This is a genomic window from Streptomyces sp. NPDC051207 (assembly GCF_040682395.1).
In the GTDB taxonomy this organism is placed as follows: domain Bacteria; phylum Actinomycetota; class Actinomycetes; order Streptomycetales; family Streptomycetaceae; genus Streptomyces.
Genome location: NZ_JBFBAX010000014.1, coordinates 115,344 through 162,381, shown reverse-complemented (window position 1 = coordinate 162,381; position 47,038 = coordinate 115,344). Strand labels below are relative to the sequence as shown.

The window sequence follows — 47,038 nt, the reverse complement described above, 5'->3', positions numbered from 1 at the left end:
ACGAGCTGGATGGAGCCGACCCGGTCGACGGCTTGGCGGTGCCCGTCGCGGCCTTCTCTCCCGGGCCGGCCGGCCACTCACGTATCACCGCCTGCGCGGAGCGCCGAGGTCCGCTTTTGCGTGGCATGAACCGGCCGCTCTTGCATGTTCCTGCACGAACCAGATTTGGCTGGAAATTGTCAGACTGTTCTCGTGCGGCGTCCGGAAGCTGCCGCCGTTCGTTGCCGGAAAAAGTCCCGAGTGGGCATCGGCACGACTCGAAACCCGCTCGACTCCTGCCGGAACAGGTCACCCTTTGTGTCCCCTTACGCGTCATTCCCCTGGCAGTGCCGGGGAATTCCCTGCCTACCCGGTGGGATCATCGGTGCGTGCCGGTCACCGTCGGCCAACTGAGTCAAAAAGTGCGGTAGTTGATCGTCCGGTTGCTCTCCACAAACGGAATCACCGGACGAAACAGCAGACTTGGGGTGCCCAATCGAATCCGGCCATGCCATCGCTTGACGGCTTTTCCACGATCGGGTGACACTACTGATGTTTTTCGACGTCCTCGGTGCGTCGTTGTAAAAAGGGGAGAGGTCATGTCGTTGGAGCAACCAGCGGTCCCGACATTGCGAAGCGCAACCGAGGTTTCCCAAAGCGAACTACCCGCCGTTCTCGGCGGGTTCGATCTGAGCGACCAGGATCGGTTCGGCGACGGGTTCCCGCACGAGGTCTTCGCCCGACTCCGCAAGGAAGCGCCCGTCCTGCTGCACCCGCCCGGCCGCACCCGCGACGGCGAGAACTTCTGGGTCCTCTCCCGCTACGCCGACGTGGTCGAGGCCGCGGCCCATCCGCTGCTGTCCTCCCAGGGCGGCGGCGGCCGCGAGGGCGGCGGCACCCACCTCGACGATCTGCCCGCCGGCACCTACTCCGGCGCGATGCTCAACATGATGGACGACCCCCGGCACAAGCTGCTGCGCGACCTGGTGACCCCCTCGGTCACCGGCCCGGTGCTGGAGGCGCTGACTGCGACCATCACCGAACGGGCCGAGGCGATCGTCTCCGAGGTCGTGGAGCGGGGCTCCTGCGACTTCCAGAACGAGGTCGCGGGCCGGTTCTCCGTCGAGATCATGGCCGCGCTGATGGGCGTGCCGCGCGCGGACTGGCCGCAGTTCGTCGACTGGACCGAAGTGGTGATGGGCTACGAGGACCGCGAGTCCGGCGAATCCTCCTCCCGCAGCCAGGAAGCGCTGCTGGCCATGTACCAGTACGGCGTGAAGCTGCTCGCCGAGAAGCGGGCCGACCCGGCGCGGGACTTCCTGTCCGTCATCGCCTCCAGCGACCTGCCGGAGGGCCACGGCGAACCCCCGCTGCGCGACTACGAGCGCGAGGTGTTCGTCAACCTGCTGTCCCTGGCCGGCAGCGAACCGACCCGCAACGTCATCGCGGTGGGCCTGCTCGCCCTGGCCGAACGGCCGGACCAGTGGCAGGCACTGCGCGCCGACCGCGCCCTGCTGGACAGCGCGATCGAGGAGATGATGCGCTGGTCCACTCCGACGCCGTACAACCGGCGCACCGCCACCGAGGACTTCACGTTCCAGGGCACGCAGATCCGCCGCGGCGACAAGGTGACGCTGTGGTGGGCGTCGGCCAACCGGGACGAGAGCGTCTTCGCCGACGCCATGTCCTTCGACGTGCGCCGCAACCCCAACCCGCACCTCGCCTTCGGCTGGGGACCGCACAGCTGTCTCGCGGTGGATCTGGCCCGCATCGAACTGCGCACGCTGTTCAGCGTGCTGCTCGACCGGGTCGCCGAGGTGCGGCTGACCGGGCCGGTGCCCTGGGCCAACAACAGCAAGCACACGGTGGCGTTGAAGGTGCCGGTGGAGTTCGTCCGGGCCTGAGCGGGCCGGTCGGGCCACGGTTCGCGGCAGGTGCCGCGAACACGACCGCCGCGGGGGCCCGAAGGGCGGCGGTCGCAGGGGGACGGTGGTCGCACGGGGCAGCGACCACGGCAGATCGCAGGGCACGGGTGCCGGTGCGCGGATCCGTGACCGGTCCGGAAGCCGGTGCGTTCTGTGGGGTCCGGGGGGTCTGCTCCGTCGGCTGAAGACGCCGGATGTCCGAGACGAGGCATCCGGCGCCGTGCCCGCATTGGCGCGCAACAGTCCGTCCGGGATGCCGGCCGGGCAGACCTGACGTGCCCTCAGCAGTGAGGCGACGTGGAGGGGGAGACCCGAATGGGTAACGCTGCTCACCAAGAGCCGGTCGCGGTCGTCGGCCTGGCCTGCCGGCTGCCGGGGGCGGCGAACCCCGCCGCCTTCTGGCAGTTGCTCCGCGACGGGCGGGACGCGCTGGGCGAACCCGGCCCGCGGCGCTGCCACCCCGAAGGCCCCGCCGTGCCCGTGCTGCCCTCGGGCGAGCCCGTGCGGGCGGGCTTCCTCGACCAGGTCGACTCGTTCGACGCCGGGTTCTTCGGCGTATCGCCGGGTGAGGCCGCGGTGCTGGACCCGCAGCAGCGGCTGGTGCTCGAGCTGGCCTGGGAGGCGTTCGAGGACGCCGGGATCCTCCCGGGAGACGGCGAGGACGGCACCGTACCCGGCACCGGGGTGTACGTCGGCGCCACCTACGACGACTACGCCACGCTGCGCGGCACACGGCTGAGCCCGCACACCGCCACCGGCCGCAACCGCGCCATGATCGCCAACCGGGTGTCCTACACGCTGGGACTGCGCGGGCCGAGCCTCGTGGTGGACAGCGCCCAGTCCTCCGGGCTGGTCGCGGTGCACCTGGCCTGCCAGGCGCTGGCGGCGGGCGAGTGCACGGTGGCGCTGGCCGGCGGCGTCAACCTGAACCTCGTCCAGGACGGCTACGACGTCACCCGGGCGCTGGGCGCGACCTCCCCGGACGGCCGCTGCTACACCTTCGACGAACGGGCCAACGGGTTCGTGCGCGGCGAGGGCGGCGCGGTGCTGGTGCTCAAGCCGCTGTCGGCGGCGCTCGCCGACGGGGACACGGTGCACGCCGTGATCCGCGGCAGCGCGGCCAACAACGACGGCGGCGGCGACTCGCTGACCGCACCCCGGCAGGAGGCGCAGCAGGACGTGCTGCGGATGGCCTGCGCGGCGGCCGGAGTGTCCCCGGCCGACTTGAGCTACGTGGAACTGCACGGCACCGGAACGCCGTTGGGCGACCCCGTCGAGGCGGCGGCGCTGGGCGCGGTGGCGCGGCGCGAACGGCCGCTGCTGGTCGGCTCGGTGAAGACGAACATCGGGCACCTGGAGGGCGCGGCCGGGATCGCCGGCCTGCTCAAGACGGTGCTGTGCCTGTCGCGCCGGGAACTGGTGCCCAGCCTGAACTTCGCCACCCCCAACCCGCGGATCCCGCAGGACGAGCTGGGGCTGCGGGTCGTCACCGAGGCCGGGCCGTGGCCCGCCGCCGGCGGCCCGCTGCTCGCCGGGGTGAGTTCCTTCGGCATGGGCGGGGCCAACTGCCACGTCGTGCTCGCCGAGCCGCCCGCCCCCGGCGCGGCGGCTGACCGCGACGCCGGGCAGCACGACGGGCCGGTGCTGGTGCCGCTGTCCGCGCGCGCCCCGAAGGCGCTGACCGAGCTGGCCGGCCTGCTGGGCGAGCAGACGGCGAACCCGGTGGACCTGGCCTACTCGCTGGCCACCACACGCAGCCACCTGGAACAGCGGGCGGTGCTGGTCGCCGAGTCCGCCGAAGAGGTCCCGGGCCTGCTCGGGGCGCTGGCCGGGAACACCGCCAACGCGCGGGTGGTGCGCGGGACGGCCGTGGCGGGGCAGACGGTGTTCCTGTTCGCCGGCCAGGGCAACCAGCGCCCCGGCATGGGCCGGGAGATCTACCGGCGTTACCCCGTGTTCGCCGCGGCGGTGGACGAGATCGGCGAGCAGATGCGCGCGTACCTGCCGCGCCCGCTGCTGGAGGTGATGTTCGCCGAGGAGGGCTCGGCGGACGCGGCCCTGCTGGACGACTCGGCCTACCTGCAGCCCGCGCTGTTCGCCGTCCACGTCGGGCTGTTCCGGCTGGTGGAGAGCTGGGGGATCACCCCGGACGCGGTGCTCGGCCACTCCTTGGGCGAGCTGGCCGCCCTGCACGTCGCCGGGGCGATGTCCCTGGCCGACGCCTGCGCGCTGGTGGCCACCCGCGGCCGGCTGATGGGCGACCTCCCGCCCGGTGGCGCGATGGTGGCCGTGGAGGCGTCCGAGGCGGAACTGCTGCCGGACGTCGAGGCGTCCGGCGGGCTGGTGTCGATCGCCGCGCTCAACGGCCCGGCCGCCACCGTGCTGTCCGGGGACGAGGACACCACGCTGGAGATCGCCGCCCGCTGGGCCGGACAGGGCCGGCGCACCCGGCGGATCCAGATCCCGCTCGCCGCGCACTCGCCGTCCGTGGACGGCATCCTGGACGGGATGCGCGCGGCAGCCGCCCGCATCGACTGGCAGGCGCCCCACCTGCCGGTCCTGACCTCGCTGACCGGCGCCGAACTGGACGTCACCGGCCTGGACTGGCCGGAGTTCTGGGCGCGGCACACGCGCGAGCCGGTGCGGTTCGCCGACGCGATCGCCACGGCCTGCGCGCGCGGCGCACGGACGTTCCTGGAACTCGGACCGGACGGGACGCTGTGCGCGATGGGCCCGGGCAGCGCGCCGCAGGACGTGGCGTTCGTCCCCGCGATGGCCGGCCGGGAGCGCCCCGACCTGAGGTCGCTGCTCACCGCGGTGGCCCGGGTGCACGTGCGGGGCGTGCCGGTGGACTGGGCACGCTTCTACGCCGGATCCGGGGCGCGGCGCATCCCCTTGCCGACCTACCCGTTCCAGCGGCGGCGGCACTGGATCGCCGGGGTGACCGCCTCCGGCGGCGCGACGCCCGCCGTGGTCGACGCGCCCGCGGGCGAGACGCCGGCGGTGCCGCGGCCGGCCGGGCTGCCCGCGGCCGAGCGGGAGCAGACGGTGCGCGCGCTGGTGCGCGCCGAGGTGGCCGCGGCGCTGCAGCTGGACTCGCCCGAGGAGCTGGACGCGCGCCGCTCGTTCCGGGACCTGGGCTTCGGCTCGCTGATGGCGGTGGAGCTGGGGCAGCGGCTGGCCGAGGTGACCGGGCTGCGACTGCCCGCCACGGTCGTGCTGGACCACCCGACCCCGGAGCGGATCACCGAGCACCTGCTCGCCCGGCTGGCCACCGGCACGCCGACGGACTCCCCGGCCGCGGCGGCGGGGCCCGCTGACGAACCGATCGCCATCGTCGGCATGGCCTGCCGGTTCCCGGGCGGCGTCGGCTCGCCGGAGGACCTGTGGAACCTGGTGGCCTCCGGCGGCGACGCGATCGGCGACTTCCCCACCGACCGCGGCTGGGACCTGGACAGACTGTTCGACGCGGACCCGGACCGGCCGGGCCGCAGCTATGCGCGTACCGGCGGATTCCTGTACGGGGCCGCGGAGTTCGACGCCGGGCTGTTCGGTATCTCGCCGCGTGAGGCGACCGCCATGGACCCGCAGCAGCGGCTGCTGCTGGAGACCTCCTGGGAGGCGCTGGAGCGGGCCGGAATCGACCCGCTGTCGCTGCGGGACACCCGGACCGGGGTGTTCGCCGGGGTGATGGCGCAGGACTACGGTCCGCGCATGCACGAGGGCGCCGACGGCCTCGACGGCTACGTACTCACCGGCACCACCGCGAGCGTCGCCTCGGGCCGGATCGCTTACAGCCTGGGACTGCGCGGCCCCGCCGTCACCGTGGACACGGCGTGTTCCTCGTCGCTGGTGGCGCTGCACCTGGCGGCGCAGGCACTGCGCGCGGGGGAGTGCTCGCTGGCCCTGGCCGGCGGAGTGACGGTGATGTCCACGCCGGGCATCTTCGTGGAATTCTCCCGGCAGCGCGGGCTGTCGCCGGACGGGCGGTGCAAGTCGTTCGCGGCGGCGGCCGACGGCACCGGCTGGGCGGAGGGCGCCGCACAGCTCGTACTGGAGCGGCTGTCCGACGCGCAGGCCAACGGCCACCCGGTACTGGCGGTGCTGCGCGGCTCGGCCGTGAACCAGGACGGCGCGTCCAACGGGCTGACCGCGCCGAACGGCCCCGCGCAGGAAGAGGTGATCCGTTCCGCGCTGACCGCCGCCGGCCTGTCGCCCTCGGACGTGGACCTCGTGGAGGCGCACGGCACCGGCACCACCCTGGGCGACCCCATCGAGGCCGAGGCCCTGCTGTCCACCTACGGCCGGGACCGCGCCGGTGAGCCGCTGTGGCTGGGATCGCTGAAGTCCAACATCGGCCACACCCAGGCGGCGGCCGGCGTGGCCGGCGTGATCAAGGTCGTGCAGGCGCTGCGGCACGGGACGCTGCCGCGCACCCTGCACGTGGACGAGCCCTCCCCCTACGTGGACTGGTCGGCGGGCGGCGTACGGCTGCTGAGCGAGGCACGGCCCTGGCCGGACACCGGCCGCCCGCGCCGCGCCGGGGTGTCCTCCTTCGGCATCAGCGGCACCAACGCGCACGTGGTCGTCGAGCAGGCACCCGAGCCGTCCGAGACAGCGGCGGAACCGGAGTCCGTGCCCGGTGCGGCGCTGCGGTCGGGTCCGGTGCCGGTGGTGGTGTCCGGGCACTCCCCGGCCGCGCTGCGCGCACAGGCCGAGCGCCTGGCCGCGCACCTGGACCGGCACCCCGCTGCACCCCTCGCGGACATCGCCCGCGCGGCGTCCACCGCCCGGGCCGCACTGGAGCACCGCGCCGTACTCACCGCCACCGACCAGGCCGACCTCGTACGCGGCCTGCGCACCCTGGCCGCCGACGGCGAAGCGCCCGGCCTGGTGCGCGGGGTGGCCGACGTGGACGGCCGCACGGTGTTCGTGTTTCCGGGGCAGGGGGCGCAGTGGGCCGGGATGGCGGTGGGGCTGCTGGAGTCGTCGTCGGTGTTCGCGGCGCGGATGGGGGAGTGTGCGGCGGCGCTGGACGAGTTCGTGGACTGGTCGTTGCTCGGTGTGTCGCGGGGTGAGGCGGGTCAGCCGTCGCTGGACCGGGTGGATGTGGTGCAGCCGGTGTCGTTCGCGGTGATGGTGTCGCTGGCGGCGCTGTGGCGGTCCTTCGGGGTGGAGCCGGACGCGGTGGTCGGTCACTCGCAGGGCGAGATCGCCGCCGCGTGCGTGGCGGGGGCCCTGTCCCTGCGCGACGCGGCGAAGGTGAGCGCGCTGCGCAGCGCCGCGATCGGCGCGCTGTCCGGCACCGGCGGAATGATGTCCGTGGCCCTGCCGGTCGCCGAACTGGAGCCACGGCTGGCGGCCTGGGCCGACCGGGTGTCGGTGGCCGCCGTCAACGGGCCCGCCGCGGTCGTCCTTTCCGGCGAACCCGGCCCCCTGCGGGAACTGGCCGACGAACTGACCGCCGACGGCATACGGGCCCGGCTGGTGCCCGTGGACTACGCCTCGCACTCCGCGCAGGTGGAACGCATCCGCGCGGACCTGCTGGACCGGCTGGCAGGGCTGGAGCCGCGCGGCGCCGACATCCCGTTCTACTCCACGGTGACCGGCGAGCGGCTGGACACCGCGGTCATGGACGCCGAGTACTGGTACCGGAACCTGCGGCAGACCGTCCGGTTCGAGGAGACGATCCGCGCGCTGGACGGCGCCGGGCACCGGGTGTTCGTGGAGGCGAGCCCGCACCCGATCCTGACCGCCGCCGTCCAGGACACCGTCGAGTCGGCCGGCAGCACGGCCGTGGTGGTCGGCTCGCTCCGCCGCGACCAGGGCGGCCCCGACCGGTTCCTGCTGTCGCTGGCCGAGGCCCACGTGCGGGGGGTCGCGGTGGACTGGACCGCCGCGTTCGGCGCCACCGGCCCGAGGGCGGAGCTGCCCACCTACGCCTTCCAGCGCGAGCGCTACTGGCTGTCCACCCCGGAAGGCGGCTCCGACCCGGCCGGCTTCGGGCTGGACGCCACCGCGCACCCGCTGCTGGGCGCCGCCGCGCCCGTGGCCTCCACCGGCGAACTGCTGCTCACCGGTGAGCTGTCCCGCCGGCGCCAGCCCTGGCTCGCCGACCACGCCGTGTTCGGCACCGCCGTACTGCCCGGCGCCGCCTTCGTCGAGCTGGCCGTGCGCGCCGGGGACGAGGCGGGCTGCGGGGTCCTGGAGGAACTGACCCTGCACGCGCCGCTGCCGCTGCCCGAACGCGGCGGCGTGTGGGTGCAGGTGGTGCTCGGCGCCCCCGGCGAGGACGGTGGCCGCGCCGTGGACGTGTACTCCCGGCAGGGCGGCACCCCCGACTGGACGCACCACGCCACGGGCAGGCTCGGCGCCGCCGAGGTGCCCGCCCCCGCGACCGGCACCTGGCTGCCGCAGGGCGCCGTACCGGTCGAACCCGCCGACCGCTACCCGGAGCTGGCCCGGCTCGGCTACGGCTACGGGCCGGTCTTCCAGGGTCTGCGCCGGATGTGGCGGCACGGTGACGAGATCTTCGCCGAAGTCGCCCTGCCCGAACCGGCGACGGAGGAAGCCGGGGCCTTCGGCCTGCATCCCGCGCTGCTGGACGCCGCGCTGCACGCGGCCCTCCCCGCCGACAGCGCCGCCGACCCGGCCTCGGCGACCCTGCTGCCGTTCGCCTTCGGTGGGGTCCGGCTGTACCGGTCCGGCGCCGCCGCTGCGCGGGTGCGGCTGCGCCCCGCGGCAGGCGGAGCCGTGTCCATCACCATGACCGACACCGAGGACCAGCCCGTCCTGGTCGTCGACTCGCTGGCCTTCCGCCCCGTGACCGCCGATCAACTCGCCGCGGGCCGCCGCGACCACCTGTACCGCACCGACTGGACACCGTCGGCGGCCCCCGCGCAGGACGGCGCGTGGACGCTGCTGCCGGACCCGGCCGGGCTGGACGGGCTGGGCGATCAGGTGCCCGCCGCGGTGGGCGTCCCGGTCACCGGCGTGTTCGACGCCCTGGCGGTGGCGCAACGCTGGCTGGCCGAGGAGCGGTTCGCCGCGTCCACCCTGGTGCTGCTCACCCGCAACGCCGTCGCCACCGGGCCGCAGGACGCGCCCGTGGACCCGGACGCCGCCGCGGTGTGGGGCCTGCTGCGCAGCGCCCAGACGGAGAACCCGGACCGTTTCGTCCTCGCGGACACCGACGGGCACGCCGCGTCCGACGCGCTGCTGCCACGCCTGGCCGGGGCCGCGGAGCCGCAGCTTGCGGTGCGTGCGGGGCGGGTGCTGGTGCCGCGGCTCGCGCGGGTGGTGGAGGCGGTGGGTGAGGTGCCCTGGTCGGTCGGTGACCGGGTGCTGATCACCGGGGCGAGCGGCACGCTGGGGCAGTTGGTGGCGCGGCATCTGGTGGAGCGTCACGGGGTGGGTGCTGTGGTGCTGGCGTCCCGGCGCGGTGAGGAGGCGCCCGGTGTGGCCGCGCTGGTGGGGGAGCTGCGTGAGCGGGGTGCCGAGGTGGCGGTGGTCGCGTGTGACGTGGCTGAGCGGGAGGCGGTGGCCGCGCTGCTGGCCGCGCACCCCGTGACCGCGGTCGTGCACGCGGCCGGCGTCCTCGACGACGGCGTGCTCGCCGCGCTCACCCCGCAGCGCATCGCCGAGGTGTTCCGCGCGAAAGTGGACGGCGCACGCCACCTCGCCGAGCTGACCGGCCCCGACCTCACCGCGTTCGTGCTCTTCTCCTCGGTCGCCGGGACACTCGGCAACGCCGGGCAGGCCGCCTACGCGGCAGCCAACGCCGCGCTGGACGGACTGGCCGCGCGGCGCCGCGCCGCCGGGCTGCCCGCCACCGCGGTCGCCTGGGGACTGTGGGCCGAGAGCAGCGGCATGACCGGGCAGATGGCCGACACCGACCGGGCACGCCTGGCCCGCGCGGGGGTGCTGCCGCTGGACACCGCCACCGGGCTCGACCTGTTCGACGCCGCCACCGCCCTGGACGACCCCACACCGCTCGCCGCCCGCCTGGACCCGGCGGCGCTGCGCGAACGCGCGGCCGAGGGAACGCTGTCCCCGGTGCTGCGCGCCCTGGTGCCGGTGGTGCGCCGCGCCGCCGCCACCGACACCGCCGCGGCGGACGGCGCCGACGGACTGCGCCGGCGCCTCACCGAGCAGGACCCCCTGCGGGTGCTCGAAGACCTGGTGCTCGCCCAGGCGGCCGTCGTGCTCGGCCACTCCGACCCCGGTCGGCTGTCACCGAACCGGCCGTTCAAGGACATCGGCTTCGACTCGCTGACCGCCGTGGAACTGCGCAACCGGCTCGGCCGCGCGACCGGGGTACGCCTGCCCGCGACGCTCGTGTTCGACCACCCCACCCCGGCCGGGCTGGCCCGGTACCTGCGCGGCGAACTGGTCGGCGACAACACCACCCCGGACACCACCGCCGCGACCGCCTCCGCCGCGGCCGCCGCGACCGGAGACGAACCGATCGCCATCGTCGGCATGGCCTGCCGCTTCCCGGGCGGGATCACCTCACCGGAGGACCTGTGGGACCTGGTGGCCTCCGGCGGCGACGCCATCGGGGGGTTCCCCACCGACCGCGGCTGGGACGTGGCCGGGCTGTACGACCCGGACCCGGACCGGGCGGGCCACTCCTACACCCGGCACGGCGGCTTCCTCTACGACGCCGGCCGGTTCGACGCCGGACTGTTCGGCATCTCCCCGCGGGAGGCGCTGGCCATGGACCCCCAGCAGCGGCTGCTGCTCGAAATCGCCTGGGAGACCCTGGAACGGGCGGGCATCGACCCGTCCTCCGTACGCGGCAGCCAGACCGGCGTCTTCACCGGCGTGATGTACCACGACTACGCCACCACCCTGCGCGAGCTGCCCGAAGGCGTCGAGGGGCACCTGCTCACCGGCACCGCCGCGAGCGTCGCCTCCGGCCGGGTCGCCTACACCCTCGGCCTGCAGGGCCCCGCCGTCACCGTGGACACGGCCTGCTCCTCCTCACTGGTGGCACTGCACCTCGCGGCGCAGGCGCTGCGCGCGGGGGAGTGCTCGATGGCGCTGGCCGGCGGCGTGACCGTGATGGCCGAGCCGACCACGTTCACCGCGTTCTCCCGGCAGCGCGGACTGGCCCCGGACGGCCGCTGCAAGTCCTTCGCCGAGGGCGCGGACGGCACCGGCTGGGCCGAGGGCGTCGGCCTGCTGCTGCTCGAACCGCTGTCCGCCGCGCGCGCCAACGGCCACCGCGTCCTGGCCGTCCTGCGCGGCTCGGCCGTCAACCAGGACGGCGCCTCCAACGGCCTGACGGCACCCAACGGCCCCTCGCAGGAACGGGTGATCCGCTCCGCGCTGGCCGCCGCCGGACTCTCCCCGCGGGACGTCGACGCGGTGGAGGGCCACGGCACCGGGACGCCGCTGGGCGACCCGATCGAGGCGCAGGCCCTGCTGGCCACCTACGGACGCGACCGCGACGGAGACCCGCTGTGGCTGGGGTCCGTCAAGTCCAACATCGGGCACGCGCAGGCGGCGGCCGGTGTGGCCGGCCTGATCAAGATGGTGCAGGCGCTGCGGCACGGGGTGCTGCCCCGCACGCTGCACGTGACGGAGCCGTCGTCGCACGTGGAGTGGGCGTCCGGCGAGGTGCGGCTGCTCACCGAGGAGCGGCCCTGGCCCGACACCGGCCGCCCGCGCCGCGCGGCGGTGTCCTCGTTCGGCATCAGCGGCACCAACGCCCACGTCATCGTCGAGCAGGCGGAGGCCGAGTCGGCCGACGTACCCGGTGCGACGCATCCGGCCGACGCATCCGGCGCGACGCATCCGGCCGACGCATCCGGCGCCACGCGACCGGCCGGTGTCTCCGGTGCGGCGCACCTGTCCGGCGCATCCGGTGCGACGCAGCCGGACACCGCGCCGCGGCTGCTGCCGGTCGCGCTGTCCGGGCAGGACGAGGACGCCCTGCGCGAACAGGCCGCCCGCCTGGCCGCCCACCTCGACGGCCACCCCGGCAGCAGGGTGCTCGACATCGCCTGGTCCAGCGTGACCGCCCGGGCCGCCCTGGAACACCGCGCGGTCGTGCTCGCCGCCGACCCGGAGGAACTCGGCGAACGGCTGGGCGCCCTGGCCGAGGGCAGGGAAACCCCGGGTGTGGTGCGCGGCACCGCGACCGACACCGCGCGGCGCGTGGCGTTCGTGTTCCCCGGACAGGGCGCGCAGTGGGCCGGAATGGCCCTGCACCTGCTGGACAGCGCCCCGGTGTTCGCCGCCCGGCTGGCCGAGTGCGCCGCCGCGATCGAGACGTACGTGGACTGGTCGGTGCTCGACGTCCTGCGTGGCGTGCCCGGCGCCCCGGCGCTGGAACGGGTGGACGTCGTCCAGCCCGTGACCTTCGCCGTCAACGTGTCACTGGCCGCACTGTGGCGCGCGCACGGCGTGGAACCCGAGGTCGTGATCGGCCACTCGCAGGGCGAGATCGCCGCCGCCTGCGTGGCCGGGGCGCTGTCCCTGGCCGACGCCGCCGCCGTGGTGTGCCTGCGCAGCCGGGCGCTGACCGAACTGTCCGGCAAAGGCGGCATGATGACGGTCGCGCTGCCCGCCGAGGACGTGCGGGCCCTGTTCACCGACGACCGGCTGGGCGTGGCCGCGATCAACAGCCCCACCTCCACCGTCGTCTCCGGCGACCCCTCCGCCCTGGAGGACCTGCGCGCCGTCTGCGAGGCGCGCGGCGTGCGCGCCCGGCGCATCGCGGTGGACTACGCCTCGCACTCCACCCACGTCACCGCCGTCAAGGACAGCCTGGCCCGGCTCCTCGCCGGGATCACCCCGCGGGAGGCGCGCGTCGAGCTGTACTCCACGGTCACCGGGCAGCGGCTGGACACCCGCGAACTGACCGGCGAGTACTGGTACACCAACCTGCGGCAGACCGTCCGGTTCGCGGACGCGGTGCGTGCCGCGCTGGACGCCGGGATCGGCACCTTCCTGGAGATCAGCCCGCACCCGGTGGTCGCCCCGGGCGTGCAGGAGACCGTGGACGCCGCCGGGGCACGGGCCGCCGTGCTGTCCACGCTGCGCCGCGACGACGGCGGCTGGCCGCGCTTCGCCCAGTCGCTGGCCGAGGCACACGTCCGCGGGGCCGGGGTGCGGCTGGCCGAGGTCTTCGCCGGGACCGGCGCGCGGACGGTGGACCTGCCCACCTACGCCTTCCAGCACCGCTGGTACTGGCTGGCCGGGCAGGCCGCGTCCCGCTCCGACAAGTGGCGCTACCGCGTCGAGTGGCGCGCCGCCGGGGCACCGCGGCGCACCGAACCGGCCGGCGAGTGGCTCGCTCTGCTGCCCGCCTGCGGAGCGGACCCGGAGTGGCTGAAGACGCTCACCAGCGGCCTCCCGGTACGTGTCCTCACCGTCGACACCGAGGACGCCGACCGCGCCGCCCTGACCGGGCGGCTCCGCCGGGCGCTGGCCGAGCACACCCCGCGCGGGGTGCTGTCCCTGCTGGCCGCCGACCGCCGCCCGCACCCGCGGCACCCGGTGGTGCCCGCCGGGGTGGCCGCCACCCTGGCGGTGGTGCAGGCACTGGGCGATCTGTCCGCCGCGGTGCCGCTGTGGCTGGTCACCTCCGGCGCCGTGAGCACCGGCGACACCGACCCGGTGCGCGAGCCGAGCGCCGCGCAGGTGTGGGGCCTCGGCCGGGTGGCGATGCTGGAGCACCCGGCGTTCTGGGGCGGCCTGGTGGACCTGCCCGCCGAACTGGACGAGGCCGCGCTGGAGCAGATGCGCGGCGTACTGGCCGGCGGCTGGGGCGAGGAGGACCAGCTGGCCGTGCGCGGCGGCGGCACGCTGCTGCGGCGGCTGGTGCACGCCCCGCCCACCGGCGGCCCGGCGGGCGGCTGGCAGGCCAGGGACACCGCGATCGTGACCGGCGGCACCGGCGCCCTCGGCCCGGAGGCCGCCCGCTGGCTGGCCGGACTCGGCGCCCAGCACGTCGTACTGGTCAGCCGCAGCGGCGCGAACGCCGAAGGCGTCGCCGAACTGACCGCCGAACTCGACGGCCTCGGCGTACGGCTGTCCGCACGGGCCTGCGACATCGCGGACCGCACCGCCGTCGCGGCCCTGCTGGACGAGCTGCGCGAGCAGGGCGAGACCGTGCGCACCGTGCTGCACGCCGCCGCGCTGATGCGCCTGGCCGCACTGCCCGACACCGGCCTCGCCGAGTACGCCGACGTCCTCACCGCCAAGGTGCAGGGCGCCCGGCACCTCATCGAGCTGCTCGACCCGGCCGAGCTGGACGCCCTGGTCTTCTACTCCTCCATCGCCGGAGTGTGGGGCAGCGGCGACCACGGCGCCTACGCCGCGGCCAACGCCGAACTGGACGCACTGGCCGAACAGGCCCGCACGGCCGGTCTGCCGGTGACCTCGGTGGCCTGGGGCGTGTGGGACGGCGCCCGCTTCCCCGACGGGGTGGACGCCGACCACCTGCGCCGCCAGGGCCTGCCGCTGATCGCCCCCGGGCCGGCGCTGGACGCGCTGCGCACCATCCTGGAGCGCGACGAGACCGGCATGTCGGTGGCCGACGTGGAGTGGGCGACGTTCATGCCGCTGTTCACCTCGTCCCGCAGCAGGCCGCTGTTCGCCGAGATCCCCGAGGCGCAGCGTGCCCTGCGCGGCCCCGGGGAACCGCAGGCGCAGCCGTCCGGTTCGGCCTGGGCGCAGCAGCTGGAAGGGCTGCCGGACGCCGAACGCCGCAGCACCCTGCTGCGGCTGGTGCGCGAGCAGGCCGCCCTGGTCCTGGGCCACACCGGCACCACCGGGATCGGGCCCGACCGGGCGTTCCGCGACCTGGGCTACGACTCGCTGACCGGCATCGAACTGCGCAACCGGCTCGCCGAGGCAACCGGACTGACCCTGCCCGCCGCGCTGGTCTTCGACCACCCCACCCCGGCCGCCATGGCCGACTACCTGCGCAGCCGGCTGGCCCCCGCCGAACCACCCGTCCTCGCCGAACTCGACCGGCTCACCCAGCGGTTGTCCACGGCGGACGTCGTCGAGGGCGAGCGGGCCGAGATCGAGCAGCGGCTGCGGGCGATGCTGTCGCTGGTCGGCGGGGACGACGACGACTTCGACCCTACGTCGAACGAGGACATCTACGACCTCATCGACCGGGAGCTCGGGGAGAGCTGAGAGGGAATTGGACGTGTCCGAGGAAGAGAAGCTCCGGGGCTACCTGAAAAGGGTCATGGTCGACCTGCGCAAGGCCAACCGCCGCCTGCAGGAGGTCGAGCAGTCCCGCACCGAACCCATCGCCGTCGTCGGCATGGCCTGCCGCTACCCCGGCGGGGTGCGCTCCCCGGAGGACCTGTGGCGGGTGCTGGCCGAGGGCCGCGACGTCACCGGTGAGCTGCCCACCGACCGCGGCTGGGACATCGAGCACCTCTACGACCCGGACCCCGACCGCTCCGGCCACAGCTACGTGCGGCGCGGCGGCTTCCTGGACGACCCCGGCGCCTTCGACGCGGGCTTCTTCGGCATCTCACCCCGTGAGGCGCTGGCCATGGACCCGCAGCAGCGGCTGCTCCTGGAAACCTCCTGGGAGGCGCTGGAACGGGCCGGCATCGACCCCACCGGGCTGCGCGGCACCCGCACCGGCGTGTTCGTCGGCCAGAACCACCAGGAGTACGGCACCCGCCTCGCGCAGGCCCCTGCCGGCGTCGAAGGGCACCTGGTCACCGGTGTGGTGTCCAGCGTGCTGTCCGGCCGCATCTCCTACACCCTCGGCGTCGAGGGCCCGGCGATCACCGTGGACACCGCCTGCTCCACCTCGCTCGTCACCCTGCACCTGGCGGTCCAGTCACTGCGCAACGGCGAGTCCTCCCTCGCCCTGTCGGGCGGCGTGACCGTACTGGCCGGGCCCGGGCCGCTGGTCGAGTTCAGCCGCCAGCGGGTGCTGGCCGCCGACGGCCGCTGCAAGGCGTTCTCCGCCGCGGCCGACGGCATGGGCATGGCCGAGGGCGTCGGCGTGCTGGTGCTGGAGCGGCTGTCCGACGCGCGGCGCAACGGCCACCCGGTGCTCGCCGTCATCCGCGGCTCCGCGGTCAACCAGGACGGCGCCTCCAACGGGCTGACCGCCCCCAACGGGCCCTCGCAGCAGCGGGTCATCCGGGCCGCGCTGAACGCCGCCGGCCTGTCGCCCTCGGACGTCGACGTGGTGGAGGCGCACGGCACCGGCACCTCACTGGGCGACCCGATCGAGGCGGGAGCACTGCTGGCCACCTACGGCGCCGACCGCGACCGGCCGCTGTGGCTCGGCACGGTGAAGTCCAACATCGGGCACACCCTCGCCGCCGCAGGCGTGGCCGGGGTCATCAAGTCCGTGCTGGCGCTGCACCACGGGACCGTACCGAAGACGCTGCACGCGGACGTCCCGTCCCCGCACATCGACTGGTCGTCCGGCACGCTGTCCCTGGCCACCGAGGCGGTGTCCTGGCCGCGCGGTGAGCGCCCGCGGCGCGCCGCCGTGTCCTCGTTCGGCATCAGCGGCACCAACGCCCACGTCGTCCTGGAGGAGGCCCCAGCGGCGGTACCGGCCGACGACGCGCCCGAGCCGGACACCGAGACCGCGCCGGGACCGGTGCTCTCGCTGCCGGTGCCGGTGGTGGTGTCCGGCCGAGGCCAGGCGGGTCTCGCCGCCCAGGCGGCCCGGCTGCGCGAGTCCGTCGCGGCCGACCCCGAACTGACCGTGCCCCGCCTGGCGTTCGCCACGGCCACCACCCGCGCGGCCCTGGAGCACCGGGGTGCGGTGGTGGCCGGTGACCGGGAGGAGTTGCTCGCCGGGCTGGAGGCGCTGGCGGAGGGTGTGTCCGGGGTGATCAGTGGTGTGGCCGACCGGGGTGGGCTGACCGGTTTCCTGTTCTCGGGTCAGGGTTCCCAGTGGTCGGGGATGGGCCGTGAACTCCTGGAGCGCTACCCGGTGTTCGCGGAGTCGTTCGAGGACTGTTGTGCGCGGCTGGAGTCGGTGCTGGGCCAGTCGGTGCGCGAGGTGGTTCTCGACGGTGGTGAACGGCTGAACCAGACGCTTTTCGCGCAGTGTGGTCTGTTCGCGTTCGAGGTGGCGCTGTTCCGGTTGCTGGAGTCGTTCGGTGTAACGCCGGACTTCGTGGCCGGGCACTCGGTCGGTGAGGTGGCCGCCGCGCACGTGGCGGGCGTGCTGTCCCTCGATGACGCGGTGACGTTGGTGTGTGCGCGAGCCGGGGTGATGCAGGAGTTGCCTGCGGGTGGGGCGATGCTCGCGGTCAACGCCTCCGAGGCGCAGGTCGCCGAAGTCCTGTCGGGGGAGGTCGGGATTGCGGCCGTGAACGGGGCGCGGTCGGTGGTGGTCTCCGGTGCGGAGTCGGCGGTGGAGGCTGTTGCGGAGCAGGCGGGGGGGCGTGGGTGGCGCAGCACCCGGTTGCGGGTGAGCCATGCGTTCCATTCGCCGTTGGTGGAGCCGGTGTTGGAGCGGTTCCGTGCCGCTGTCGCCGGTCTCGCCTTCTCCACTCCGCGTATCCCGTTCGTGTCCACGGTGGATGTGGCCGCGCGGCCCACCACCGCCGACTACTGGGTGCGCAACGTGCGGGAGACGGTGCGTTTCGCCGACGCTGTGGCCCACCTGCACGAACAGGGCGTCGGAGTCTTCGTGGAGGTGGGCCCGGACACCGCGCTGAGCGCCGCCGGACCCGACTGTCTGCCCGAGGACGCCACCGCCGCGTTCGTCCCGCTCCTGCGCCGGGACCAGCCCGAATCGGTGACCCTGGCCACCGGGCTGGCCCGCTTCCACGTGCACGGCGGCAGCATCGACTGGACCCGCTATCTGCCCGCCGCCGAGCCGGTCGAGCTGCCCACCTACGCCTTCCAGCGCCGCCACTACTGGCTGGAGCCCGCCGAGCAGGCCGACCCGGCAGCGCTCGGTGCCCAGCCCGCCGAGCATCCGCTGCTCGGCGCGGTGGTCGCCCTCCCGGGGGCGATCGACACCGTCCTGATCGGTCGGCTGAGCCTGCGCGCCCACCCCTGGCTGGCCGACCACCGGGTCACCGACACCGTGGTGCTGCCCGGCACCGCGTTCGTCGAACTCGTACGGCACGCCGCCGAACTGCTCGGCGACGCCCGGCTGGACGAGCTGACCCTGGAGGTCCCGCTCGTGCTGCCCGCCGAGGGCGGCCTGGCCCTGCGGGTCGGCATCGGCGAACCCGACGACACCGGCTCCCGCACCGTCGAGGTGCACTCCCGGCCCGAGGACACCGCACTGCCCTGGACCCGGCACGCCACAGGTGTGCTGACCGAGGACGCCGAAGACACCGGGGACGGTCCCGGTCCTGACCTGGTGCAGTGGCCCCCGGCCGGCGCCGAACCCGTCGCGCTGGACGAGTTCTACCCCCGGCTCGCCGGGACGGGCCTCGATTACGGACCGGCGTTCCAAGGGCTGCGCGCGGCCTGGCGGCGCGGTGACGAGATCTTCGCCGACATCGCCCTGCCCGAGCGGCAGCGCGGCCAGGCCGAGGAGTTCGGCCTGCACCCGGCGCTGCTGGACGCCGCGCTGCACGCCCTGGCCCTGAGCGGCGACGAGGCCCTGCGCCTGCCGTTCGCCTTCCGCGGGGTCCGCTGGCACGCCGCGGGTGCGGCTGCGCTGCGGGTCCGGCTCACCGCCGCCGGGGACGACGCGGTACGGGTGGACATCGCCGACGGCAGCGGCGCGCCCGTCGGCACCATCGACAGCGTGGTGCTGCGCGCCCTGACCGGCGAACTGCGTCCGGCCGCACGGCTGGACTCGATGTACCGGCTGGACTGGACGCCCGCCCGGGCCGGCCTGCACCGGGACACCGGGGCCGACGTGCTGGTCCGGGTCGAGGAAACCCCGGTGGTCGAGCGCACCGCCGCCGTGCTGGAGCGGATACGCGGCTGGCTGGCCGAGGAGCCCGCGCCGGGCGCCCGGCTGGTCCTGGTCACCCGCGGCGCGGTCGCCACCACCGCCGAGGAGGTGCCCGACCCGGCCGGTGCGGCCGTGTGGGGCCTGGTGCGCTCGGCGCAGGCCGAGTGGCCCGACCGGTTCGTGCTGCTGGACACGTCCGGCCCCGCCCCCACGGACGAGGAGCTGACCGCAGCGCTGGCCGGTACCGCGGAGCCGCAGCTTGCGGTGCGTGCGGGGCGGGTGCTGGTGCCGCGGCTCGCGCGGGTGGTGGAGGCGGTGGGTGAGGTGCCCTGGTCGGTCGGTGACCGGGTGCTGATCACCGGGGCGAGCGGCACGCTGGGGCAGTTGGTGGCGCGGCATCTGGTGGAGCGTCACGGGGTGGGTGCTGTGGTGCTGGTGTCCCGGCGCGGTGGTGAGGCGCCCGGTGTGGCCGCGCTGGTGGGTGAGCTGCGTGAGCGGGGTGCCGAGGTGGCGGTGGTCGCGTGTGACGTGGCCGAGCGGGAGGCGGTGGCCGCGCTGCTGGCCGCGCACCCGGTGACCGCGGTCGTGCACGCGGCCGGAATCGTGGACGACGGCCTGGTCACCGGCCTCACCGAGGAGCGGCTGCGGGCGGTGCTGGCCCCCAAGGTGCTCGGCGCGCAGTGGCTCGACGAGCTGACCCGCGACCGGGACCTCACCGCATTCGTGCTGTTCTCCTCCGCCTCCGCGACCCTCGGGAACCCCGGGCAGGCCGCCTACTCCGCCGCCAACGCCGCGCTGGACGCGCTGGCCCGGCAGCGCCGCGCCGACGGACTGCCCGCTCACGCTCTGGGCTGGGGCCTGTGGGAGCAGCGCAGCGGCATCACCGGCTCCCTCGGCGACGCCGACCTGGCCCGCATCGCCCGCAGCGGCATCGCCGCCCTGCCCACCGACGACGCCCTGGCACTGCTGGACGCCGCACTCGGACTCACCGAGGCCGCCCTGCTGCCGATGCGGCTGGACACCGCCGCCCTGCACCGACTGGACCCGCTGCCCCCGGTGTTCACCGGCCTGGTGCGCGGTCGCCGCCGCGCACCGCAGCAGTCCGGCTGGGCCGACCGGGTGCGCGCACTGCCCGCGCCGGAGCGTCGCCGGGCCGCCCTGGACCTCGTACGGACCCAGGCCGCCGGCGTTCTGGACCTGGCCGGGGCCGAACAGATCGGCGCGGAACAGTCCTTCGCCGACCTCGGCTTCGACTCGCTGACCGCGCTCGAACTGCGCAACCGGCTCGGCACCGCCACCGGGCTGCGGCTGCCCACCACCCTGGTGTTCGACCACCCCACCCCGGCCGAGCTGGCCGGATTCGTCCTCGCCGAGGCCGGCGACACGGAGAGCGGACCCAAGGACACCGCACCCGCCGTGGCGTCCGCGGCGGACGAGCCGATCGCCATCGTCGGCATGGCCTGCCGCTACCCCGGCGGGGTCAGCACGCCCGAACACCTGTGGGAGCTGGTCGCCGAGGGCCGGGACGGCATCTCCGGGTTCCCCGCCGACCGCGGCTGGGACCTGGAGGCACTCCCGGTCGGCCTGGGCGGATTCCTGGCCGACGCCGCCGACTTCGACCCCGGCTTCTTCGGTATCTCCCCGCGCGAGGCGCTGGCGATGGACCCGCAGCAGCGGCTGCTGCTGGAGCTGTCCTGGGAGGCGTTCGAACGCGCCGGGATCGACCCGCTGACCCTGCGCGGCAGCCGCACGGGCGTGTTCGCCGGGCTGATGTACCACGACTACGCGACCCGGCTGGCGCACGTGCCCAAAGAACTGGAGGGCTACCTGGGCAACGGCAACCTGGGCAGCGTCGCCACCGGCCGCGTCGCCTACACCTTCGGGTTCACCGGCCCGGCGGTCACCGTGGACACCGCCTGCTCGTCCTCACTCGTGGCGCTCCACCTCGCCGCCCAGTCGCTGCGCTCCGGCGAGTCCACCCTGGCGCTGGCCGGCGGTGTGACGATCATGTCCAGTCCCACCCCGTTCCGCGAGTTCGACCGGCAGCGCGGCCTGGCCGCCGACGGCCGCTGCAAGTCCTTCTCCGCCGCGGCCGACGGCACCGGCTGGTCCGAGGGCGTCGGCATGCTGGTGCTGGAGCGGCTGTCCGACGCGCGCGCCAACGGCCACCAGGTGCTGGCCGTACTGCGCGGCTCCGCGGTCAACCAGGACGGCGCCTCCAACGGGCTGACCGCCCCCAACGGGCCCTCGCAGGAGCGGGTCGTCCGGGCCGCGCTGAGCGCCGCCGGACTGTCGCCCTCGGACATCGACGTGGTGGAGGCGCACGGCACCGGCACGACCCTGGGCGACCCGATCGAGGCCCAGGCCCTGCTGGCCACCTACGGCGCCGACCGCGACCGGCCGCTGTGGCTGGGGTCGGTGAAGTCCAACATCGGCCACACCCAGGCCGCCGCGGGCGTCGCGGGTGTCATCAAGGTCGTCCAGGCGATGCGGCACGGCATCCTGCCCCGCACCCTGCACGTGGACGAGCCCACCCCGCACGTGGACTGGTCGTCGGGACCGGTGCGGCTGCTCACCGAAGCGGTCGACTGGCCGGAAACCGGCGTCCGGCGTGCTGCCGTGTCGGCGTTCGGGGTGAGCGGCACCAATGCCCACGTCGTGATCGAGCAGCCGCCCGGGGTCGAGCCCGCCGACGTACCTGCTGTGCCGGGGGAGTTGCCGGTGCCGGTGCTGGTGTCCGGCCGTAGTGCCGAGGCGCTGCGGGGGCAGGCCGCGCGGCTGCGGGAGCATCTGCTGGCCGAGCCGGGGGTCGCGGTGGCCGAGGTGGCGCGTGCGGCGGCGTTGTCCCGCGCGGCCCTGGAGCACCGGGGTGCGGTGGTGGCCGGTGACCGGGAGGAGTTGCTCGCCGGGCTGGAGGCGCTGGCGGAGGGTGCGTCCGGGGTGATCAGTGGTGTGGCCGACAGGGGTGGGCTGACCGGTTTCCTGTTCTCGGGTCAGGGTTCCCAGTGGTCGGGGATGGGCCGTGAACTCCTGGAGCGCTACCCGGCGTTCGCGGAGTCGTTCGAGGACTGCTGTGCGCGGCTGGAGTCGGTGCTGGGCCAGTCGGTGCGCGAGGTGGTTCTCGACGGTGGTGAGCAGCTGCATCAGACGTTGTTCGCGCAGTGTGGTCTGTTCGCGTTGGAGGTGGCGCTGTTCCGGTTGCTGGAGTCGTTCGGCGTAAGGCCGGACTTCGTGGCCGGGCACTCGGTCGGTGAGGTGGCTGCCGCGCATGTGGCGGGGTTGCTGTCGCTGGACGATGCGGTGGCGTTGGTGTGTGCGCGGGCCGGGTTGATGCAGGAGTTGCCTGCGGGTGGGGCGATGCTCGCGGTCAACGCCTCCGAGGCGGACGTTGCCGAAGTCCTGTCGGGGGAGGTCGGGATCGCGGCCGTGAACGGGGCGCGGTCGGTGGTGGTCTCCGGTGCGGAGTCGGCGGTGGAGGCCGTTGCGGAGCAGGCGGCGGGGCGTGGGTGGCGCAGCACCCGGTTGCGGGTGAGCCATGCGTTCCATTCGCCATTGGTGGAACCGGTGATGGAGCGGTTCCATGAAGTGGTGGCCGGGTTGCGGTTCGCCGAGCCGACCCTGCCGTTCGTGTCCACGGTGGAGGTCGCCGCGCGGCCCACCACCGCCGACTACTGGGTGCGCAACGTGCGGGAGACCGTACGTTTCGCCGACGCTGTGGCCCACCTGCACGAACAGGGCGTCGGACTCTTCGTGGAGGTGGGCCCGGACACCGCGCTGAGCGCTGCCGGACCCGACTGTCTGCCCGAGGACGCCACCGCCGCGTTCGTCCCGCTCCTGCGCCGGGACCAGCCGGAGTCGGTGACTCTGCCCACCGGGCTGGCCCGCCTTCACGTGCACGGCGGCACGGTCGACTGGGCGGCGTATCTGCCCGACGCCGCCCGCATCGAGCTGCCCACCTACGCCTTCCAGCGCCGCCGCTACTGGCTGGACAACGCCGAACCGGCCCACCGGGGCGGCCACCCGCTGCTGGACGCGGTCGTGGAGCTCGCTGAGGAGGACGCGTTCCTGCTGTCGGGCCGGCTGTCCACCGGGGCGCAGTCCTGGCTGGGGGAGCACACCGTGCTCGGCGCGACCGTGGTGCCCGGCAGCGTGTTCGCCGAACTGGCCCTGCACGCCGCCGCGGAGACCGGCGCCGGCGAGGTCGCGGAGCTGACGCTGGAGGCGCCGCTGGTGCTGCCCGAGCAGGGTGCCGTCGAGGTGCAGATGCGTGTCGGTGCGCCCGGCGCGGCGGGGGACCGGCCGCTGACCGTGCACGCACGCCCGGCCGGGGACGGCACCCCCTGGACCTGCTACGCCCGCGCCGTGCTCGGCCCGGTGGTGGCCGCTCCGCAGGCCGGGCCGGTCACCTGGCCGCCGGCGGACGCCACCGCACTCGACGTCGGCCCGGCCTACGCCGAGTTCGCCGCTGTCGGACTGGAGTACGGCCCGGCGTTCCAAGGGCTGCGCGCGGCCTGGCTGCGCGGCGACGAGGTCTTCGCCGAGATAGCCCTGCCCGATCTCACCGACACCGGCCGCTACGGACTGCACCCCGCGCTGCTGGACGCGTCCCTGCACGCCATGCGGTACGTGCACGGGAACGAGGACGGCCGCACGCTGCTGCCGTTCGCGTGGAACGGGATCGCGCTGCGCCGCACCGGGGCGTCCGCGCTGCGGGTGCGGATCTCCCCGGTCGCCGCGGAAGCGGTCCGCATCGAACTGGCCGACCCGGCGGGTGCGCCGGTCGGCGTGGTGGAATCCCTCGCCGTCCGGCCGATCTCGGCCGAACAGCTCGGCCACCACGAATCCCTGTACGTCGAGGATCTGGTGTCCGCCACCCTCCCGACCGGCCCAGAACCGAGCATGCTCACCTGCGCCGGCCTCGCCGAGCTGCCCGACGGGGAACTGCCCGCGGTGGTGGTAGTGCCGGCCGGGACCGAGGCCGACCCGGCCGTCGCGGCGGGCCGCGCGCTGGACGCCGTACGCACCTGGCTGGCCGACGACCGCTTCGCCGGCACCCGGCTGGCGCTGCGCACCCGGAACGCGCGCACCGAACCGGCCGCCGCCGCCGTCTGGGGCCTGCTGCGCTCGGTGCAGCAGGAACACCCGGACCGCTTCCTGCTGGCCGACGTCGAGGGCACCGACAGTGACAGCATCCCCGCCGCGGCGTGGAACGTGCCGGGCGGCCAACTGGTGGTGCGCGACGGCGAGATCCTCGTGCCGAGGCTGTCCCCCGTGCCGCTGTCCAGGATCACCGGCCGGGACGGCACCGCCTGGGACCCGGACGGCACGCTGCTGATCACCGGCGGGCTCGGCGGGCTCGGCGCGGCCCTGGCCCGGCACCTGGCCGCCGACTGCGGAGTGCGCCAACTGGTGCTCACCGGGCGCCGCGGCCCGGACACCCCGGGCGCCGCCGACCTGGCCGCCGAACTCCGCGAACTCGGCGCCACCGTACGCATTGCGGCCTGTGACGTGGCCGACCGGGAGGCGGTGGCCGCGCTGCTGGCCGCGCACCCGGTGACCGCGGTGGTGCACGCGGCCGGGGTCGTGGACGACGGCCTGGTCACCGACCTCACCGAGGAGCGGCTGCGGGCGGTGCTGGCCCCCAAGGTGCTCGGCGCGCGATGGCTGGACGAGCTGACCCGCGACCGTGAGCTGACCGACTTCGTGCTGTTCTCCTCCGCCGCCGGGGTGCTCGGGGCGGCCGGGCAGAGCGCCTACTCGGCGGCCAACGCCGCACTGGACGCCCTGGCGCGTGCCCGGCACGCCGCGGGACTCCCGGCCACCTCGCTGGCCTGGGGCCTGTGGGAGCAGCGCAGCGGCATCACCGGCTCCCTCGGCGACGCCGACCTGGCCCGCATCGCCCGCGCCGGACTGCGGCCGCTGGCCACCGCGGAGGCGCTCCAGCTGTTCGACCTGGCCCGGGCCGTCGACGAACCGGTGCTCGCGCCGATGCGGCTGGACCGGGCGGCCGTCCGGTCCGGCGGGCCGGTCCCGGCGGTGCTGCGCGGCCTGGTCCGGGAAGCCCCCGCCACGGCCGCCCGGGCCACGCCCGCCGCCTCGCTGGCCGGGCTGGACGGACCGGACCGGGAGAAGGCGCTGCTGGCGCTGGTCCGCGCCGAAGCGGCCGGGGTGCTGGCCCACGACTCGCCGAACGCCGTGGACGAACACCGCACGTTCACCGAACTCGGCGTCGACTCGCTCGCCGCGGTGGAGCTGCGCAACCGGCTGTCCGAGGCGACCGGTGTCCGGCTGCCCGCCGCGGTGGTGTTCGACTACGCCACCCCACTGGCGCTGGCCGCGCACCTGCACGAGTCCATGCCCGCCGCGGACGGCACGCCCAGCAGCTCGGTGCTCGCCGGGCTCGACCAACTCGAATCGGCACTCACCAGCGCCGAACCCGGCGCCGTCGACCGGGCGAAGCTGCGCATGCGGCTCACCGCTCTGCTCGCCAAGTACGGCGGCGACGAGCGGACCGGCACGACGCCGGAGCACGACCTGTCGTCGGCCACCGACGACGAACTGTTCGACCTCGTCGACGACCTCGGCGCCAGCTAGGGGCAGGGAAGGAATCCGCGTGGCAAACGAGGACAAGCTCCGGGACTATCTCCGGCGCGCACTGGCCGAGGCGCAGAACGCGCAGCGCAGGCTCGCGGAGATCGAGCAGGCACAGCGGGAGCCTGTCGCGATCGTCGGCATGGCCTGCCGCTACCCCGGCGGGGTCAGCACACCCGAACAGTTGTGGGACATGCTGGCGGCCGGACGGGACGGGATCTCCGGATTCCCCACCGACCGCGGCTGGGACCTGGCCGGACTGCCGGTCGGGCTCGGCGGCTTCATCGCCGACGCCGCCGACTTCGACCCCGGCTTCTTCGGTATCTCCCCGCGCGAGGCGCTGGCCATGGACCCGCAGCAGCGGCTGCTGCTGGAGACGTCCTGGGAGGCGTTCGAACGCGCCGGGATCGACCCGCTCACCCTGCGCGGCAGCCGCACGGGCGTGTTCGCCGGGGTGATGTACCACGACTACGCGACGCTGATGGACAGCGTGCCCGAGGAGCTGGAAGGCTTCATCGGCAACGGTAACGCCGCCAGCATCGCCACCGGCCGGGTCGCCTACACCTTCGGCTTCGAAGGACCCGCCGTCACCGTCGACACCGCCTGCTCCTCCTCGCTGGTCAGCCTGCACCTGGCGGTGCAGTCCCTGCGCTCCGGCGAGACGTCGATGGCGCTGGCCGGTGGCGTCACCGTCATGGCCACCCCCGGCACCTACGTGGAGTTCGACCGGCTCGGCGGGCTGGCCGCCGACGGCCGCTGCAAGGCGTTCTCCGCCGCGGCCGACGGCACCGGCTGGTCCGAGGGCGTCGGCATGCTGCTGCTGGAGCGGCTGTCCGACGCGCGGCGCAACGGCCACCCGGTGCTCGCCGTCATCCGCGGCTCCGCGGTCAACCAGGACGGCGCCTCGAACGGCCTGACCGCGCCCAACGGCCAGGCGCAGCGCCGTGTCATCCTCGAGGCGCTCGCCAACGCGGCACTGTCCCCGCGGGACGTCGACGTGGTGGAGGCGCACGGCACCGGCACCTCCCTGGGCGACCCCGTGGAGGCACAGGCCCTGCTGGCCACCTACGGCGCCGACCGTGACCGGCCGCTGTGGCTGGGGTCGGTGAAGTCCAACATCGGCCACACCCAGGCCGCCGCGGGCGTCGCGGGCGTGATCAAGGTCGTCCAGGCGATGCGGCACGGGATGCTGCCCCCCACCCTGCACGTGGACACCCCGACCGAGCACGTCGACTGGGCCGGTGGCCCGCTGACACTGCTCACCGAAGCGGTCGACTGGCCGGAAACCGGCGTCCGGCGTGCTGCCGTGTCGGCGTTCGGGGTGAGCGGCACCAATGCCCACGTCGTGATCGAGCAGCCGCCCGCGGTCGAGCCCGCCGACGTACCTGCTGTGCCGGGGGAGTTGCCGGTGCCGGTGGTGGTGTCCGGCCGTAGTGCCGAGGCGCTGAGGGGGCAGGCCGCGCGGCTGCGGGAGCATCTGCTGGCCGAACCGGGCGTCGCGGTGGCCGAGGTGGCGCGTGCGGCGGCGTTGTCCCGCGCGGCCCTGGAGCACCGGGGCGCGGTCGTGGCAGCCGACCGCGAGGAGTTGCTCGCCGGACTGGAGGCGCTGGCGGAGGGCGCCACCGGGACGATCAGCGGCGTCGCCGGTCGCGGTGGCGGCACCGGCTTCCTGTTCTCCGGTCAGGGTTCCCAGTGGTCCGGCATGGGCCGGGAACTCATCGAGCGCTACCCCGTGTTCGGCGCGGCTTTCGACGACATATGCACCCGCCTGGAATCCACCGTCGGCCACCCGGTGCGCGAGGTGGTTCTTCACGGTGGTGAGCAGCTGAACCAGACGTTGTTCGCGCAGTGTGGTCTGTTCGCGTTGGAGGTGGCGCTGTTCCGGTTGCTGGAGTCGTTCGGTGTAAGGCCGGACTTCGTGGCCGGGCACTCGGTCGGTGAGGTGGCTGCCGCGCATGTGGCGGGGGTGCTGTCGCTGGACGATGCGGTGGCGTTGGTGTGTGCGCGGGCCGGGTTGATGCAGGAGTTGCCTGCGGGTGGGGCGATGCTCGCGGTGAACGCCTCCGAGGCGGAGGTTGCCGAAGTCCTGTCGGGGGAGGTCGGGATCGCGGCTGTGAACGGGGCGCGGTCGGTGGTGGTCTCCGGTGCGGAGTCGGCGGTGGAGGCTGTTGCGGAGCAGGCGGCGGGGCGTGGGTGGCGCAGCACCCGGTTGCGGGTGAGCCATGCGTTCCATTCGCCGTTGGTGGAACCGGTGTTGGAGCGGTTCCGTGAAGTGGTGGCCGGGTTGCGGTTCGCCGAGCCGACCCTGCCGTTCGTGTCCACGGTGGAGGTCGCCGCGCGGCCCACCACCGCCGACTACTGGGTGCGCAACGTGCGGGAGACCGTACGTTTCGCCGACGCTGTGGCCCACCTGCACGAACAGGGCGTCGGAGTCTTCGTGGAGGTGGGCCCGGACACCGCGCTGAGCGCCGCCGGACCCGACTGTCTGCCCGAGGACGCCACCGCCGCGTTCGTCCCGCTCCTGCGCCGGGACCAGCCCGAAGTCCGTTCCCTGGCCAAGGGTCTTGCGCGGTTCCAGGTGCACGGCGGCACGGTCGACTGGGCGGCGTACCTGCCCGACGCCGCCCGCATCGAGCTGCCCACCTACGCCTTCCAGCGCCGCCGCTACTGGCTGGAAGCGGCGCCCGGCCGCAACCTCGGCGCCGTCGGGCTGCTCCCGGCGGGCAACCCGCTGCTCGGTGCGGCCACCGCGCTGGCGGGGTCCGACGCCTACCTGCTGACCGGCCGGCTGTCCGTGGCGTCCCAGCCCTGGCTGGCCGACCACCGTGTCTCCGGTGCCGTCGTGCTGCCCGGCGCGGCGTTCGTGGAACTGGCCGTGCAGGCCGCCGACCGGGTCGGATGCGACCGGGTCGAGGAACTCGTCCTGCAGGCGCCGCTGGTGCTCACCGACACCGGGGCGGTCCGGCTGCAACTGACCGTCCGGGAGGCCCAGGAGTCCGGCCGCCGCGCCGTGGACATCCACTCGCTGCCCGAGGACGCGTCCGAGGACGAGCCGTGGACGCTGCACGCCACCGGCACCCTCGCCACCGGCACGGACGACCCCGTCGCCGTCGAAGAGATCTGGCCACCGCGGGACGCCACCCCGCTGGCCGTGGACACCGTCCACGCCGACCTCGCGGCGCGCGGGCTGGACTACGGCCCGGCGTTCCGGGGGCTGCGCGCGGCCTGGCGGCGCGGCGCGGACGTCCTCGCCGAGGTCGCCCTGCCCGACGAGCAGCGCACCCGGGCCGGCGAGTTCGGCCTGCACCCCGCGCTGCTGGACGCCGCTCTGCACGCGCTCGCGCTCACCGACGACACCGGCACCGCGCGACTGCCGTTCTCCTGGTCCGGAATTCGGCTGCACGCCGCCGGGGCATCGGTCGCACGCGTCCGGCTCACCCCGGCGGGCGAGGGCACCGTGGCGCTGGACCTGTTCGACGCCACGGGAGCGCCGGTCGCCTCCGTCGCCTCCCTCACGCTGCGCGCCACCACCGGCCAGTCCGCCTCCCGGGCGCCCCGCGACTCGCTGTTCCGGCTGGACTGGGACCTCGCCCCGGCCCCCGCCGAGCCGGCCACCGGCCCCTGGGCGGTCCGCGACGCGCTGCCCGAGACCCTCGCAGCCGACCTGCGCGCCGCGGGAGTCGAGCTGACCGGGGACGCCTCCGCCGAGGTCACCGTGCTGGCCGTGCCGGCCGGGCACCCCGCCGAGCAGGTCACCTGCGCCGTTCTGCGGCAGGTGCAGGACTGGCTGGCCGCCACCGCCGCGCCCGCCCGGCTGCTGGTGGTCACCACCGGCGCGGTCACCACCATGCCCTCCGACCGTCCGGCCGATCCGGGCGGCGCGGCGGTGTGGGGGCTGCTGCGCGCCGCGCAGGCCGAGCAGCCCGGCCGGATCGTGCTGGCCGACGTCGACGACACCGCCGTATCCCGCGGCGCACTGCCTGCCGCGACGGCGGCGGGGCATCCCGAAGTGGCGCTGCGCGGCGGCGCGCTGCTCACCCCCAGGCTCGTCAAGCCCGAGCTGGTGCCGCCCGCGGACCCGCACTGGCGGCTGACCGTCACCCGCCCGGGCACCCTGGACAACCTCACGCTGGTGCCCGCCCCGGCCGCGGCGGCTCCCCTGGCACCGGGCCAGGTGCGCATCGCGGTACGCGCCGCCGGACTGAACTTCCGGGACGTCCTGATCGCCCTCGGCATGTACCCCGGTGACGTGGCCCTCGGCGGCGAAGGCGCCGGGGTGGTCACCGAGGTGGCCGCCGACGTCACCGACCTCGCCCCGGGCACCCCGGTCACCGGCCTGTTCGGTGACGCGTTCGCGCCGGTCGCGGTGGCCGAGCGGGCCGCCGTCGCGCCCATCCCGGACGGCTGGACGTTCGAGCAGGCCGCCGCCGTGCCGATCGCCCACCTCACCGCCCACCTCGGCCTGGTCGAGATCGCCGGACTGCGGGCCGGCGAGTCGGTGCTCATCCACTCCGCGGCCGGCGGCGTCGGCATGGCCGCCGTGCAACTGGCCCGGCACCTCGGCGCCGAGGTCTACGGCACCGCCAGCCCCGAGAAATGGCACGTACTGCGCGACCTCGGCCTGGACGACGCGCACATCGCCTCCTCCCGCGACACCGGCTTCGCCACGGCGTTCCCGCAGGTCGACGTCGTCCTCAACGCGCTGTCCGGTGAGTTCATCGACGCCTCGGCCCGGCTGCTGCGCCCCGGCGGCCGGTTCCTGGAAATGGGCAAGACCGATCTGCGCGACCCCGCCGACTTCCCCGGGGCCGACTACCGGCCGTTCGACCTGATGGAACTGCCACCGCACGAGATGCAGCGGCTGCTGACCGTGGTGCTGGACCTGTTCGCCACGGGCGCGCTGAGCGCGCCCCGGCCCTCGGTGTGGCCGATCGCCCGCGCCACGGACGCGTTCCGGTTCCTCAGCCAGGCCCGGCACACCGGCAAACTCGTGCTCACCCTGCCCCGCCGGCTCGACCCCGACGGAACCGTCCTCATCACCGGCGGCACCGGCACCCTCGGCGGACTCGTCGCCCGGCACCTGGTGCGGGAGCACGGCATCCGGCACCTGCTGCTCACCAGCCGCCGCGGCAGCGCCCCCGAACTCGCCGCCGAACTCACCGAGCTCGGCGCCGACGTGCGCGTGGCGGCCTGCGACGCCGCCGACCGGGACGCCCTGGCCGCCCTGCTGGACGGCATCCCCGCGGAACACGCGCTCACCGCCGTGGTGCACGCGGCCGGAATCGCCGACGACGGGCTGTTCACCGACCTGACCCCGCAGCGTCTGACCGCGGTGCTGCGGCCCAAGGTGGCCGCCGCGCTGCACCTGGACGAGCTGACCCGCGGGCACGACCCGGCCGCGTTCGTGCTGTTCTCCTCGGCCACCGGCACCCTCGGCAGCCCCGGCCAGGCCAACTACGCCGCCGCCAACGCCTGCCTGGACGCGCTGGCAGCCCGCAGGCGCGCCGCCGGACTGCCCGCCCAGTCGCTGGCCTGGGGCCTGTGGGCCCCGCCCAGCGGCATCACCGGCGAACTGTCCTCCTCCGACCTGGCCCGAATGGCCCGCGCCGGCATCCAGGCGCTGTCCGCCGACGAGGCGCTCGCCCTGTTCGACACGGCGCTGGCCGTGGACGACCCCGTACTGCTGCCCGCCAAGGTCCGGGTGCGCACCGCCGACCCCGCGCTGCTGCCGCCGCTGCTGCGCGGCCTGGCCCGCACCCCCCAGCGCCGGGCCGCCAAGGCCACCGCGGCCGGCACGGCCACCCCGCCGGCCGAACTCACCGCCGAGGAACTGCTGGCACTGGTGTGCGCCGAGACGGCCGCCGTGCTGGGGCACGCCGACACCGACGCCATCGACGCGCGGGCCGAGTTCCGCGCGCTGGGCGTGGACTCGCTGTCCGCGGTGGAACTGCGCAACCGGCTCACCGCGGCCACCGGCACCGCCCTGCCCGCCACCCTGGTGTTCGACTACCCGACCCCCGCCGCGCTGGCCGCGTACCTGCGGCAGGACCGGTCCGGGGAGTCCGCCCCGGCCGCCCTGCCCCCGGCGGCCGGCGGCGCCTCCACCGACGAGCCCCTCGCCATCGTCGGCATGGCCTGCCGTTTCCCGTCCGACATCCGCTCCCCGGAACAACTGTGGGAGTTCCTGCTCGACGGCGGCGACGGCATCACCGAGTTCCCCGCCGACCGCGGCTGGGACCTGGCCACGCTGTTCGACAGCGACCCCGACCGGCCGGGCACGTCGTACACCCGGCACGGCGGATTCCTGCGCACCGCCGCCGACTTCGACGCCGAGTTCTTCGGCATCAACCCGCGCGAGGCGCTGGCCACCGACCCGCAGCAGCGGCTGCTGCTGGAGACCTCCTGGGAGACCTTCGAACGCGCCGGCATCGACCCGGCGTCGGTGCGCGGCAGCCGGACCGGCGTGTTCGTCGGCGTGATGCGCCAGGACTACGGGCCGATGCTGCACCACGCAGCCGAGGGCGTGGAGGGCTACCGGCTCACCGGCAGCGCGGCCAGCGTCGCCTCCGGCCGACTCGCCTACACGTTCGGCCTGGAAGGGCCCGCGCTGACCGTGGACACCGCCTGCTCGTCCTCGCTGGTGGCGCTGCACCTGGCCGCCCAGGCGCTGCGCCGCGGCGAGTGCGACCTGGCGCTCGCGGGCGGCGCCACCGTGATGGCCACGCCCGGCCTGTTCGTGGAGTTCTCCCGACAGCGCGGACTCGCCCCCGACGGCCGGTGCAAGTCGTTCTCCGCCGACGCCGACGGCACCTCCTGGTCGGAGGGCGCCGGCATGCTGCTGGTGGAGCGGCTGTCCGACGCGCGGGCGAACGGGCACCCGGTCCTGGCCGTGGTGCGCGGCTCCGCGGTCAACTCCGACGGCGCCTCCAACGGGCTCACCGCGCCCAACGGGCCCTCCCAGCAGCGGGTGATCCGCGCCGCGCTGGCCGCCGCCGGACTGTCCCCCCAGGACGTCGACGCGGTCGAGGCGCACGGCACCGGCACGACCCTCGGCGACCCCATCGAGGCCCAGGCCCTGCTCGCCACCTACGGCCGCGACCGGGACGGCGAGCCGCTGTGGCTCGGTTCCGTCAAGTCCAACATCGGGCACACCCAGGCCGCCTCCGGCGTCGCCGGGATCATCAAGATGGTGCTGGCCGTCCGAGCCGGGCTGCTGCCCGCCACGCTGCACGCCGGCGAACCCAGCCCGCACGTCGACTGGGCCTCCGGGGCGGTGTCCCTGCTGACCGAACAGCGCCCCTGGCCGGAGACCGGCAGGCCACGCCGCGCCGCGGTGTCCTCGTTCGGCGTGAGCGGCACCAACGCGCACATCGTCATCGAACAGGCCCCGGCCGAGCACCCGGTCACCGCCCCCGCCCGCCCGGCCCTGCCGCTGCCGTTCGTGGTCAGCGCACGGACGGAACCGGCGCTGCGCGACCAGGCCGCCCGGCTGCTGGCCCACCTCGGCGAGCACCCGGACGCCGAACCGGCCGCGGTGGCGCACGCGCTGCTGACCACCCGCGCCGCCCACCCGCACCGGGCCGCCGTCCTGGCCGACCCGCGCACCGGCCTCGCCGCCCTCGCCGAAGGCACCCCGGACGCCGACGTGGTGACCGGCCTCGCCCCCGACGCGGGGAAACTCGCCTTCCTGTTCCCCGGCCAGGGCTCCCAGCGCCTCGGCGCCGGACGCCGACTGGCCGCCGAGTTCCCCGCCTACGCCGCGGCGTTCGACGCGGTGTGCGCCGAACTCGACCGGCACCTGCCCCGGCCGCTGCGCGACGTGCTGTTCGCCGCCGAGGGCAGCCCCGAGGCCGAGCTGCTCGACCGCACCGACTTCACCCAGGCCGCGCTGTTCGCCGTCGAGGTCGCCCTGGTCCGGCTCATGGAGAGCTGGGGCGTGCGACCGGACCTGGTGGCCGGCCACTCGGTCGGCGAGATCGTCGCCGCCCACATCGCCGGGGCGCTGACCCTGCCCGACGCCGCCGCGCTGGTCACCGCACGCGGCAGACTCATGGCCCGGGCCACCGCCGGCGGCGCCATGGTCGCCCTCCAGGCCACCGAGGCCGAACTCGCCCCGATGCTCGCCGAACGCGCCGGGCAGGTACGGCTGGCCGCGGTCAACGGACCCGACTCGGTGGTGGTGTCCGGCGACGCCGACGCCGTCGCCGAGATCGGCGCCCACTGGCGCGAACGGGGCCGCCGCACCCGGCAGCTGCGGGTCACCATGGCCCCGCACTCCCCGCACGTGGACGGCATCCTGGACGAGTACCGGGAAGCCGTCACCGCCGTCCCGTTCAGCACGCCGCGGCTGCCCATCGTGTCGACGGTGACCGGGGCGCCGCTGACGGAGGCGGAGATCACCGACCCGGAGCACTGGGTCGCCAACGTCCGCGACAGCGTGCGGTTCCTGCCCGCCGTGCGCGCCCTGGCCGAGGCCGGGGCCACCGCGCTCGTCGAGATCGGCCCGGCCGCGGCCCTGACCGCGATGGCCCGCGACTGCCTGCCCGCGACGGAACCCGGCACCGAGCCCGCCGCCGAACGGGTCGTGCTGCCCACCCTGCGCGACGGCCGGGAGGAGATCCCGGCCCTGCTGGACACCCTGGCCCGGCTGCACGTCCACGGCATCTCCCCGGACTGGCACGCGGTCACCGAGGACCGCGCACCCGCGCCGGTGGAACTGCCCACCTACCCGTTCCAGCACCGCCGGTTCTGGATGACCGGCGAGAGCGCCACCGCCGGCACGGCGGGCCCCGGCCGCATCGGGCACCCCCTGCTCGGAGCCGCCGTCGAACTCGCCGACGGCGCCGGGGTGCTGTTCACCGGACACCTGTCCCCGGCCACCCAGCCCTGGCTGGCCGACCACGTGGTCAACGGCCGCATCGTGCTGCCCGGCACCGCCTACGTCGAACTCGTCGCCCGCGCCGGGGACGAACTGGGCTGCGGCCGGATCGCCGAACTGACCCTGGACGCGCCCCTGGTGCTGACCGAACGGAGCAACGCCGCGCTCCAGCTGGTGCTCGGCACGCCCGACGAACAGGGCCGCCGCACGGTGACCCTCTACTCCCGGCCCGAGGACGGCTCCACCGAGGAACCCTGGACGCGGCACGCCGTCGGCACCGTCGAACCACCGGCCGGCGCACCGCCGGTCCAGGGGGAGTGGCCCCCGGCCGAGGCGGCCGGGACCGGCCCGGACGAGCTGTACGAGCTGCTCGCCGACCGGGGCCTGGCCTACGGGCCGGTGTTCCGCGGGCTGCGCACGGTCCGGCGGCGCGACACCGCCTCCGGCACCGAGGTGTTCGCCGAGGTGGAACTGCCCGCCCCGGCCGAACCGGACGGCTTCGCGGTGCACCCGGCGCTCCTGGACGCCGCGCTGCACGCGCTGGCCACCGACCCCGGCACGAGCACCGCCGCCGTACCGTTCGCCTGGACCGGCGTGACCGTCTGGCAGCGCGGCGCCGGCCGCCTCCGGGTGCGGCTGACCCCGTCCGGCGACGGCGTCACGATCGCCGCGTTCGACAGTCACGGCGCCGCGGTCCTCACCGCGGACGGCCTGGCGCTGCGCCCGCTCCCCACCGGCCCGGGCACCGCGGACGCCGTGACCGACGCGCTGTACGCCGTGGACTGGACACCGCTGCGCACCCCCGCCGAGGAAGGGCCCGCCCCCACCGGACTCGGCGCCGACCTCGACCTCGCCGCGGTGACCGACCCCGGCGCGTGGCTGCTGGCCGCCCTGCCCGCCGCCGCCGACGACCCGGCCGGGATCGCGACCGCCGCCCACCGGGTGCTCGCCCTGCTGCGCGCGTTCCTGGCCGAGGAGCGGTTCGCCGACTGCACGCTGGTGCTGCGCACCCGCGGCGCCACCGACGGCACCGACCTCGGTGCCTGCGCCGCCTGGGGCCTGGCCCGCTCCGCCCAGTCGGAGAACCCGGGTCGGATCGTGCTGCTGGACAGCGACGGCAGCGTGCCCGACTCCGCGGCCCTCGCCACCGGCGAACCGCAGCTCGCCGTCCGCGACGGCGCGGTCCTCGTACCGCGGCTCGTCCGCGGCACCGCCGGGGAACCCGCCGCCTGGGACCCCGAGGGGACCGTGCTCATCACCGGTGGCGCCGGGGCGCTCGGCTCGGTGCTGGCCCGGCACCTGGCCGCCGAACACGGCGTACGGCACCTGCTGCTCGCCGGGCGCCGCGGCCCGGACACCCCGGGCGCCGCCGAACTCGTCGCCGACCTCGCCGCGCTCGGCGCCACCGCCGAGGTGGCCGCCTGCGACGTCGCCGACCGCGACGCGCTGGCCGCGCTGCTGGCCCGCGTCCCCGGCGAGCATCCCCTGACCGCCGTGGTGCACGCCGCCGGCGTCCTGGACGACGGCATGCTCGCCGCGCAGACCCCTGAGCGCGTCGACCGGGTCTTCCGGCCCAAGGTGGACGCCGCGCTGCACCTGGACGAGCTGACCCGCGGGCACGACCTCGCCGCGTTCGTGCTGTTCTCCTCCGCTGCCGCCATCCTGGGCAGCCCCGGGCAGAGCAACTACGCCGCCGCCAACGCCGTACTGGACGGCCTGGCCGCCCGCCGCCGCGCGGCCGGACAGCCCGCCGTGTCGCTCGCCTGGGGCCTGTGGACCGGCGTCGACGGCATGGGCGACGCCGCCGACGGCACCGCCCGGCAGCGCATCGAACGCCTCGGTGTGGTGCCCCTCGAACCGTCCGACGGAATGCGGCTGTTCGACGCCGCCGTCCAGGGCGAGGCCGCACTGGCCGTACCGGCCCGCCTGAACCTGGCCGCGCTGCGCGAACAGGCCAGGACCGTGCCACCGGCCCCGGTGCTGCGCGGCCTGGTCCGTGTCCCGACCCGCCGCGCATCGGGCACGGGCGCGCTGGAAGCCGCGTTCGCCGGGCTCGACGAGGCCGCCCGCCGCAGGCTCGTCCTCGACACCGTACGCACCGCGGTCGCCGCCACCCTCGGCCACGACAACCCCGCCGAACTGGGCGACCGGCGCGCCTTCACCGACCTCGGCTTCGACTCGCTGACCTCGGTGGAACTGCGCAACCGGCTCGCGGCGGGCACCGGACTGACCCTGCCCGCCACGCTGGCCTTCGACCACCCGAGCATCGCGGCCACCGCCGAGTACCTGCTCGGCAGGCTCACCGCCGCGACCGCCCCGGCGCGCGCCGAAACCCGCCGCACCGGACCCGCCGACGAACCGATAGCCATCGTCGGCATGGCCTGCCGCTACCCGGGCGGAGTGCGCTCACCCGAGGACCTGTGGCGGCTGGTGACCGGGGAGACCGACGCCATCTCGGCGTTCCCGACGGACCGCGGCTGGGACACCGAACGGCTCTACGACCCCGACCCCGACCGGGCCGGCCACACCTACCTCACCGCGGGCGGATTCCTGCACGACGCGGCCGAGTTCGACGCCGCACTGTTCGGCATCTCACCCCGTGAGGCGCTGGCCATGGACCCGCAGCAGCGGCTGCTGCTGGAGACCTCCTGGGAGGCACTGGAACACACCGGCATCGACCCGCTGTCCCTGCGGGACACCGACACCGGCGTGTTCGTCGGCGTCATGTACCACGACTACGCCACCCGGCTGCCCAGCACACCGCAGGACGTGGAGGGCTACCTGGGCGCCGGCACCGCGGGCAGCGTCGCCTCCGGCCGGATCGCCTACACCTTCGGCCTGCAGGGCCCGGCCGTCACCGTGGACACCGCCTGCTCGTCCTCCCTGGTCACGCTGCACCTGGCCGCCCAGGCGCTGCGCGCGGGCGAATGCTCCATGGCGCTGGCCGGCGGCGCGACCGTGATGTCCACCCCGGGCACCTTCATCGAGTTCTCCCGGCAGCGCGGCCTGGCCGCCGACGGCCGCGTGAAGGCGTTCTCCGCGGACGCGGACGGCACCGTCTGGTCCGAGGGCGTCGGCCTGCTGGTCGTGGAGCGGCTCTCCGACGCGCGGCGCAACGGCCACCGGGTCCTCGCCGTGCTGCGGGGTTCCGCGGTCAACCAGGACGGCGCGTCCAACGGCCTCACCGCGCCCAACGGCCCCTCCCAGGAGCGGGTCATCCGCACCGCGCTGGCCGCCGCCCGCCTGTCCCCCTCGGACATCGACGCGGTGGAGGCGCACGGCACCGGCACCGCGCTCGGCGACCCGATCGAGGCGCAGGCGCTGCTGGCGACGTACGGCCCGGGCCGCGAGGACGATCCGCTGCTGCTCGGCTCGGTCAAGTCCAACATCGGGCACACCCAGGCCGCCGCCGGCGTCGCCGGAGTGATCAAGATGGTGCAGGCGATGCGCTACGGGATGCTGCCGCGCACCCTGCACCTCGACGAACCGACCCCGCACGTGGACTGGTCGGCGGGCGGGGTGCGGCTGCTCACCGAGGCGCGGCCCTGGCCGGAACGCGACCGGCCGCGCCGGGCCGCGGTGTCCTCGTTCGGCATCAGCGGCACCAACGCGCACGTCGTCCTCGAACAGGCCCCGCAGCTCCCGGCGCCGCAGCCGGCGCCCCAGCGGGTGGTGCCGGTGCCGCTGTCCGGCAACACCGGGGCCGCGCTGCGCGCCCAGGCCGGTCGGCTGCGCACCTGGCTGGCCGACGAGCCCGACGCCGGACTGGTCGAGGTGGCCGCCGCCCTGGCCACCGGGCGCGCCGCACTGACCCACCGGGCCGTGGTGGTCGCCGCCGACCGCGAGCAGCTGCTCGGCGGGCTGACCGCCCTGGCCGCCGGGGACACCGCACCGCACGTCGTCACCGCCACCGCCCGGACCGACGGCCGTACGGTGTTCGTGTTTCCGGGGCAGGGTGCGCAGTGGGCCGGGATGGCGGTGGGGCTGCTGGAGTCGTCGCCGGTGTTCGCGGCGCGGATGGGGGAGTGTGCGGCGGCGCTGGACGAGTTCGTGGACTGGTCGTTGCTCGGTGTGCTGCGGGGTGAGGCGGGTCAGCCGTCGCTGGACCGGGTGGATGTGGTGCAGCCGGTGTCGTTCGCGGTGATGGTGTCGCTGGCGGCGCTGTGGCGGTCCTTCGGGGTGGAGCCGGACGCGGTGGTCGGTCACTCGCAGGGCGAGATCGCCGCCGCGTGCGTGGCGGGGGCCCTGTCCCTGCGCGACGCGGCCCGGGTCGTCTGCGTACGCAGCGCCCTGATCGCCGGGGAACTGGCCGGACACGGCGGGATGGCGTCCGTGGCGCTGCCCGCCGACGAGGTGACCGGACTGCTGCCCGCCGACGGCGGGGTGACCGTCGCCGCGATCAACGGCTCCGCCTCCACCGTGGTCTCCGGCGACCCCGCGGCCCTCGACCGGCTGCTGGACGACTGCGCCGAACGCGGCGTGCGGGTCCGCCGCATCGCCGTGGACTACGCCTCGCACTCCGCGCACGTCGAACGGATCGAGACCCAGCTGGTCGAAGCCCTCGCCGACGTCCGGCCGCAGGCGGCGAACGTGCCGATGTTCTCCACCGTCACCGCCGACTGGGCCGACCCGGCCGCGCTCGACGCCGGCTACTGGTACCGCAACCTGCGGCAGACCGTCCACTTCGAACAGGCCGTGCGCGCCCTGGCCGAGCAGGGACACCGCGGGTTCGTCGAGGTCAGCCCGCACCCGGTGCTGGCGCCCGGCATCGACCAGACACTGGACGACGTCACCGTCGTCGGCTCGCTGCGCCGCGACGACGGCGGCCTCGACCGGTTCCTGCTCTCCGTCGCCGAGGCACAGGTCGCCGGCCTGCCGGTGCGGCTGTCCGCCGCCTTCGACGGCCCCCGGCCCGCCCCGGCCGACCTGCCCACCTACCCCTTCCAGCGGCAGCGCTACTGGCTGACCGCCCCGCGGCCCACCGGCGCCGACGCGACGGCCGACGCGTTCTGGGCGGCCGTCGACGGCGCCGACCCGGCGGACCCGAAGGCCCTGGCCGGCCTGCTCGACGTACCGGCCGAACCGCTCGCCGAGATCCTGCCCGGACTGACCGCGTGGCGCGCCGCCCGGCAGGCCGCCGCCACCACCGACTCCTGGCGCTACACCGTGCGCTGGCAGCCGGCCGACACGGCCGACGCGGTACTGACCGGCACCTGGCTGGTCGTCAGCCCCGAAGGGCTCGCGCTGGCCGAGGACTGCGCCGCCGCGCTCACCCGCGCCGGGGCCGACGTCCGCGTGCTCGGCCCGGACGCCGCAGCGGCCAACGCGGGCGGGGCGGCCGGGGTGGTCTCCCTGCTGGGCCTGGCCGAGGGTGCGCACCCGGAGCAGCCCGCGGTGCCCGCCGCGCTGGCCGCCACCCTGGACCTGGTCCGCGCCCTCGCCGACGCCGGCACCGCGCTGTGGCTGGTCACCTCCGGGGCGGTCGCCGCCACCCCGGCCGACCGGCTGCCGCACCCCGAACAGGCCATGCTGTGGGGCCTGGGCCGCACCCTCGCCCTGGAACACCCGAAGCTGTTCGGCGGCATCGTCGACCTGCCCGAGGACCCGGTCCGCGGACTGGCCCGGCTGCCCTCGCTGCTGGCCGGCACCGAGGACCAGGCCGCCGTCCGCGACACCGGGCTCCTGGTGCCGCGGCTGGCACGCGCCCCGCTCGGCGGACGCACCCCGGCCCGGCCGTGGCAGCCCAGCGGCACCGTGCTGGTCACCGACGGCCTCGGCCCGATGGGCCTGCCGGTGGCCCGCTGGCTGGCCGGCAACGGCGCCCGGGCGCTGGTGCTGACCACCGACGACCCGGACGCCACGGCACCGGACGACCTGGGCGTCCCGGTCACCGTCAGCACCTGCGACCCGGCCGACGAGACCGCGCTCGCCGAACTGCTCGCCGCGATCCCGCCGGACACGCCGCTGACCGCGGTGGTGCACGTCGCGGGCGAGCTGCGCTCCGGCCCGCTGGCCGGCGCGGGCCTCGCCGAGGTCGCCGCCACCATCGACACCAAGGTGCGCGGCGCGGCCAACCTGCACCGGCTCACCGACGGACTGGACGCCTTCGTGCTGTTCTCCTCCGTCGCCGCCACCTGGGGCGGCAGCGAACAGGGCGCGTTCGCCGCGGCCAACGCCTACCTCGACGCGCTGGCCTGGCACCGGCACGCCCGCGGGCTGCCCGCCACCGCCATCGCCTGGGGCCCGTGGGAGGGCGCCGGACTGGGCGCGGCGGACGCCGACAGCGAGGCCCGGCGCCGCGAACAGCTGCGCCGCCGCGGCGTGCTCGCGCTGGCGCCGCAGCGGGCCCTCGCGGCGCTGGCCGACGCGGTGCGGCACGCCGACACCGCGGTGACCGTGGCCGACGTGGACTGGGCCGGCTTCGCGCCCGCGTTCACCGCCGCCCGGCCCAGCCCGCTGCTGGGCGACCTGCCCGAGGTGCGCGACAGCCTCACCGCCGGCACCCCCGAACCCGCCGCGGACGCCTCCGGGCCCGCCGTACGGCTCGCCTCGCTGCCCGAGGCCGAGCAGCAGCGCGAACTCGTCGAGCTGGTGCGCCGCGAGGTCGCCGTCGTCCTCGGCCACGACGACCCGGAGGCACTGCCCACCGAACGGGCGTTCACCGAGCTGGGCTTCGACTCGCTGGCCGCGGTGAACCTGCGCAACCGCCTCGGCGCGGCCACCGGGGTACGGCTGGCGGCCACCGCGGTCTTCGACCACCCCACCCTCGCCGGACTCGCCGAGCACCTGCGCAAGCAGCTGGCGGCACCCACCGCGGCGGCCGTCGGCACGCTGGACGAGGAACTCGACCGGCTGGCCGGCGTACTGGCCGACGTGTCCGACGAGGACGACCGGCGGCGGGCGCTCGCCCGGCTGCAGGGACTGGTCGGCCGGCTGGCCCCGCGCCCGGACGGCGACCGCGAGTCGGTCACCGAGCAGCTCGGGACCGCCAGCGACGAAGAGATCTTCCGGTTCATCGACTCGGAGTTGAGCTGATCATGAGTGACGTCGACCGTCTCCGCGACTATCTGCGCAAGGTCACCGTCGACCTGCACGAGACCAAGCAGCGGTTGCGCGAGTACGAGCAGCGCGACGCCGAACCGATGGCCATCGTCGGCATGGCCTGCCGCTACCCCGGCGGCATCGCCTCGCCCGAGGACCTGTGGGAGGTGGTCGCCTCCGGCCGCGACGTGATGTCGGCCTTCCCCGGCAACCGCGGCTGGCCCCTGGACCGCATCTTCGACCCCGACCCGGACCGGCCCGGCACCACGTACGTCAAGGAGGGCGGGTTCCTGTACGACGTCGCGGACTTCGACGCCCCCTTCTTCGGCATCTCACCGCGCGAGGCGCTGGCCATGGACCCGCAGCAGCGGCTGCTGCTGGAGACCTCCTGGGAGGCGCTGGAACGCGCCGGCATCGACCCGCTGTCGCTGCGCGGCAGCCGGACCGGCGTGTTCGTCGGCAGCGGCGCACAGGACTACGCGATGGTCGCCGCGCAGGCCGCCGACGACCTGGAGGGCTACCTGCTGACCGGCAACGCGATCAGCGTGCTGTCCGGGCGGATCTCCTACACCCTGGGCCTGGAGGGCCCCGCCCTGTCCGTGGACACCGCCTGCTCGGCCTCGCTGGTCGCCCTGCACCTGGCCTGCCAGTCGCTGGCCCGCGGGGAGTGCTCGCTGGCGCTGGCCGGCGGGGCGTCGGTGCTGTCCACCCCGGCCGGGTTCGTGGAGCTGTCCCGGCAGCGCGGCCTGGCCCCCGACGGCCGCGCCAAGGCGTTCGCCGAGGCCGCCGACGGCACCGCCTGGTCCGAGGGCGCCGGCGTGGTCGTCGTGGAGCGGCTGTCCGACGCGCGCCGCAACGGCCACCGCGTCCTGGCCGTGGTGCGCGGTTCGGCGGTCAACCAGGACGGCGCCTCCAACGGGCTGACCGCCCCCAACGGGCCCTCCCAGGAACGCGTCATCCGCGCGGCGCTGGCCGACGCGGGCCTGGCCGCCTCCGACATCGACGCGGTCGAGGCGCACGGCACCGGCACCGCGCTGGGCGACCCCATCGAGGCCAACGCGCTGCTGGCCACCTACGGCCGCAACCGGCCCGCCGACCGCCCCCTGTGGCTGGGCTCCCTGAAGTCCAACCTGGGCCACTCCGGTGCGGCCGCCGGCGTCGGCGGCGTGATCAAGATGGTGATGGCGCTGCGCGGCGACCACCTGCCGCAGACCCTGCACGTGGACGCGCCCACCTCCAAGGTGGACTTCTCCTCCGGCGCGGTGGCGGTGCTGACCGAGCCGCAGCCGTGGCCCGAGACCGGCCGCCCGCGCCGCGCCGGAGTGTCCGCCTTCGGCATCAGCGGCACCAACGCGCACGTCCTGCTGGAGCAGGCCGACGAGTTCACCCCGCCCGCGCCGGACCAGGACGCTTCCACCGCCGGCCACACCGCCACGGCCGCCACCCCGGCCGGTCCGGTGCCCGTGGCACTGTCCGGCCGCACCCGGGAGGCGCTGCGCGCCCAGGCCGAGCGGCTGCTGCCCCTGGTGCGGCGCGGCACACCGCTGCCCGACCTCGCCGCGGCCCTGCTGCGCTCCCGCACCACCTTCGAGCACCGCGCCGTGGTGGTGGCCGCGGACGCGGACAGCACCGCCGAGGGCCTGCGCGCCCTGGCCGAGGGCCGGCCGCACGACGCCGTGGCCGCCGCCACCGCCGCCCCGGCCGACCGGGTGGTGTTCGTGTTCCCCGGTCAGGGCTCCCAGTGGCCGGGCATGGCCGTCGAACTCCTCGACTCCGCCCCGGTCTTCGCCGCACGCATGGCCGAGTGCGACAGCGTGGCCCGCGACTTCGTCGACTGGTCCATCGTCGACGTCCTGCGCGGCGCACCCGGCGCCCCCTCCATGGAGCGCATCGAAATTCTGCAACCGGCGCTGTTCGCGGTGATGGTGTCGCTCGCCGAACTGTGGCGCTCCTACGGCCTGACCCCGGCCGCGGTGGTCGGCAGCAGCCAGGGCGAGATCGCCGCCGCCTGCACCGCGGGGGCGCTGTCCCTGCGCGACGCGATGAAGATCGTGGTCCTGCGCAGCCAACTGTTCGCCGACGAACTGCGCGGTCGCGGCGGGGTGGTGTCGGTCGCCGCGCCCGAGGAGCAGGTCCGCGCCCGGCTGGCCGCCCAGGGGGACGCCCTGCACATCGGCGGTGTCAACGGCCCCAACGCGGTCACCGTGGTCGGCGCGTCGGACGCGCTGGACCGGTTCGTCGCCGAAGCCACCGCCGACGGGCTGCGCGCCCGGCTGGTCGGCTCCACCGTCGCCTCCCACTGCGACCAGGTCGACCCGCTGCGCGACCGCCTGCTGGAGATGTTCGCGGACGTACGGCCCACCGCCACCGACACGCAGTTCTGCTCCACCGTCACCGGCGCCTTCACCGACACCAGCACCCTGGGCGCCCAGTACTGGTTCGACAACGCCCGCCGGCCGGTGGCCTTCGACCCGGCCGTACGCACCCTGCTCGACGCAGGCCTGCGCTTCTTCGTGGAGGTCAGCCCGCACCCGGTGCTGGTCACCGCGGTGCAGGACATCGCCGAGGACGCCGGGACGGACGCCGTCGCGGTCGGTTCGCTGCGCCGCGACCAGGGCGGCCCGGACCGGTTCCTGCGCTCGGTCGCCGAAGCGCACACCCAGGGCGCCCCGGTCGACCTCGGCGCCGCCCTCGCCGGACGGGACACCGCGTGGGTGGACCTGCCCACCTACCCCTTCCAGCGGCAGCACTACTGGCCCGAGCCCGACCCCGCCGCCGAGGCCGCCCCGGCCGACCCGGTGGAGTCCGGCTTCTGGGAGGCGGTGGAGAACGCCGACCTGGCCGGGCTCACCGAGTCCCTGGACGTGGACGTCGAACCACTGGCCGCGGTCCTTCCGGCCCTGTCGGCCTGGCGGCGCCGGCGCCGTGAGCAGTCCACCGTCAACTCCTGGCGCTACCGGCTGGAGTGGCGGCCGGTGTCCGACCCGGCGAGCGCCCGGCTGTCCGGCGACTGGCTGGTCGCCGTGCCACCCGGGTACACCGGACCGGAACCCGACGCGCTGGCCCGGCACGGCGCCCGGGTGATCAGGGCCGAGGTCACCGCCGAGACGACCGCCACGGAGACCCTGCGCACCGCGCTGGCCGGGGCCCGGCCGGACGGCGTGCTCGCGCTGCTGGACTGGCCGGCCGCCGTCACCCTGGTCCGTGCCCTGGCCGACCTCGGCGTGCAGGCCCCGCTGTGGTTCACCACCACGGAAGCGGTGGCACTGGACGCCGAACCGGACGGTGACCCGGACCGGGCCGCCCTGTGGGGCCTCGCCCCGACCGTGTCCCTGGAGCACCCCGGCCTCACCGGCGGCATCGTCGACCTGCCCGCCCGGCCCGACGACCGGGTCTTGGCCCGCTGGTGCGCGGCGCTGTCCGGGCGGACCGGGGAGGAACAGCTCGCCGTCCGCCCGGCCGGGCTGTTCGCCCGCCGCCTGGTGCGCAGCCCGCTGACCTCACTGACGGCCGCCGCCTGGCGCCCCACCGGCACCACCCTGGTCACCGGCGCGGACACCGCCGTGGGCGCGGCCGTGGCCCGCTCGCTGGCCGCCGCGGGCGCCCCCGCGCTGCTGCTGACCGTCGACCCCGGCAGCGCCGTGACCGAGGACGTCCTCGCCGGGATACGCGAACTGGGCAGCGACGTACGCGTCCGCGCCTGCGACCTGACCGACCGTCAGGCCGTGGCCGCGCTGCCGGACGAGCTGCCCGACGGGCAGCCGCTCACCGCGGTGGTGCACACCGCGGTGCCGCTCACCGAGGCACCGCTGAGCGCCCTCGACGGCGCCGCCGCCGCGGCCGGGCTGCGCCCCGGCGTCACCGCCGCACGGCACCTGCACGAGCTCACCAAGGACACTCCGCTCACCGCGTTCGTGCTGTTCTCCTCCGTCTCCGGCACCTTCGGCGGCGTCGGCCAGGCGACCTACGCGGCGACCTCGGCCGCCCTGGACGCGCTGGCCGAACACCGCGCCGCCGCCGGGCTGCCCGCCCTGTCGGTGGCCTGGGCACCCTGGGCCGACCCGGACGACACGACGGGCGTGGCGGCCACCCGCAGGGAACGGCTCGCCTCCCGCGGCATCGCAGTGCTGGACGAGCACCGCGCCCTCGCCGCGCTCGGTGACGCCCTCACCGCCGGGGACACCCGCCTGCTGGTGGCCGACGTGGACTGGCCCCGGTTCCGGGCCGCCTACACCGTCACCGGCCCCCGCCCGCTGATCGCCGACTTCACCCCGGGCCACGGCCACCGCGCACCCGACGGACCGGCCGGCCTGGACGCCGGGGGACTGGCCGCGCTGCCCGCCGCCGAACGGCCCGGCGCGCTGCTCGCCGCCATCACCGGGCAGGCCGCGGCCGTCCTGGGCTTCCCCGACGGCTCCGCGATCGACCCGGCCCGCCGGTTCCTGGAACACGGCTTCGACTCGCTGACCACGCTGGAGCTGCGCAACCGGCTGTCGGCGGCCCTCGGCGTACGGCTGACCGCGGCCACCCTGTTCGAGCACGACACCCCCGAGGCGCTGGCCCGGCACCTGCTGGGCGAACTCGCCCCCGACCCGGCCGCCGCCACCACCGGCAGGCCCGGCCTGTTCGGGGAGCTGTACCAGCAGGCGGCCGACGCCGGGAAGACCGGCGAGTTCGTCGACCTGCTCGGCGCCGCCGCCGGACTGCGCCCCGCCTTCGGCTCCGCCGACGAGGCCGGTACCCTGCCCGACCCGGTGGAGCTGACCGCGCACGAGGAGGGCCCTGTACTGGTCTGCCTGCCCACCGTGCTGGCCACCTCGGGCCCGCACCAGTACGCCCGGTTCGCCGCCGGACTGCGCGATCGGCGCGCGGTCTCGGCCATCGCCCTGCCCGGCTACCTCGACGGCGAACCGCTGCCCGCCGACCGGACCGCCGCCGTCGAGGCCGCCACCCGCCAGGTGCAGGCGGCGGCGGGGGAGCGGCCGGTGGTGCTGATCGGCTACTCCTCGGGCGGCCTGCTGGCGGGCGGCGTCGCCGCCCGGCTCGCCGAGCTGGGCCGCCCGGCCGCCGGACTGGTGCTCATCGACACCTTCGTGTTCGGCTCCGAACTGACCACGACCGGCGCCGCCCTGTTCGGGCAGATGTTCACCCGGCTGGCCGACAGCGGCGCGGTCACCGACGCCCGCCTCACCGCGATGGGCGGATACCTGCGGCTGCTCACCGACTGGCAGCCCGCCGACTCCCCGACGCCGGTCCTGGTGGCCCGCACCACCGAGCCGCTCCCCGGCTTCGACCGCCCGCCGGCCACCTGGGCGTACCCGCACGACACGGTGGAGGTGGCCGGCGACCACTTCACCGTCCTCGAACAGCACGCCGACCGAACGGCTCAGGCGGTGCACGAGTGGTTGGAGAAGCGATGACACGACACACCACCGTTCTGGTCGTCGGCGCGGGCCCGTGCGGCCTGGCCATGGCCGCCCAACTGCGCCGCCTCGGCGTCGACGTCACCGTCGTGGACGCGGCGGAGCAGGCGCACACCGGCTCCCGGGCGATCCTGCTGTGGCCGCCGGTGCTGGAGGTGCTCGGCGAACTCGGCCTGGCCGACGAGGCCGCCCGGGACGGCGTCCGGCCCGCCGCGCTCCACTACCACCTGGGCTCCGGCGGCAGCGTGCGCGTACCGCTGGGCGACGACAACGCCCCGCTGGTGCTGCCTCAGGAGCGCACCGGACGCCTGCTGGCGCAGTC

6 protein-coding genes (1 of these 6 running past the window's edge) are annotated in these 47,038 nt (G+C 75.5%); all 6 read left to right on the top strand.

Annotation, left to right across the window (positions count from 1 at the left end; all coding sequences use genetic code 11):
• Positions 1 to 608: 608 nt before the first annotated feature.
• Complete coding sequence (locus tag AB0M97_RS16570) at positions 609 to 1,883, top strand: cytochrome P450 (protein ID WP_365961569.1); 1,275 nt, start codon at positions 609 to 611, stop codon at positions 1,881 to 1,883.
• A gap of 336 nt (positions 1,884 to 2,219) precedes the next feature.
• Positions 2,220 to 15,062: a type I polyketide synthase gene (locus AB0M97_RS16565; protein ID WP_365961568.1), complete on the top strand. Its 12,843-nt coding sequence runs from the start codon at positions 2,220 to 2,222 to the stop codon at positions 15,060 to 15,062.
• A gap of 13 nt (positions 15,063 to 15,075) precedes the next feature.
• Positions 15,076 to 25,377, top strand: a complete 10,302-nt coding sequence (locus AB0M97_RS16560; RefSeq protein ID WP_365961567.1) for a type I polyketide synthase — start codon at positions 15,076 to 15,078, stop codon at positions 25,375 to 25,377.
• 19 nt (positions 25,378 to 25,396) lie between these two features.
• The gene (locus AB0M97_RS16555) at positions 25,397 to 41,287 is read left to right on the top strand and encodes a type I polyketide synthase (protein ID WP_365961566.1); all 15,891 of its coding nucleotides are present in this window, start codon (positions 25,397 to 25,399) and stop codon (positions 41,285 to 41,287) included.
• 2 nt (positions 41,288 to 41,289) lie between these two features.
• Positions 41,290 to 46,713: a type I polyketide synthase gene (locus AB0M97_RS16550; RefSeq protein WP_365961565.1), complete on the top strand. Its 5,424-nt coding sequence runs from the start codon at positions 41,290 to 41,292 to the stop codon at positions 46,711 to 46,713.
• A protein-coding gene (locus AB0M97_RS16545; protein WP_365961564.1) for an FAD-dependent monooxygenase crosses the window boundary here: on the top strand, positions 46,710 to 47,038 show its 5' end (the start). It continues 1,162 nt past the right edge of the window; the window shows 329 of its 1,491 coding nt (coding positions 1-329); it begins with the start codon at positions 46,710 to 46,712; its stop codon lies off the right edge, out of view. The genes AB0M97_RS16550 and AB0M97_RS16545 overlap by 4 nt, the downstream gene beginning before the upstream one ends.

Bases quoted from the DNA above. Each gene is read 5' to 3' on its own strand.
- AB0M97_RS16565 (WP_365961568.1), top strand. From the start codon at position 2,220: ATGGGTAACGCTGCTCACCAAGAGCCGGTCGCGGTCGTCGGCCTGGCC.
- AB0M97_RS16550 (WP_365961565.1), top strand. From the start codon at position 41,290: ATGAGTGACGTCGACCGTCTCCGCGACTATCTGCGCAAGGTCACCGTC.